The 57,671-nt window shown below is 69.5% G+C and carries 42 protein-coding genes and 5 pseudogenes (1 of these 47 running past the window's edge); 23 read left to right on the plus strand and 24 right to left on the minus strand.

The window, feature by feature from the left end:
* Nucleotides 1–313: 313 nt before the first annotated feature.
* On the minus strand, nt 314–1,555 hold the full coding sequence (locus tag ACZ5ID_RS31575; protein ID WP_468904729.1) for a beta-ketoacyl-[acyl-carrier-protein] synthase family protein: 1,242 nt from the start codon (nt 1,553–1,555) through the stop codon (nt 314–316).
* 221 nt (nt 1,556–1,776) lie between these two features.
* Between ACZ5ID_RS31575 and ACZ5ID_RS31580 the strand changes: the two genes are divergently transcribed.
* The 4 genes from ACZ5ID_RS31580 (at nt 1,777) to ACZ5ID_RS31595 (ending at nt 6,290) form a co-directional block, all read left to right on the plus strand.
* Nucleotides 1,777–3,093: a cytochrome P450 gene (locus tag ACZ5ID_RS31580; RefSeq protein ID WP_468904731.1), complete on the plus strand. Its 1,317-nt coding sequence runs from the start codon at nt 1,777–1,779 to the stop codon at nt 3,091–3,093.
* Nucleotides 3,090–4,283, plus strand: a complete 1,194-nt coding sequence (locus ACZ5ID_RS31585; RefSeq protein ID WP_468904732.1) for a cytochrome P450 — start codon at nt 3,090–3,092, stop codon at nt 4,281–4,283. Before ACZ5ID_RS31580 ends, ACZ5ID_RS31585 begins: the two co-directional genes overlap by 4 nt.
* Before the next feature lie 99 nt (nt 4,284–4,382).
* Entirely contained in the window at nt 4,383–4,970 is a 588-nt protein-coding gene (locus ACZ5ID_RS31590; protein ID WP_468904733.1) for a hypothetical protein, read from the plus strand.
* 6 nt (nt 4,971–4,976) lie between these two features.
* Nucleotides 4,977–6,290 (plus strand): condensation domain-containing protein, encoded by a 1,314-nt coding sequence (locus ACZ5ID_RS31595; protein ID WP_468904734.1) that lies wholly within the window; start codon nt 4,977–4,979, stop codon nt 6,288–6,290.
* Between the two features lie 22 nt (nt 6,291–6,312).
* Here the strand turns inward: ACZ5ID_RS31595 and ACZ5ID_RS31600 are convergent, their stop codons facing one another.
* Nucleotides 6,313–7,755, minus strand: a complete 1,443-nt coding sequence (locus tag ACZ5ID_RS31600; RefSeq protein ID WP_468904737.1) for an MFS transporter — start codon at nt 7,753–7,755, stop codon at nt 6,313–6,315.
* A gap of 101 nt (nt 7,756–7,856) precedes the next feature.
* Here ACZ5ID_RS31600 and car point away from each other — a divergent pair, with 101 nt between their 5' ends.
* A complete protein-coding gene (gene car / locus ACZ5ID_RS31605) occupies nt 7,857–11,294 on the plus strand; it encodes a carboxylic acid reductase (RefSeq protein ID WP_468904740.1) in 3,438 nt (1,145 codons plus the stop codon).
* 327 nt (nt 11,295–11,621) lie between these two features.
* On the opposite strand, the gene ACZ5ID_RS31610 is transcribed toward car, so the two are convergent.
* Nucleotides 11,622–13,091 (minus strand): non-reducing end alpha-L-arabinofuranosidase family hydrolase, encoded by a 1,470-nt coding sequence (locus ACZ5ID_RS31610; RefSeq protein ID WP_468904742.1) that lies wholly within the window; start codon nt 13,089–13,091, stop codon nt 11,622–11,624.
* Between the two features lie 837 nt (nt 13,092–13,928).
* Between ACZ5ID_RS31610 and ACZ5ID_RS31615 the strand changes: the two genes are divergently transcribed.
* From ACZ5ID_RS31615 to ACZ5ID_RS31625, 3 genes are all read left to right on the plus strand, one after another.
* Nucleotides 13,929–15,359 carry an endo-1,4-beta-xylanase gene (locus ACZ5ID_RS31615; protein WP_468904745.1) on the plus strand — a complete coding sequence of 477 codons (1,431 nt, stop codon included), beginning with the start codon at nt 13,929–13,931 and terminating at the stop codon, nt 15,357–15,359.
* Nucleotides 15,360–15,459: 100 nt separating this feature from the next.
* Nucleotides 15,460–16,764 carry an RICIN domain-containing protein gene (locus ACZ5ID_RS31620; RefSeq protein WP_468904901.1) on the plus strand — a complete coding sequence of 435 codons (1,305 nt, stop codon included), beginning with the start codon at nt 15,460–15,462 and terminating at the stop codon, nt 16,762–16,764.
* A gap of 359 nt (nt 16,765–17,123) precedes the next feature.
* Nucleotides 17,124–17,783, plus strand: coding sequence for an MSMEG_1061 family FMN-dependent PPOX-type flavoprotein (locus ACZ5ID_RS31625; RefSeq protein WP_468904748.1), 660 nt, complete (start codon nt 17,124–17,126; stop codon nt 17,781–17,783).
* A gap of 266 nt (nt 17,784–18,049) precedes the next feature.
* On the opposite strand, the gene ACZ5ID_RS31630 is transcribed toward ACZ5ID_RS31625, so the two are convergent.
* On the minus strand, nt 18,050–18,262 hold the full coding sequence (locus ACZ5ID_RS31630; RefSeq protein WP_468904750.1) for a hypothetical protein: 213 nt from the start codon (nt 18,260–18,262) through the stop codon (nt 18,050–18,052).
* Nucleotides 18,263–18,622: 360 nt separating this feature from the next.
* Here ACZ5ID_RS31630 and ACZ5ID_RS31635 point away from each other — a divergent pair, with 360 nt between their 5' ends.
* From ACZ5ID_RS31635 to ACZ5ID_RS31660, 6 genes are all read left to right on the plus strand, one after another.
* Complete coding sequence (locus ACZ5ID_RS31635; protein ID WP_468904752.1) at nt 18,623–19,081, plus strand: MarR family winged helix-turn-helix transcriptional regulator; 459 nt, start codon at nt 18,623–18,625, stop codon at nt 19,079–19,081.
* Between the two features lie 26 nt (nt 19,082–19,107).
* The gene (locus tag ACZ5ID_RS31640) at nt 19,108–20,562 is read left to right on the plus strand and encodes an MFS transporter (protein WP_468904754.1); all 1,455 of its coding nucleotides are present in this window, start codon (nt 19,108–19,110) and stop codon (nt 20,560–20,562) included.
* Between the two features lie 41 nt (nt 20,563–20,603).
* A complete protein-coding gene (locus tag ACZ5ID_RS31645; protein ID WP_468904756.1) occupies nt 20,604–20,960 on the plus strand; it encodes a hypothetical protein in 357 nt (118 codons plus the stop codon).
* 533 nt (nt 20,961–21,493) lie between these two features.
* Nucleotides 21,494–21,640, plus strand: coding sequence for a hypothetical protein (locus tag ACZ5ID_RS31650; protein WP_468904759.1), 147 nt, complete (start codon nt 21,494–21,496; stop codon nt 21,638–21,640).
* 633 nt (nt 21,641–22,273) lie between these two features.
* Complete coding sequence (locus tag ACZ5ID_RS31655; protein WP_468904761.1) at nt 22,274–22,741, plus strand: SPW repeat protein; 468 nt, start codon at nt 22,274–22,276, stop codon at nt 22,739–22,741.
* Between the two features lie 528 nt (nt 22,742–23,269).
* Complete coding sequence (locus ACZ5ID_RS31660; protein WP_468904763.1) at nt 23,270–23,476, plus strand: hypothetical protein; 207 nt, start codon at nt 23,270–23,272, stop codon at nt 23,474–23,476.
* 20 nt (nt 23,477–23,496) lie between these two features.
* On the opposite strand, the pseudogene ACZ5ID_RS31665 reads toward ACZ5ID_RS31660, so the two are convergent.
* The 4 genes and pseudogenes from ACZ5ID_RS31665 to ACZ5ID_RS31680 all read right to left on the minus strand — a co-directional run.
* Nucleotides 23,497–23,929: pseudogene (locus ACZ5ID_RS31665) on the minus strand (transposase); the annotation flags it as partial.
* Between the two features lie 73 nt (nt 23,930–24,002).
* Nucleotides 24,003–25,349, minus strand: a complete 1,347-nt coding sequence (locus ACZ5ID_RS31670) for a serine hydrolase domain-containing protein (protein WP_468904765.1) — start codon at nt 25,347–25,349, stop codon at nt 24,003–24,005.
* Between the two features lie 184 nt (nt 25,350–25,533).
* A pseudogene (locus ACZ5ID_RS31675) lies at nt 25,534–26,058 on the minus strand (transposase); the annotation flags it as partial.
* A 391-nt stretch (nt 26,059–26,449) separates the two neighbouring features.
* The gene (locus ACZ5ID_RS31680) at nt 26,450–27,229 is read right to left on the minus strand and encodes an alpha/beta fold hydrolase (protein ID WP_468904767.1); all 780 of its coding nucleotides are present in this window, start codon (nt 27,227–27,229) and stop codon (nt 26,450–26,452) included.
* Between the two features lie 112 nt (nt 27,230–27,341).
* Between ACZ5ID_RS31680 and ACZ5ID_RS31685 the strand changes: the two genes are divergently transcribed.
* Together ACZ5ID_RS31685 and ACZ5ID_RS31690 are read left to right on the plus strand one after the other, a co-directional pair.
* Nucleotides 27,342–28,166 (plus strand): AraC family transcriptional regulator, encoded by an 825-nt coding sequence (locus ACZ5ID_RS31685; RefSeq protein WP_468904769.1) that lies wholly within the window; start codon nt 27,342–27,344, stop codon nt 28,164–28,166.
* An 889-nt stretch (nt 28,167–29,055) separates the two neighbouring features.
* The gene (locus tag ACZ5ID_RS31690; protein WP_468904771.1) at nt 29,056–29,781 is read left to right on the plus strand and encodes a hypothetical protein; all 726 of its coding nucleotides are present in this window, start codon (nt 29,056–29,058) and stop codon (nt 29,779–29,781) included.
* A gap of 102 nt (nt 29,782–29,883) precedes the next feature.
* Here the strand turns inward: ACZ5ID_RS31690 and ACZ5ID_RS31695 are convergent, their stop codons facing one another.
* The 7 genes from ACZ5ID_RS31695 to ACZ5ID_RS31725 form a co-directional block, all read right to left on the minus strand.
* Nucleotides 29,884–30,633 carry a glucose 1-dehydrogenase gene (locus ACZ5ID_RS31695; RefSeq protein ID WP_468904774.1) on the minus strand — a complete coding sequence of 250 codons (750 nt, stop codon included), beginning with the start codon at nt 30,631–30,633 and terminating at the stop codon, nt 29,884–29,886.
* 54 nt (nt 30,634–30,687) lie between these two features.
* A complete protein-coding gene (locus ACZ5ID_RS31700) occupies nt 30,688–31,107 on the minus strand; it encodes a CBS domain-containing protein (protein WP_468904777.1) in 420 nt (139 codons plus the stop codon).
* 131 nt (nt 31,108–31,238) lie between these two features.
* Nucleotides 31,239–33,899: a cation-translocating P-type ATPase gene (locus tag ACZ5ID_RS31705; RefSeq protein WP_468904780.1), complete on the minus strand. Its 2,661-nt coding sequence runs from the start codon at nt 33,897–33,899 to the stop codon at nt 31,239–31,241.
* A 120-nt stretch (nt 33,900–34,019) separates the two neighbouring features.
* A complete protein-coding gene (locus tag ACZ5ID_RS31710; protein WP_468904783.1) occupies nt 34,020–34,898 on the minus strand; it encodes a potassium channel family protein in 879 nt (292 codons plus the stop codon).
* A gap of 96 nt (nt 34,899–34,994) precedes the next feature.
* Nucleotides 34,995–37,406 (minus strand): glycoside hydrolase family 65 protein, encoded by a 2,412-nt coding sequence (locus ACZ5ID_RS31715; protein ID WP_468904785.1) that lies wholly within the window; start codon nt 37,404–37,406, stop codon nt 34,995–34,997.
* 53 nt (nt 37,407–37,459) lie between these two features.
* Nucleotides 37,460–38,359, minus strand: a complete 900-nt coding sequence (locus ACZ5ID_RS31720; RefSeq protein ID WP_468904787.1) for a universal stress protein — start codon at nt 38,357–38,359, stop codon at nt 37,460–37,462.
* A 428-nt stretch (nt 38,360–38,787) separates the two neighbouring features.
* Nucleotides 38,788–39,288, minus strand: coding sequence for a hypothetical protein (locus tag ACZ5ID_RS31725; RefSeq protein ID WP_468904790.1), 501 nt, complete (start codon nt 39,286–39,288; stop codon nt 38,788–38,790).
* 412 nt (nt 39,289–39,700) lie between these two features.
* Here ACZ5ID_RS31725 and ACZ5ID_RS31730 point away from each other — a divergent pair, with 412 nt between their 5' ends.
* Nucleotides 39,701–39,889 carry a hypothetical protein gene (locus ACZ5ID_RS31730; protein ID WP_468904793.1) on the plus strand — a complete coding sequence of 63 codons (189 nt, stop codon included), beginning with the start codon at nt 39,701–39,703 and terminating at the stop codon, nt 39,887–39,889.
* 220 nt (nt 39,890–40,109) lie between these two features.
* Here ACZ5ID_RS31730 and ACZ5ID_RS31735 read toward each other — a convergent pair whose 3' ends face one another.
* From ACZ5ID_RS31735 to ACZ5ID_RS31750, 4 genes and pseudogenes are all read right to left on the minus strand, one after another.
* Nucleotides 40,110–40,268, minus strand: a complete 159-nt coding sequence (locus ACZ5ID_RS31735) for a hypothetical protein (protein WP_468904911.1) — start codon at nt 40,266–40,268, stop codon at nt 40,110–40,112.
* A gap of 28 nt (nt 40,269–40,296) precedes the next feature.
* Nucleotides 40,297–40,557 (minus strand): annotated as a pseudogene (locus ACZ5ID_RS31740) (Hsp20/alpha crystallin family protein); the annotation flags it as partial.
* A gap of 127 nt (nt 40,558–40,684) precedes the next feature.
* Nucleotides 40,685–40,765 (minus strand): annotated as a pseudogene (locus tag ACZ5ID_RS31745) (hypothetical protein); the annotation flags it as partial.
* Nucleotides 40,766–40,900: 135 nt separating this feature from the next.
* Nucleotides 40,901–42,292 (minus strand): nicotinate phosphoribosyltransferase, encoded by a 1,392-nt coding sequence (locus ACZ5ID_RS31750; RefSeq protein ID WP_468904796.1) that lies wholly within the window; start codon nt 42,290–42,292, stop codon nt 40,901–40,903.
* 482 nt (nt 42,293–42,774) lie between these two features.
* Between ACZ5ID_RS31750 and ACZ5ID_RS31755 the strand changes: the two genes are divergently transcribed.
* The 4 genes and pseudogenes from ACZ5ID_RS31755 to ACZ5ID_RS31770 form a co-directional block, all read left to right on the plus strand.
* Complete coding sequence (locus tag ACZ5ID_RS31755; RefSeq protein ID WP_468904798.1) at nt 42,775–43,644, plus strand: universal stress protein; 870 nt, start codon at nt 42,775–42,777, stop codon at nt 43,642–43,644.
* A complete protein-coding gene (locus tag ACZ5ID_RS31760) occupies nt 43,637–45,157 on the plus strand; it encodes a bifunctional aminoglycoside phosphotransferase/ATP-binding protein (protein WP_468904801.1) in 1,521 nt (506 codons plus the stop codon). The genes ACZ5ID_RS31755 and ACZ5ID_RS31760 overlap by 8 nt, the downstream gene beginning before the upstream one ends.
* Nucleotides 45,158–45,246: 89 nt before the next feature.
* The gene (locus ACZ5ID_RS31765; protein ID WP_468904803.1) at nt 45,247–46,272 is read left to right on the plus strand and encodes an alcohol dehydrogenase catalytic domain-containing protein; all 1,026 of its coding nucleotides are present in this window, start codon (nt 45,247–45,249) and stop codon (nt 46,270–46,272) included.
* Nucleotides 46,273–46,676: 404 nt separating this feature from the next.
* A pseudogene (locus ACZ5ID_RS31770) lies at nt 46,677–46,962 on the plus strand (phosphoketolase family protein); the annotation flags it as partial.
* A gap of 365 nt (nt 46,963–47,327) precedes the next feature.
* On the opposite strand, the gene ppdK reads toward ACZ5ID_RS31770, so the two are convergent.
* The 3 genes from ppdK to ACZ5ID_RS31785 form a co-directional block, all read right to left on the minus strand.
* The gene (gene ppdK / locus ACZ5ID_RS31775; RefSeq protein WP_468904805.1) at nt 47,328–50,018 is read right to left on the minus strand and encodes a pyruvate, phosphate dikinase; all 2,691 of its coding nucleotides are present in this window, start codon (nt 50,016–50,018) and stop codon (nt 47,328–47,330) included.
* A 136-nt stretch (nt 50,019–50,154) separates the two neighbouring features.
* Nucleotides 50,155–50,826 (minus strand): CBS domain-containing protein, encoded by a 672-nt coding sequence (locus ACZ5ID_RS31780; protein WP_468904808.1) that lies wholly within the window; start codon nt 50,824–50,826, stop codon nt 50,155–50,157.
* Nucleotides 50,827–51,335: 509 nt separating this feature from the next.
* Nucleotides 51,336–52,211, minus strand: coding sequence for a universal stress protein (locus ACZ5ID_RS31785; protein WP_468904810.1), 876 nt, complete (start codon nt 52,209–52,211; stop codon nt 51,336–51,338).
* 257 nt (nt 52,212–52,468) lie between these two features.
* On the opposite strand from ACZ5ID_RS31785, the gene ACZ5ID_RS31790 reads away from it, so the two are divergent.
* Nucleotides 52,469–53,287 (plus strand): universal stress protein, encoded by an 819-nt coding sequence (locus ACZ5ID_RS31790; RefSeq protein ID WP_468904812.1) that lies wholly within the window; start codon nt 52,469–52,471, stop codon nt 53,285–53,287.
* A gap of 50 nt (nt 53,288–53,337) precedes the next feature.
* Here ACZ5ID_RS31790 and ACZ5ID_RS31795 read toward each other — a convergent pair whose 3' ends face one another.
* Entirely contained in the window at nt 53,338–54,015 is a 678-nt protein-coding gene (locus tag ACZ5ID_RS31795) for a CBS domain-containing protein (RefSeq protein ID WP_468904815.1), read from the minus strand.
* A 24-nt stretch (nt 54,016–54,039) separates the two neighbouring features.
* Nucleotides 54,040–54,468, minus strand: coding sequence for a Crp/Fnr family transcriptional regulator (locus ACZ5ID_RS31800; protein ID WP_468904903.1), 429 nt, complete (start codon nt 54,466–54,468; stop codon nt 54,040–54,042).
* Nucleotides 54,469–55,048: 580 nt separating this feature from the next.
* On the opposite strand from ACZ5ID_RS31800, the gene ACZ5ID_RS31805 reads away from it, so the two are divergent.
* Nucleotides 55,049–57,671, plus strand: the 5' portion of a protein-coding gene (locus ACZ5ID_RS31805) for a bifunctional acetate--CoA ligase family protein/GNAT family N-acetyltransferase (RefSeq protein ID WP_468904818.1). It continues 71 nt past the right edge of the window; only the first 2,623 of its 2,694 coding nucleotides appear in the window; the start codon lies at nt 55,049–55,051; its stop codon lies off the right edge, out of view.

The raw sequence follows: 57,671 nt of genomic DNA on the forward strand, positions 1-57,671 counted from the left end.
ACACCGCGCTGTTCGGTTGGACCGTCGCCCCATCGGACCCCAACGGCTACAGGCTCTGCACGCTGCGCGGACAACTCGTCGCCGCCCTGGGGCCGCGCAGACAGGGGCGCGTGGTGGTGGGCGCGGGTCGCTGACCCGAAGTGGAGCAGGAGGACGGAGATCCGAGCCGAGTGCCTAGTACCGCTCTTGCCACTTGCGATCAGGGCTACTTGCTCCCGGACCAACCGTCCCAATGACGGGTCGTCCATGGTCCAGGGGAGACGCAAGCTGTCGGCCCGCCACGGAAAACGTAGTGGCCGATCCCTTGGTCGGCTCAGGTGGGCCGACGGAAGGCGAGGACGACGTTCTGGCCGCCGAAGCCGAAGGCTTGGACGAGGGCGGCCGGCACCGGTTGGTGGCGCGGGACGTGGGCGACCAGGTCGAGGTTGATCTGGGGGTCGCGGTGGTCGAGGTTGAGAGTGGGCGGGATCAGGCCCTGCTGCATGGAGAGCAGGGTCATGATCGCAGCGAGGGCGCCGGCCGCGCCGAGGGTGTGCCCGGTGGCCGATTTGAGGGCGGTGACCGCAGGGTGACGGCCGAGGGCTTCGGTGATCGCTTCGGCCTCGGTGCGGTCGCCGACCGGGGTGCCGGTGGCGTGGGCGCTGACCAGGGCCACGTCGGCGGGGGAGAGGTCGGCCGCTGTGAGGGCGTGGCGGATGGCGCGAGTCTGTTCGGAGCGGAGCGGGGTGGTGAGGTGGTGGCCGTCGCTGGTGACGCCGTGTCCGGCCAGCACGCCCAGGATTTCGGCGCCCCGGGCCTGGGCGTGGTCGGCGCGTTCCAGCACCAGGACGGCAGCGCCTTCGGCGAGCACGAATCCGCAACGGTCGGCGGCGAACGGGCGGCTGGCTCCTGCCGGGTCCTCGTTGCGCCGGGCCAGCGCGCCGATCCGGTCGAAGCCGCTGATCGACAGCGGTCTGATGCAGGCATCGGCGCCCCCGGCCACGACCACGTCCGCGCGCCCCCAGGTGATCAGATCGGCGGCCGTGGCCAGTGCCTCCGAGCCGGCCGCGCATGCGCTGACCGGCGCGTGCACGCCGCCACGTGCGCGCAGGTTCAGCGAGACTGCCGTCGCCGGACCGTTGGGCAGCATCATCGGGATGGTGAACGGTGAGACGGCTCGGGTGCCGTTCTCGCGGCGTACTGCGTCCTGGTTGACCAGGGTGCGCGCGCCGCCGACGCCGGTGCCGATGACGACGGCCAGCCGCTCACGCTCGACCTCGGGTGCACCCGCGTGCTGCCAGGCCTCCCGGGCCGCGATCAGGGCGACCTGCTGGCAGCGGTCCGTCCGGCGGCGGGTGACCCGGTCCAGCTCCTGATCCGTGTCGACGGCCAGGGGAGCGGCGATCTGGACGTCCACGCAGTCGGCCCAAGGCTCCTCGATCCGCCGCACGCCGCTTCGGCCGGAGATCAGATTTCGCCAGGTGTCGCCCGCCGTGCCGCCGAGCGGGGTGGTGGCCCCCCACCCGGTGACCACGACCGTGGCCGCTGATCGGGGGGCCGTACGAGTGACAGACATGCGGGCAGGCAACCACAGACTCGGGACGGCTGTGGCTGCAACGCCCTTGGGAATGACCCGTCTGGTGGACAGGCCAGGGTCTAGTGGGATCGTCCGATTCTCGGATGTGTCCTTCTGTCGGACTTGTATCCCCTTGGCTGGAGTGCTGTGGCCTCGGCCGGAACGCAGGCATGGGCTGGCTAGGGTCTGGTCCGTCCTGATCACGAGACGAGGGAGGGCCCGTGCCAGCGGCTACGGTGAGCCCGGTGCGGCGGATCGGCCTGCCGGTGCACTGCAGGGATCCCCAGCCCGACTACCGGACCTGGCGCGAGGCCGGGCCGGTGCAGCGGGTGGAGTTCCCGGACGGGATGCGGGTCTGGGTGGTGACGCGCTACGACGAGGTGCTGGCGCTGCTGCGGGCGGACGGCTTCACCCGGGACTGGGGCACTGCACCCTGCCCGGCCTACGGTTATGGCGAGCGCCGACACGGAGAGGACTACTTCGCGGCCCGGCCAGGCAACCTGTTCAACTCCGACGGCGCTGACCACAGACGGCTGTTTCGACTGGTCGCACCGTATTTCGGCCGGAGACGAATCGAGGGACTCCAGCCGCTCGTCGACTCGGTCGTCCACGACGTGGTCGGGCGGCTCGCCGGGCGCCAAACCATGGATCTGGTCGCCGACTTCGCTGTTCCGATCCCACTGCGCGTGGTCGGCGGGCTGATCGGCATCCGGGACGAACTGCTGCCGGCCCTCGCCGAGCACGTGCACGTGGTCAGCGGCTGGACCGACCCGGAGAGCGAGCCTTGGCGCCGCTCGATGCTGGCACTGCACCGGCTCACCCTGCGGATCATGCGCGAGCGGCGGCCGGGCGGGGACGGCAGCCTGATCGCCGCCCTACTCAAGGCCCAGGCCGAAGGAGGCGCGATCAGCAGGGCCGAGATCTCCTCGATGATCAAGATCCTGCTGGCCACCGGGTACGAGACGACCGCCGCGCTGCTGGCCAACGGCGCGCTGGCGATGACCGGTGACCCGGCGGTCTGCCGGCAACTCGCTGGTGGCGAGGGCACCGAGGCCTGCGTGGCCGAACTGCTGCGCTGGCAGCCCCCGTCACCCTGGGGTCAGATCCGCATCGCCCTGCGGGACCTGACCTTCGCGGGGGTACGGATCACGGCCGGCGACCTGGTCTATCCGCTCCTCGCGGCGGCCAACCGCGACCCGGCCCACTACACGGCGCCAGACCGCTTCGATCCCGCCCGGGATGAGGCCGCGCATCTGTCGTTCGGACGCGGCCTCCGCCGCTGCCTGGGCACGCCGCTGGCCCTGGCCGTCGCCACTACCGCCTTGCCCGCGCTGGCCGAGCGGCTGCCTGCGGTACGCCTGACCGTCCCGGCGAACCGGCTCAGCTGGCACGGGCTGATGCACGTGCGCAAGCTGCAGCGCCTGCCGGTCCGGGCGGACGGCCCCGAGCCGGGCCAGGAGCGGTACGACGCGGCGAGCCAGGAGCGGTACGACGACATGGCACGCCAGGGGCAGAACGACGTGGCAGATCGGCCATGACCGGGCTCGACAGCCGCAACGCCCTGCTGGCGGCCCTCAACCGTCCCTCGGCCCTGGCCGATCCGTACCCGCTGCTGCGCCGTCTGCGGGAGGCCTCCCCGGCATTGGTCGGTCCTGACGGCACGATGCTGCTGGTCGCACGCCACCGCGACTGCGGCCTGCTGCTGCGGGACCAGGCAATGTCCAGCGACTACCGGCGTGCGCCCACCCTGGCCTCGGTGCGGCACACCCGCATGTTCGTCACCCTCGATCCGCCCGACCACACCCGGTTGCGCCGGTTGGTGAGCAAGGCGTTCACCCCGCGCGCAGCCGCGGCGCTCGAACCGCGTATCCGCGCGACCGTCGCCGAGCTGCTCTCCGCCGTCGATCCGGCCGCCTTCGACGTGGTGAGCGGGTTGGCGTACCCGCTTCCGCTGCGCATCATCTGCGAGCTGCTGGGCGTCCCGCGTGGTGAGCACGGTCTGTTCGCAGACTGGTCGAAGCGGCTGACCCAGAGCCTGGACGCGCTGATGTTCCGCGGCGACCTGGCGGACCGGGACCAGGCGCAGCGCGAATTTTCGTCCTATTTGGCCGAGCTGATTGCCTACCGGAGAGGCCGGGACGGCTCGGATCTGCTCTCGCGGCTGATCCGGGTGGAGGAGGGCGGTGACCGGCTCACCGAGGACGAACTCGTCAGCACCTTGATCCTGCTGCTGACCGCCGGACACGAGACCATCGCCAACCTGATCGGCAACACCCTGCTGGCGCTGCTGCGTCACCCGGACCAGTATGCCGCCCTGTGCGCCGACCCGGCGCTCGCGGCGGGCGCGGTGGAGGAGACCCTGCGCTACGACCCGCCGGTGCAGCTGGTCGCCCGAACGGTGCGCGGCGGCTACCGGATCGGGGAGCTCGACCTGCCGGATCGCACGCTCGTCCTGGTGCTGCTCGGCGCGACCGGACGTGATCCGGACGTTTTTCCGGAGCCGGACCGGTACGACCTCAAACGGGGGGCCGCCGGGCATCTGGCCTTCTCGGCCGGGCCGCACTTTTGTCTCGGCGCCGGGCTGGCCCGGTTGCAGACCACGGTGGTGTTCGAGGCCCTTGCCACCTGGATGGCCGACCCGGAACTGGTCGAGGTGGTGCACCGCCCGAATGTCGTGATGCGCGGTCCGAGTCGGCTGGTGATCCGGGCAGGTGGGACCGCGTGCTGACCCTGACAGGCCTTCGGGGTGAAGCTGTGACGCTGCGGCCACGGCCTCGTTGAACAGCGGTAAGAGCACACAGGGATGCGTGACGAGAGGAAAAGGATCATGATTCTGCACCGGTTGAGGCGGGCCGCCGTCCTGGTGCCGGCAAGCACGCTTGCCGCCATGGCCCTTGCGGGCGCCGCGCCCGTCCAGGCAGCCGCGGGCGAGCGGGCCGCCACTGCCGACATCGAGAACCTGGTCTGTGTCGGCCACATGACCGTGCACCTCGCCACTCCCGTGACCAACACGCCGACGCAGGACACCTTCAAGGTCACCGGCGAGATGGACGACTGCATGTCCCCCAGCGGCAAAAACCCGCTCATCCACCACGGCACCGTCACCATGACCGGCTCGGGCGTGCTCAGCTGCACCGAGCTGGAGACCTACAAGCTGCACCAGGACTTCGTCTGGTTCACCGCCGAGGGCAAGAAGCTGGGCGAGACGCACGTGGCGGCCACCGGTAGGGGCAAGGGCGACCCGGTCCACCATGAGATGCTGAACGTCAACCGGGGGATCGCCTCTTCCGACAGCACCCGTTTCGCCGGTCAGGAGGTCGTGGCCGACTTCGCCCCCAAGTCCGCCGTCGGCTCCTGCACCGAGGGCAAGAACGACCTGGTTGGCAGCCTCCAGGTGTCCATCCAGCCCGCGTAGCCCGCCATGCACCCACCTTACGGACTCCAGCGCGAACTGCTCGGCCGGGCTGGGCCGGACGAGCAGGGCCGCCCAAGGTTCCACGACTTCCCCAAGGCGTGGGCGGCCTATGAGCTGACCGGCGCGGTCGACCACTCGACGCTGCGGCACGCGCTGGACGCCGTGTTCGCCGGGGTGGACGTCTTCCGGCAGGCCCTCCCCGGCACGGGGAGGGCCTGCCGCGCGGTCGAGGCCCCACGACACCTCTGCTACGCGGACGACAGCGTCCAGGAGGCCGAACTCCGGTTCCGCGGCGCCATCCTGCCCCTCGTGTTCGACCCCGGGGACCTGGCGGCAGGAGCACGGCCCTTCAGCCTCACCGTGCACGCGCCAGGCCGGACGCTGCTCGCTCTTGGCGCGGATCACGCCTTCCTCGACGGCTACTCGCTGTCCGTCCTGCTGCGCGCGGTGACCCGTGACTACCAGGCCCGGTTGAGTGGTGCAGAGCCCACACCGCTGCCGGCTGCCGTGCAGCTGTTGACGTCCTGGTACCGCGATCCCGCCGAACGTGCCGACCTGGACCGGCACTTCGCGGCCTGCCCGGAGCCGGCCACCAGGCTCGGCCTCCCCGGCGCCCCCGACCTGCCCCCTGAGCGGTGGGCTGCGCACGACACCTACCAGTTCCTCGTTCCGGCCAAGGACGCGGAGCCGCTGCGAGCCTGGTGCGCGCAGCGGGCGGTGACACTCTCGGCTGCCTGGCGGGTGCTGGTGCAGTTCACCGCCTCCGCCCGGCGCCAGGAGGAGGAGCCGGTGCCGGTGCTGTACGCGCGGCTGGGGCGGGCGGGACGGGACGCGTTGCGGGCGGTCGGGCCGTTCTTCGAATCGACCGTGACCCTGCCGGGGCCGAGACTTGCGGGCGCCTTCGACACCTGGGTCGAGCGGGCAGCCGATCCCACCACCGAGGCCCCGCCGCTGCTCGGGTCGTGGCTCAGCGACTTCGCCGGACAACGACGGCTGGATCTGTACCGGTTGGTGTCGTTCAACTACCTGCCGCTGCCCAGGCCCGTTCGGCTGGAGAGCACGACCGCCGCACCGGTGGGTGGGGCGCTGCTGGCCGGTCTGGTGCCCCGGCCCCCGCAGCGGCTCGAAAAGCGCAATGGCCTCCACGTGGTGGTGTACCGGCTCACGGCCGGACGGTTCGCCGTACAGGTGCGGTCGGACCCGAGGGTGGCAGGGTCGGCGCGAGGCTTTGGGCTGGCGTTGGGCCGGACGGTCGAGCTGCTGGGGACCGGGGCACCGGTGGCCGAAGTGCGGCGCGCGGTGGCGGACACCTGGCGCTGAGACCGGCGTCCACCATGCTGGGTCACTGCCGGGCAGCGGAGTGTTCCCGAGGCAGTAGCACCCAGGCCGCCACGAGCGCCACCGCGAAGACGGTCGCCGCGACCAGGAACCCGGCCCGCATCGCCGTCGCAGCGTCCTGCGCGCTCAGCGCGGGCAGCATCGCGTGCTCGTGGGCCAGGATGACCGCGCCGACCACGGCCACGCCCAGCGCGCCCCCCAGCTGCCGCACGGTGTGGACGATCCCGGACGCCTGTGGCCGCTCCTGGGCGGGCACCTGGCTGAGCGCGTCGGTGTTCACCGGGGCGAGGACCAGACCGAGGCCCAGACCGACCAGTACCAGGCCCGGCAGCTTCGACACGTACACGATGTGCGGCATGTCCAGCGCCCACTGGAATGCCCCCGCCGTGGCGAGGGTGAGCCCGGCCAGCACTGGCGCGCGCACACCCGAGCGGTCGTACCAGCGGCCGGCGAGCTGAGCGCCCGCCATCAGGGGGATGATCAGGGCCAGCGAGGCGAGCGCGGCCTGCACCGGGCTGAAGCCGAGCAGGTTCTGGGTGTAGAGCGCGGCGTACACCGCCAGCGCGAGCAGGCTGAACTGGGTGGCCAGCAGCACCACGAGGTCACCTGCGAAGGCGCGGTGCCGGAGGAGCTGGAGCCGGACCAGTGGATCGGCCGAGCGCAGCTGCACGAACGTGAACGCTGCCGTGGCGGCCAGACCGGCGGCCAGGGTGAGCAAGGTGCGGGGTGAATGCCAGCCCGACGAAGCCGACTGCTGGAGCGCGTACACCGTCGCACCGACACCCCCGACGAGCAGTGCGCCGTGCCCGGGCGAGACGGAGAGCGCGGGATGCGCCGGGTCGGCGGGGCGGGCACGGCGCACCAGAAGGAGTACGGCGACGCCCACCGGCAGGTTGACCCAGAACACCGCGCGCCAGCCGGCCCACTCGGTCAGCGCTCCGCCGAGCAGCGGACCGAGCGCCAGGAAGAGCTGGCTGACACCCACGTAGACACCCATTGCCCGCCCGCGCACCGCGAGCGGGAAGGCGGCCATGACGAGACTGGCGCTCACCGGCATCATCAGCGCTGCCCCAAGGCCCTGAACCACCCGGGCGGCGATCAGCCATCCCTGGCCCGCCCAGCCGGTGGGGGCGAGGCCACAGCAGGCGGAGCCGAGGCAGAAGACCCACACGCCGAGCCGGAAGGTCGTGACCGGCCCATACCTGGCGCCGAGCCGGCCGGCCAGTGCGACCGTGGTGGCCAGAGCCAGCACGTACGCGCTGACGACCCACTGCTGCCCGTTCGAGGTCAGCGGCAGCTCGCGCGTCATTGTCGCCAGCGCGACCGACACGACCGTCTCGTCCAGCATGATCATCGACAGGCTGCCCGTCATGGCCGCCAGGACGAGCCACGCGGCCCGGGTCGGCCGCGCCGTTGCGGCCGGCGCCCGCGTCATTGCTTCGGTCATGCCCTCGCTCCTCCGCTGATACCGTTGCGGACACGATAGGCGACCGATCAGGCACGTACGGTCACCAAGTGAGTTGCGGGGCACGGGAAGTTGGTGGGCCGGTGGACGACGAGCAGTTGCGTGGCGCGCTGCCGCTGGAGTCGGCCATGGAGGCCCTGCGCGTTGCCAAGGACGGGCTGGCGCGGGCGGTGGATGCGGTCATGCGGGCGTATGCGGAGCGCCCGGCACTGGCTGAACGGGCGCAGGAACCGGTGGTCGACGAGGTCTCGGGCCGGGTGTCATTGCGACTGCTGCCGCGCTTCGCGACGGTCAGCTACGGCGAGTTGTGGGATCGCGCCGGGGCGGTCGCCGCCGCATGGCGGCAACAGGGACTGGAGGCCGGGGACTTCGTTGCGCTGTACGGCTGCACCGGCGTGGACTACGCGGTGCTCGACCTGGCCTGCCTGCGGCTGGAGGCCGTCTGCGTGCCGCTGCAGTCCGGTGCGCCGGTACCCCAATTGGCGTCGATCCTTGCGGAAACCAAGCCGCGAGTGCTGGCAGCGAGCCTCAAAGTCCTCGATCGTGCGGTTGAGTTAGTGCTGTCGGGCGAGTCCAGGCCGCGTCTGGTGGTGTTCGACTGCCACCCGGAGGCGGACGAAGGGAGGCTGGAGGCCGCACGACGGCGGCTCGCCGTGGTCGACTCCCTTGCCGACGTGGTCAAACGCGGCCGTGGTGTGGCGCAGGCCCCGCTCGGCCGCCCGGAACCGGGCGAGGATCCCATGCGGCTGCTCATCTACACCTCCGGTAGCACCGGGACACCGAAGGGCGCCATCTACACCGAACGGATGCTGCACCGGCTGTGGGCGGGCTGGGGCCCCACGCAGGGCGAGCTGCCCGTCCTCGATCTCGGCTACCTGCCCCTGAGCCACGCGGCCGGGCGGACCTCGCTCTACCGCACGCTCGGGCGCGGCGGCACCTCGTACTTCACCTCGACGAGCGACCTCTCGACACTGTTCGAAGACCTTGCGCTCGCCCGGCCGACGCAACTACTGCTGGTGCCACGCATCTGTGATCTGCTCTACCAGGAGTATCAGCGGGAATCCACCCGCCGCGCACCGGAGTTCTCCGACTCCGGCGCACTGGAGACTGCTGTCAAGGCCGACCTGCGCGAGCAAGTCCTCGGCGGCCGGGTACTGCAGGCGACCTTCAGCGGCGCGCCGCTCGCGCCGGAACTGAAGCGGTTCATGGAGTCCTGCCTCGGGCTGCCGGTGCATGACGCCTTCGGCTCGACCGAGACGGGCTGCCTCCTGATCGACTCCCACGTTCAGCGACCGCCGGTGACCGAGTACAAGCTCGTCGACGTCCCAGAACTGGGCTACTACACGACGGACGTGCCTCACCCACGGGGTGAACTGCTGGTCAGGACGGAGTCCGCGACCCCAGGGTATTTCCGTCAGCCCGGGGCCACCGCTGCGGTCTTCGACTCGGACGGCTTCTTCCGGACCGGCGACATCATGGCCGAAACCGGCCCGGACCAGCTCGTCTACGTCGACCGCGGCACCAGTGTGCTGAAGCTGGCACAGGGCGAGTTCGTCACGATCTCCCGGCTGGAGAGCGTCTTCGTCACCAGCCCGCTCGTCCGGCAGATCTACGTATACGGCAACAGCGAGCGCGACTGTCTGCTGGCCGTGATCGTGCCTACCGAGGAGGCGCTGAGGCAGGCAACGAGCGGCGAGTCGCTCCGGCGTGCACTGGGCGAGTCACTGCAGCTGGTCGCCAGACAAGCCGGGTTGAAGTCCTACGAAATCCCCCGTGACTTCCTGGTCGAGCCGGAGCCGTTCACCGTGGAGAACGGACTGCTGTCGGAGATCCGGAAGAATCTGCGGCCACAACTCCAGGCCCGCTACGCAGAGCGTTTGGAGCGGCGCTACGAACAGCTTGCGGGCAAGCAGCAAGACGCGCTGTGCGCCCTGCGCGAAGCCGGGCCCGGCCAGCCGGTGTTCGAGGCGGTCCGCCGCGCTGCCGCCGCGCTGTTGGGCCGTACGGCCGCGGAGCTGAGCGCCACCGTGCGGTTGACCGACCTGGGGGCGGATTCGCTGGCCGCTCTGTCGCTCTCCCGACTGCTGCAAGACATCTTCGAGGTCGAGACTCCGGCCGAGGTGCTGCTCGGCCCGGCGAACGACCTCCGGTCCATCGTGAAACACATCGAGGCGGCACGCGCCTGCGGCGTCAAACGCCCATCGTTCGCCCTGGTGCACGGCCACAGCACCTCCGAGCTCTGTGCCGCCGACCTCACGCTGGAGAAATTCATCGACGCCGGGACCCTTGAGACCGCGCGTCGCCTGCCGCGCGTGGTGGGGGAGCGGTCGATGGAAGGGACGGTCTTGCTGACCGGAGCCAACGGTTACCTGGGCCGCTTCTTGTGCCTGGACTGGTTGGAACGGCTGGCCGGCTCCGGCGGCCGGCTGATCTGCCTGGTCCGGGGTCGGGATACCGCCGAGGCCCGCCGCCGACTGGATGCCGCCTTCGACACCGGCGATCCAGGCCTGCGTCGGCGCTACGAGGAGTTGGCCCCGCACGGTCTCGACGTGTTGGCCGGTGACCTCGGCCGGGAGCGGCTGGGTCTGGCCACGGACACCTGGACCCGGCTGGCCCGGGAGGTCGACCTGATCCTGCACCCAGGGGCGCTGGTCAATCACGTCCTGCCTTACGACCAGCTGTTCGGCCCCAACGTCCTCGGCACCGCTGAGCTGATCCGGCTCGCCCTCACCGCGAGGATCAAGCCGTTCACCTACCTGTCGACGGTCGGTGTGGCGGACCGGCCCGACCCACGACTCGACGAGAGCGCCGACATTCGACTGGTGAGCCCCGTCCGTACCCTCGGCAACGAGTACGCCACCGGCTACGCGGCGGCCAAGTGGGCGGGCGAGGTGCTGCTACGGGAGGCCCACGACACATACGGCCTGCCGGTGACCGTCCTCCGCTCGAGCCTGATCCTCGCCCACCGCCACCACACCGGCCAGGTGAACGTCCCCGACCTGTTCACCCGCCTGCTCTTCAGCCTCGCTGTCACCGGCATCGCCCCGGTCTCCTTCTACCGCACCGACGCCCAGGGGCGCCGGCAGCGCGCCCACTTCGACGGCCTGCCCGTCGACTTCGTCGCCCAAGCCGTCAATACCCTCGCCGCGCGCGGCATCGACGGCTACCAGACGTACCACGTGGTCAACCCGCACGACGACGGCATCTCGCTGGACACCTGCGTCGACTGGCTGAGCGAGGCCGGCCGCACCCTCCACCGCATCGCCGACTACGACGACTGGTTCAGCCGATTCGAGCCCGCCCTGCGTGCCCTGCCGGAATTGCAGCGGCGCCGCTCCCTGCTGCCCCTGTTGCACGCATTCCGGCACCCCTCCGCACCAGCCTGTGGTTCGCTTGTCCCGTCCCATCGCTTCGAAAGGGCCGTCCGCGAGGCCAAAGTCGGTGGCGAGGCCATCCCGCACCTCTCCGCCGAGCTGATCACCAAATACCTGTCCGACCTGCGCGGGCTCGGCCTGCTGTGAGGCTCGGCGCGCAGGTTGGTGGCCCCGGTGCCCGGCGCCTCGTTCAGGCCGTGGAACCCGGCGATGGGGGAGCCGCGCATGCCCGGTGCTGCCGGTGCTGGCGGGGGCACTGAAAGCCGGGCGCGGCTCGTTCGGCGGGCGCCAGGTCGGTACGCAGAGTTATGGCCAACACCGTCTTCGGCACACCCGCCCACTTCGACCGTCTTGTCTGCCCGGAGTTACACAGGATTCAGCAGTGCTGACGTCGTCGCGTGACCCGGGCGGGCTCGGCCTTTCGCCGAGTCCGCCACGCCGGCTCCAAACCCGAGCCGGACTCGTGTCACGCCGTCAGCGCTGCAGTGTCAGCAGACCCGGTCGGTAGGGCAGGAGGCCGTAGTCGACGCCGTCGGAGTTGGGGCTGCGTCCCTGGTAGAGGAACTGCAGGTTGCAGGGATCGACGGTCATGGTCTGATCGGGGCTGGTGCGGATCAGTTCGCCATGGCTGATGTCGTTGGTCCAGGTGGCGCCACTGTTGGCCTTGCCGGCGAAGGGATTGTTCTCGGTCGCGGCCTGGGGAGTCCATGAGCCGTTCAGACTGGTCGCCGTGAACGAGCGGAAGTAGCGGCCCTGCGAGCCGATCGCCTCGACGATCATGAGGTAGCGGTTCTGGCCCTGCAGCTTGTAGACCTGCGGGGCTTCGAACAGGTTGTTCCGCGTATCGCTCATGATCACTGTCGAGGTCGTGCCGAAGCTGCCCGGGAAGTTCCCGATCGGCATACTGGCCCGGTAGATCTTGCCGTTGTCACCGGCGAAGAACAGGTACATGTTGGTTCCGTCACCGATGAGCGTCTGGTCGATGGGCCCTGTTCCGGAGTCGGAGATGCTTCCGGAGAAGAGCACCTGCTCCGATGACCAGCCGCTCGGGTTGGTGGGGTCGCTCGACGTCCGGTAGGAGAAGGCGGTCCTACCCCACTGGTAGGCGAGCACCCAGATGTTCTTCGGCGCGAAGTAGAAGAGCGTGGGCGCGACGGTGGAGGCTGACATCGTGTTCTGGCCGGCCGAGGCCAACTCCGACCAGTTGGTGAACAGGCCGAAGTTCATCGAACCCCATCTCGTCCCCGTGTCGTGCGTCGTCGCATAGACGAGTTGCCTGCCGTTGTAGGGGACGACGGTGAAGTCCTTGAGCGAGACCCACTCCGGCTTGGGCTGTGCCAGGGCTCCCGTTGATGTCCAGCGGTACGTCGACGGAGGAGCGCACGGGCCGGGGTTGCCGGCACCGACCTTGACGAGCTGCCACTGCTGGTTGGTGCCGCCCCAGTCGTCGTACTGGACGATGTTCGCGTTGTCGGCGGTGGAGGCGCCTTGTACCTCGAGGGCCTTGTTGCTGTGGCGCGAGATGAACCGTACGTAGCCATCCGAGCTGTCGGCCAGCCGCCACTGCTGGTTGGTGGCGTTCTGGTCGGCCCATTGGACGATCGGGCCCCCGTTCGCGGTGGACCAGTTGTGGACGTCCAGCACCTTGCCGGAGTGGCGGGACTTGATGCGGTAGTAGCCGCCTCCGGAGTCGACGAACTGCCACTGCTGCTGGTTCTGATCGTTCCTGGTCCACTGGGTGATGCGGGCGCCGTCGTTGGTCGCCAGGTTGTAGACGTCCAGGGCCTTGCCGCTGTTGCGGTTGACCAGCACATACGAGGCGTTGGGGTCTACGGTCGCCGCTCCGGCCGGCTGGGCGCCGAGGAAGGTAGCCACGAGCAGCAAGGGCGCGAGGACGGCGAGTAAGCGTCTTGGGCGGGCCGGGGACGGTTGGCGGAACCACATCAGAGGGCCTCCTTTGGGGGCGGGGGTGAGGTGACCCGATGAACCGCGGAGCGGACGTGCCGAGGGGCAGGGGCATTCTCGAATGTTTCGGAAAATTCTCCGGATGCTTCGACGCCACAAGCTAGGAACGCGGGGCTCTCTGGTCAAGGCCTGTCGCCGATCTGTCCACAAAACAGCGCATGCCCTCTGGGCCTGACAAGCTGTTGCGCCGACCGCTACCACTCGGGGAATGTGCGGATGCGGCTCGTCAGTGCAGGGCGGCATCCGCTGACGGCGACAAGCCGAGGGTTCGCCTTCCGTCTCGCCGGGAGTTCGAAATATTTCGGGTGAGTAGCCGAAACTTCTTCTGTGAGGAGTATTGACGATCCATCGTCAATACCTCAATCATCCCTGTCTGAGAAACGGACCATCGTTCGAGTTTTCGAACCACGTCAGCCCTGAAATCTGTGCTGCGCGGCAGAGACACGCACAGCTGCACGACAGATCCGCGCACCGAAGCACCCGCGCCACCCGTTTCGTTCCGGTGAGGTTCGCACCCGCGCATCCTGGCTCTTCACGCAGTTGGAGAGGTACGCGAAGCCGCGTGGCGGTCCCCCGGCTGAGCCGCGATGGAGTACCCGCATGCCTGTGAAACACCGCCGCCGTCCGCCGTACGTCACCCGATTGCCGACCGGGTGCCGTCCCCGTTTGAGATCGTCCCGGGCACGTGACCGCGGTGTCCGGTGACTCCGTGCCGTCCGGGTTCCGCCCCGCCGCACCCGTCCGCCGAGTGGGAGCGGACGACGCGTTTCCCCTGCGCTTCAGTCCTGGCGCGATGTCTACCCTGGAGGTACAGCCATGGGCTCATATGTCCTTCCCGGACCGGTTATCCGCCGGAAGATCCGCGGTCTGCTGCTGGCGCTGGTCGTCGGCGTCCTGGGTGTGGCCGCCGCACTGGTCGCGCCGCCGACCGCACAGGCCGCCGAGAGTACGCTCGGCGCCGCGGCGGCGCAGAGTGGCCGCTACTTCGGCACCGCCATCGCCTCGGGCCGGCTGGGCGACTCGGCGTACACGACGATCGCGGGCCGTGAGTTCAACTCGGTGACGGCCGAGAACGAGATGAAGATCGACGCCACCGAACCGCAGCGGGGCCAGTTCAACTTCGGAGCCGGTGACCGCGTCTACAACTGGGCGGTGCAGAACGGCAAGCAGGTGCGCGGCCATACCCTGGCCTGGCACTCCCAGCAGCCCGGCTGGATGCAGAGCCTCAGCGGCAGCACGCTGCGCCAGGCGATGATCGAGCACATCAACGGCGTGATGGCCCACTACAAGGGCAAGATCGCGCAGTGGGACGTCGTGAACGAGGCCTTCGCCGACGGCAGCTCGGGAGCCCGGCGCGACTCCAACCTGCAGCGCACCGGCAACGACTGGATCGAGGTCGCCTTCCGCACCGCGCGCGCCGCCGACCCGGCCGCCAAGCTCTGCTACAACGACTACAACATCGAGAACTGGACCTGGGCCAAAACCCAGGGCGTGTACGCCATGGTCCGGGACTTCAAGCAGCGTGGCGTGCCGATCGACTGTGTCGGTTTCCAGTCGCACTTCAACAACGACAGCCCGTACAACAGCAACTTCCGCACCACCCTGCAGAGCTTCGCGGCCCTCGGCGTCGACGTGGCCATCACCGAACTCGACATCCAGGGCGCCTCGGCCACGACCTACGCCAACGTGACCAACGACTGCCTGGCCGTCCCGCGCTGCCTCGGCATCACCGTCTGGGGTGTGCGCGACACCGACTCCTGGCGAGCGGAGCAGACGCCGCTGCTGTTCAACGGCAACGGCAGCAAGAAGCCCGCCTACACCGCCGTCCTCAACGCACTCAACGGCGGCACCTCCACGCCCCCTTCGGGTTCCGGACAGATCAAGGGCGTCGGGTCCGGCCGCTGCCTGGACGTGCCCGGCGCCAGCACCACCGACGGCACCCAGCTCCAGCTGTGGGACTGCCACAACGGCACCAACCAGCAGTGGACGTACACCGCCGCCGGCGAGCTCAGGGTCTACGGCAACAAGTGCCTGGACGCGGCCGGCACCGGCAACGGCACCAAAGTCCAGATCTACAGCTGCTGGGGCGGCGACAACCAGAAGTGGCGCCTCAACTCCGACGGATCCATCGTCGGCGTCCAGTCCGGTCTCTGCCTCGACGCCGTCGCGGGCGGTACCGCCAGCGGCACCCTGATCCAGCTCTACTCCTGCTCGAACGGCAGCAACCAACGCTGGACCCGCACCTGAGGGGACCTGCCACAAACGAAAGGGTGAATCGATGAAGACCTACGGTGGGGTTTCTTTCGCCCCTCCACGATTACATCGCTGGTGGTCCCGGGTCGCCGCGCTGGTGGCGCTGAGCCTCGCGATCGGCATGCTCGCCGCGGTGAATCCGGCGTCCGCCGAGGCGGCGGGCGTGGACACCAACGCCTGGTACGTCCTGGTCAATCGCAACAGTGACAAGGCGCTGGACGTCTCCGGCGCCTCCACCGCCGACGGTGCGCGGGTCAGCCAGTGGACACGCAACGATGGAGCCAACCAGCAGTGGCAGTTCGTTGACTCCGGCGACGGCTTCTACCGCCTCAAGGCCCGGCATTCGGGCAAGGTCCTCGACGTGGCCGGCTCCTCGACCGCAGACGGTGCCGCGGTCCAGCAGTGGGCCGACCACAACGGGGCCAACCAGCAGTTCCGCCTGGCCGACTCCGACGCGGGCCACGTCCGGTTGATCAACCGGACCAGCAGCAAGGCGGTGGAGGTGCAGGGGGCCTCCACCGCCGATGGCGGCAACGTCGTCCAGTACACCGACTGGGGCGGCGCCAACCAGCAATGGCAGATGATCAAGCTGTCGTCCGGTGGAGGCGGCGGCGGATGCGGCAGCGCCCCGACTCTGGCGAGCGGGACGCACACGATCCAGAGCGGCGGCAAGAGCCGCAGCTTCATCCTCAGGGTTCCCGCCAACTACGACAACAGCCACCGCTACCGGCTGATCTTCGCGTTCCACTGGCGGGGCGGAACCGCCGGCGACGTCGCCTCGGGCGGCACGAGCGGGACCGCCTGGTCCTACTACGGCCAACAGGAACAGTCGAACAACAGCGCGATCCTCGTCGCCCCCCAGGGCCTCGGCAACGGCTGGGCCAATTCGGGTGGTGAGGACGTCACCTTCGTCGACGACATGATCCGGCGCATCGAGGGCGGCCTCTGTGTCAACCCAGCACAGCGTTTCGCCACGGGATTCAGCTGGGGCGGCGGTATGAGCTACGCACTCGCATGCAGCCGGGCGGACGTCTTCAGGGCCGTCGCGGTCATGTCCGGTGCTGAGATCAGCGGGTGCGGTGGCGGCACCCAGCCCATCGCCTACTTCGGAATCCACGGCGTCAGCGACTCCGTCCTCAACATCGCGCAAGGACGGTCCCTGCGCGACAGATTCGTCCGCAACAACGGCTGCGCCTCCCAGAGCCCGCGCGAGCCCGCGCCGGGCAGCCGAACGCACATCACCACCACCTACTCGGGCTGCCGTGCCGGATACCCGGTCCAATGGGCCGCGTTCGACGGAGGCCACATACCCGGTCCGGTCGACGGCTCCAGTGGCGAAAGCGGCGTCACCACCTGGACCAAAGCAGAGATCTGGAGGTTCTTCGCACAGTTCCAGTGACGCGCCCGCCAGGCGAGTTCTCCTGTCATCGCCAAGAGCAGCCGCCACCGTCGCCCTCGTTCAGTAAATGGGCGGCGGTGGCGGCCTGCGAGGCCGTGAACTCGGACACAGTGCCCTCACGCCCGCCCCTGAACAGACGTGCGCTTCATCGCCGAGCCTCGACACTCTGGCATCCGGAGTGGGCGGAGGGCGTCAAAGATCCTGTTCGTGGAGGCCTGGGAGGTCGTATGCCCCTGGCCAAGGTGCGCACGTGGACCGGCCACGTGTCGGGTGGAGCCAGGGGGCCTTGACGGCGCGCACCATGCCCCCTTGCTCCACCAGCTGCGATCGATCGCAGGTCAGCCCACTAGGGTCGGGCCATGACGACATCCCCTGCCAGCAGTGCATTCGATTCACTCCGCCTCGACGCCGTGCGCGACCAGGAGGCGTTGCGCCGGGCCTACGAGTTGCCCAAGGACGCGGCTTTGCGCAAGCAGATGCCCGAACTCACCGATCAGACCCGACGGCTGATCGGCTGCTCATCGCTGGTGCTGGTCGCCAGCGCGGACGCCGAGGGCAACTGTGACGTGTCCCCGCGCGGTGGCCCCGCCGGGTTCGTCTCTGTCCTGGACGCACGAACGGTGGCGATACCGGACGCGACCGGCAACAAACGCCTGGACACCCTGCAGAACGTCATTGCCACCGGACGGGCCGGACTACTGTTCGTCATCCCGGGCCGCACCACGACGCTCAGGGTGAACGGCCGCGCCTGCGTCTCCACCCGTCCGGAGCTGCTGTCGCAGCTGACCGCCGTGGGCAAGCCGCCGGCCAGTGCGCTGGTGGTGGGGATCGAGGAGGTCTACCCGCACTGCCCCAAGTCACTTATGCGCAGCGGGGCCTGGAAGCCGGAGCAGTGGCTCCCGACTGATGCGCAGCCGACCTCGGCTGAGGTGACACTGGCTCAGCTGCGGATGCCGGAGTTGACGATCGCTGACATTGAGCAGGCAGAGGCGGACTCGCTGAAGTACAGGTACGCGTAAGAGTCCTTCTTGCGGTTGCTGAAACCGATGACCGGCCGCAACCGGCATGTGAACACACCCCAAGATCGACTGTGGGTCAGCTGCTTGCCTTGTGCCTGGGCGGGGGTCGTGGACACGGCGGTAGTTAGCCCATCGCCGGCTGCGGCCGGGTCGGCCGCCCGGACCGACTGCTGGACAACGGCGCCGCGACCTCGCCGGCTCGGCACCGTGAGTATCAGCGTCAGGGTGAGACCGATCATGGCCAGGACCGTCAGCCCGAGACCAACTCAAAGCATGGCCCAGACCAGCCCGGACTCCGTGAGCACGTCGATCACCAAAGTCGGCAGCAGGAGGGAGGAGGCGATCCACAGCGGGATCAAGACGCCCCCGCCGAGCGCGAAACTGAGCTCCCGGACTCGGCTTGGTACGAACGCCAGCCGCCCAGCCTCTGTCCTCGCCGACACAACTCCCGCCACTGGGTCCGTGTTGCGTATGGCCATGGCCCAAATGTAGATACGAGCAGGGATGTTCGTAAGAGGCTGGCGCGGCACGGCAGTTCCACGCCAGCGAGGGACCCTTTCCGACCTCCCGCGACAGGCTGTTGAACGGATCACCGAGCCAGACGGGCCGGAGACCGGGGCCAAGACGGCCTCACACCTCGGAGAGCGTCCGGTTGGGTCGAAGCTTGGCCATCACAGTGTCGAAGTCGATCTGGAGTCCTCCGGCCTCGCCGAGCCAGCCGTTGGCGCGAGCTGGTGGTGGTCAGGGTTTGGTGGCCGAGGATGCGTGCGGCGATGCGGACGGGTACAGGTCCCGGTGGGATACATAAAGGATTCATATAAAACTGCTATGCTTCACGTATGAGTCGCCGAGACGCCGCGCACGGCGCTTCCGATGCCATCGGGTCAGCTCTCTACGGTCTGGCCACCAGGGCCGTGAGACGCCTTCCCCGCGACATGAGCCTGACGTCCGCTGCCACCTTGGCCACCCTGGACAAGACCGGCCCGCGACGGATCACCGATCTGGCGGTGGCCGAGGGCGTCACCCAGCCCGCGATGACCGTTCTGGTCCGGGTGATGGAGGAATCCGGGTTCGTCGAGCGGAAGGGCGATCCCTCCGACAAGCGGGTCACGCTGGTGTGCCTGACCGAGGCCGGCGCGTCGTACGTCCGGGCGCGACGCCAGGCGGGCGTCGACGCGTACGCGCGGTTGATCGATGAACTCACCGTTGACGAGGTCGAGGCCTTGGCCGCAGCCCTTCCGGCGCTGCTGCATCTGGCAGAACTCGAAAGCCGCGCCCGAGAGGAGTCGGACCGGTGACCGCCGGCCAGGATCATGACCGGCCCATGAGCACTGCCCTGAAACGCTCCGAGGCGCGTCTGCTGGTCCCCGTCCTAGTGTTCATCGCCCTGGTCGTGGCGGCGGTCGCCAGCCTCGGGACGCCGCTCATCACCAGCGTGGCGACCACGTTCCACGTCTCCCTCGACAGCGCGCAGTGGACGCTGACCAGCGCCCTGCTCAGCGGCGCCGTCGCCACACCCGTCCTCGGCCGGCTCGGAGCCGGTCCGCACCGGCGGGCCGCGATTCTCGCCACGCTGGCGATCGTCGTCGTCGGCGGCGCGCTCACCGTGCTGCCGTTGCCGTTCGCCTGGCTGCTCGCGGGCAGAGCGGCCCAAGGCGCTGGACTCGGTCTCACGGCGCTGATGATGGGCGTGGCCCGCGACCATCTCCCCGAGGAGCGCAGCGCGGCCACGATCGCCCTGATCTCAGTGGTCTCCATCATCGGAGCCGGCGTCGGCTACCCGCTGGCCGCGCTGCTCGCCGAGTTCGGCGGACTGCGGGCCGCCTACGGCCTCGGCCTGCTCGTCACCGCCATCGCCTTCGCGACCGCCTGGCGCTCCATACCCGCAGCTCCCGAAGGCCGCTCCGCTCACGTGAACGTGGCCGGCGCACTCGTCCTGGCAGGTGGACTGTTCCTCGTCCTGTTCCTGGCCGGCCAGAGGGGCCTGTGGAGCCGACACCTCGCCGTGGCGGTGCCCCTCGCCGTCGCCGCCGTACTCCTGCTCTGCGCCTGGACCGCCTCCGAGCTGCGCAGCAAGGCGCCCCTGGTTGACGTCCGGGCGGTACGGCACCCGGCGGTCGCCGGAGCGAACATCGCCATGTTCGTCGGCGGGAGTGGCATGTACCTCCTGCTCACCCTCATCACGCGGTACGCGCAGACGCCACACAGCGCCGGCTACGGCTTCGGGCTGACCACCTTCGTCGCCGGGCTGGTCCTCGTCCCGTTCTCCGGGCTGGGGTTCGTCGCGGGCAAGCTCACGCCCTGGGTTCGGAGGCGGATCGACGGCCCCTTGCTCCTGGCCGGCAGCGCCGCCACCGTCGGCGGCGGGTTCGTCCTGTTCGCCACCGCCCGGTCCAACCTGGCCGAACTGCTCGCGGCTATGGGCGTGCTGGGCTTCGGCGTCGGCAGCTTCTCGGCCGCCATGCCCGGTGTCATCCTGGCCGTCACGCCCAAGAGCGAGACGTCGAGCGCGATGAGCTTCAACTACGTCGTCCGCAGCGTCGGGTACTCCCTGGGCAGCGCCATCGGCGGTCTGGTCCTGGCCGCAGGCACCGACACGGGCCGCCTCTTCCCGAACGACGACGCCTACACGACAGCAGCGCTGGTCGGCGTCGCCGCGATGGCGATCACAACGATGGCCAGCCTCGCTCTCGCGCGCCGACGCTCACCCGAGACCAATCCGATCACTGCCCCAGTCGCTGGGCCGGGCCTGGGCCGATCGAGTCGAACGGGAAGCTGAGGACCCAGTGGATCCGGGACACCATCCAGGCGTGGTCAGAAGTGCCCTGGGACGAGCTCGACCTTGACGCGGACGAGGACCCCCGCCAGCTCTTCGGACTCAAGGAGTTGAGCTTCGGCACCCGCAACGGTCTGTGGCCGATCGCGAGCACCGACCGAGGAGAGACGATCTTTCTTGACGCAGCCGCCGATGCCACCAGGCTCTTGGTCAACTATGACGAAACCTGGGCAGAGCACCGCATGAGCTTCACCGAATGGCTCTATCGCTACCTGATCGGCGAAGACATGACCGGCCCCAACAGCTCAGCCTTCTACCCAGGCCCTGTGAAACTGCAGCACCTCCCGATGTCTGCCGACGAACGTCCCGCGCCTTGGTACGGCCCAGACCGAGGCATGTGAGGCGCTGGCACCCACTGGCAGGGGGCGGCCCCAAACGAGATGACCTCTGATGAACACCTGGAGTGATGACCATGAAGGGGACGGCCGATACTCCCTGCGCCGGTGTGTGGACCGGCCGGCAGGTGGAGGCTGCGTCGCCCGGCGGCGGCGGACGAGGGGGCTGATTATTCGCCCGTCCACCGGTTGCGGTCATGCTCTAATCGCCGGAGGGCGAAGATCGAATCAGTTGATACGGCGTTGGCTGAACGGTTGGACCGTGACTCGTTTCCCTGCCCGGGGCTGAGCCGGTCGGGCCTGCCGGGGGACGGCCTACGGTCCAGGTGCGGCCAACCCGGCCGCGATGTCGAGGTGTTCGCGCTCCGCGCAGACGAGGAGCCCGAGTCCTTGGCAGGGCTTGCGGCGGCCGTCGCCGCCGCGGGGCAGACCACCTGGCTCACGGTACCTAGCGCGCGGCACCATCGCCGTGGCGATGCGATCGCCATCGCATCGAGACGGCTGCGGCGCACCGCCGTCGAGGCTTGGGCCGCGCCACGATGAGCGCTCTGGCGCAGGCCGCCGTGGCGCAGGGTGCCCGGACTGGTCTTCTCATCGCCAGTGAGGAAGGCCAGCGCCTCTACTCCTGCCTCGGCTGGCGCCATGAAGCCGACGTCCTGATCTCCCGGAGGCCAGTCGGGACCTGAGTGCGCCGTACCGGGGCCGGCGCTGTCGTACGGGGGCAACGCGGCGAACCAGGACAGGCCGGCCGGTTCCAGGATGGGTTCCCGGCTCCGCCAGGCTGGGAAACAGGTTCGTCCGGTGCCGGCTGCTGCGGGGGTGCGCCTGTCAGCGCGACAGGTTCTGCGAGGCTTGTGGGGCGCCTGGCCGCTCCCCGCGACGGAGGCGGCTGTGACAGTAGGCAGGACGGTGGCGCGGCTTCAGTTGCTGCAGCACCCCGGTGTGGGGGAATGGTCTGTGCGGGTGCGCGGGCCATGCCCGGGCGCGTGTTGTTCGTGGCATCGCGTGAAGCTGACCCCTCGGTGATGCTGCCCGCGCTGTCAGGAGACACCGGTGGAACACCAGCCGTGACCGCTTTCCGGAGCGCCCGTCGAGGTGCTAAGGCAGATGCTGCGGTGCGGCTGGGCCGGAGACCCCCGCTGCCGAGCCCGCGGCGCACTTCTCTGCAGTGACAGACGTACGGCTGGGAGCGTCACCGCCTGTGCGGAGACCTCCCCACCGTGGCCAGGTGAAGGCTTCCGGACCGATCGCCCTATTTATGAGTTTATGCCCACTTTACGGGTAGGTGGAAGTCAACCACTCCTTCTCTGGAGGCCATCATGACGTCAACCCACCGCACGCCCATCGAGGAGCACCCTGACCTGATGGAGCTGCGCGCCCGGCACGACCGCGCGGCCGCCACCCCGCGTGCTCAGATGGTCGAGGCCCTGGCCCTGCTCACCGGCCTCTTCCTCGCCGCTTCCCCGTGGATTGTCGGCTTCAACGGCTTCACCACCCTCGCCGTCACCAACCTCATCGCAGGTATCGCCTACATGCTTCTCCTGGGAGGGCTGGGCAACTCCTACGAGCGCACCCATTCCATGGCCTGGGCGGCGGCCGGCATAGGCATCTGGACCTGCGTGGCCCCATGGGTCGTCGCGGGCGACGTGGCCCATACCCGCTCGATCACCAGCAACCTCATCACCGGCGCCCTCGCAACCCTCCTCGCCCTCGCTGCCGCGTCCGCCGCCCGCGACAACACCAGCCGCCGCGGTTCCGCCACACACCGCCCCATGTCCGGGACCTGACAGGGGCCGGAAATCAGCACGCCCCCGTTGCCGAGCCCCGGCCTGGCCGGGGGCGGCAGTCCTACGGGCCCGTGCTGCCGTCGCGTGCGGGGTGGACGCGCGGCCCCCGCATCAGGGCCGCCACCCATGACTGTGGCTGCGTGCGTCGTGGACCCGGGGTGAAAGGGGGGGGCAGAGCGGCGCAGCCCCGTGGCTCCACACCCTGGACAACATCCCGATCCTCACCGGCAGTCCGAGCAACGGTTCGTGAACCGCTTCCGACCGTATGTCTGCACCGGCTCCGGGCGGCCTTGCTCGTACGAGCTCGTAACATGCTCATGATCGTGTCTTTTTGAAGCGTGCCCTGTAGAAGCGGCCAACGCTCCGATCATCAGCCCCACCGCGGGCGCGGCCGTATGCGTCAGCCACGGCCGATCCGTCTGCCCCTGAGCTGTTTGTCCGCGCTGCCGGGCGGCTGCATCGGGGCATGCGGTGACCCTTGAGGCACTCGCCACTCCATCCCGACAGAGTGAACCCGTCCTGCCATCCGTGCATGAAGCCGCCATCCGGATCCTGGACGCGTGGTCGGACACGATCGAGACCCGGGGCATCTCTGAGGTGATCGACAGCCACGACGTTCTGATCGTGCACGTCGACCAGCGGGGTCTCTTGGGTGGGGACCGGCGGGAGGCCAATGTCTTGGCCGGCAGCTTTGACGGAGAACAGAACCGGCTCGTTGTGCATGGGCTGACCTGACGAATCTTTCGGAGCCTCGCTCAGCGCCGGGGGCAGATGAGGATGGCAGCAAGGTGGAGTGCGGCCCGGTAGGCGATGGCGAGCTTGTCCGTCCGCGTGGCGAGGCCGCGCCACTGCTTGAGGCGGGCGATGCACCGCTCGAAGAGGTTGCGGTCCTTGTATGTCTCGGCGTCGAAGGCGGGCGGCCGGCCTCCGGCGCGGCCTCGCCGCAGACGGTGGCCGATCTGGTCGGCGGGCTGCGGGATGACCGCACGGATGCCGCGTCGACGCAGGTGCCCGCGGATCGCGCGGGAGGAGTAGGCGCGGTCCGCGAGGACGACCGCGGGGCGGGTCCTTGGCCTGCCGAGTCCCCTTCGAGGGATCCGTATTCCGGCCATGACAGCCTCGAAGGCCGGCGTGTCGCCAGCCTGACCCGGCGGTGACATGGATGGACACAGGCCGTGCTCGGCCGTCATTTCGCGGATCGCTGGTGAGAGGCCACCGTCCACCGGTGTGCCACTCCTGCTCCGCCCGGCGTACCAGGGTTCTACCCGACTTTGGGACTGCAGCGCATGCCGATGTAGACGCAGCCCGTGCCATCGGGCAGTGCGGAGAAGATCACTGGCAGGTAGTCCTCGCTGAACGCCGCGCCCACCCCGGTGCCGGCGGAGACCGTCTCCGTCACCGGCAGCAGATCGATCTGCAGGGGTTCGGAGAAGTCCGCCATGCCGTCGACGAATTCGTACAGCACGCGGCCCGCGCCGTCCCGCTCGGTCACGGTGATGACCACGCCCTCACGTCGGTAGGTGCCGACCAGCGGTGCGAAATCGACCGTGGGCGGCTGCGCCGGTGGAGCGAAGGGCTCCGGCGTGGTCACCCCGGCGAGTTCGGCGAGCAGTTCGCGGTAGAGCGCCGCGTACACCTCCCGTGCGCCACCGCCGTTGGTGAGCAGCGCGACCGCGACGCCGGCTGAGGGCACCACGCGCAGGTACCCGCACTGCCCGATGGACGTGCCGTCGTGCCCGTAGCCCGGAATGCCGTTCCAGTCGTACAGGGTCCAGCCCAGGCCCCAGCCGTCCGAGCTGACCGTCCACTTGTCCGGGCAGTCCACCACCCGGCGCTGCATCAGTGCGGCCGTCTCCCCAGAGAGCACGCGCGTGCCGTCCTCGGCCACACCGCGGGCCAGGTGCATCCGCGCGAGGCGGGCGAGGTCTCCCGCAGTGGCGATGACCCTGCCGTAGGGGCCCGCCGAGCGCGGCGTCATGTCCCATTGAGGTGCCGGCTCCGGGTCGTGGCCCGGTTCGCCCAGGTGTCCCATCGCCGCGCGGAACCGCAGCGCCTCCTCAGGCAGCGTCATGGTGTGCGCGAGTCCGAGCGGGGTCAGACGCAGGTCCTTCAGCGCCTGGTCCCACACCTTACCGGTCACCACCTCGATAATCCGGCCGAGCACGTTGTTGCCGACGCTGCTGTAGGAGATCGCGGCACCGGGCGGGCAATCGAGCGCCACGCCCTTCGCGGCCTCGACGTACTTGGCGAGGCAGTCGTCGCCGCGCCCGCTGTCGTAGGTGAAGTCGCAGGTCAGACCGCCGGTGTGGCTGAGTAGCCGACGTGTCGTGATGGCCCTGGTCGCGTCCGCGACCGCGTCGGCGACGGAGAACTCCGGCAGTACGTCGACGACCGGTGCATCCAGGTCGATTGCGCCCGATTCGGCGAGCTGCATGATCAGGGTGGCGGTGTAGACCTTGGCTATCGAGCCCATCTGGAAGACCGATCCGGTCGTCACCGCCACGCCCGTTCCACGATGCAACACGCCGCTGGCCAGTTCGTGGATGTTCCCGTCGACGCGGCATGGAGGACGTGGTCGCGGTCGAAGCTTCGTGGTCTCGCCATACACAAATGCCCAGCAGCGAGCCCAGCACCGCGATGCCCAGCGCCCCGCCCAGCTCCGCCGATGGACACGATTCTGATGTCCGGCTCGGCGGCCTCGGCCAGTCCGTACGCGGCGGCCTGCTGCGGGGGCGGAGGAGTACGAACGAGGCCCTGCCGTACATGGCTCGCTTGATGGTTTTAACCCTATTTACGTGGCCTTCGACGGCTCCGGAGCTCCAGGGCAGGGTGAGTCCGGCGGTGACCGCGTCGAGGTCCTGCCGGAGGAAGCCGGCGAAGCCCTTCATGGGCTTCGGTGCGTGCTGCTCGGCCTGTCGGATCCATTCCAGCAGAAGGTATGCACGCTGGCGGCGGACCAGGTCTGCGAAGGCGCGGGCGAGGTCGCAGGCCCGGGTGATGTCTGGGCAGGTGAGTCGGGCCTGACGTAGGCGTTCGTTCTGGCTGTCAGTGAGGGTATCGCGGGGGCGCATGATCCAGGAGGTGATCTTGCGAGAGCTGGGGATGTCGGCCCGGACAGGTTCGGCGGTGCCCGCGCGGAGGGCGGCGAGGTGTTTGCGGACGACCTGGCGGCTGCCGCGGTAGCCGCGGGTCTGAATCTCAAGGAATAGCCGGGTGCCGCTGACCTGGCCTTGAGCTTCGGTGAAGCGGACGTTGAGGTATGCCTTGAACGGCTCCAGGACGCCGTTGGGGTGGCGTTCGCGGGCGGATGCCAGCATCTGGTCGAGGTCTGTGTCGCGGAAGCGGCAGACGGTCTTCCGGTCGAGGTTCAGGCGTCGGGCGTTAGCGCTGATCGTCCAGCGTTTCTCCAGCAGTCGGTGGATGTCTTCGTAGCGGTGGCGGGTGCGTTCGATGATCTGGGTGCGGGGCAGTTCCGCGGGCGGTTACAGCATCGGGGTTACCTCAGGCACTTCGGCTACTTCGCTCGCCCTCTCCTCCTCGGCGCGTTTGCGCAGACAGTCGCGGTGCTGGTGGCATGTCTTCTCCACCGCGACGGACAGGTTCTGCAACAGGCGCCAGCGACCAGCGACCAGCGACTTCGAGGGCGTTGGGGGCGGCTTCCCGCTGCCTGACGGAAGCCGAGCTGGCTCGTCTGCCGTGGCGGGGCGGTCAGTTTGTCGGTGCGAACGTGGTGAGGACGGCGGCAAGGGCGGCTGGGGCTTCCAGCGGGATCAGGTGACCTGTGCGGGGGAGCACTGCGAAGTCGGCTTGGAAGAGGTAGGGCAGCAGGTGCTCGCGGAGTACGCCGACAGGCTCCACCTGGTCGTGTTCCCCGGCGACGACGAGAGCCGGCACGTCGACCATGCGCGTGTATTCGGTGATGTCCTGCGCGATGCCTCGTAGCGGCCATTCGGTCCTGGCGGCTGCGGCGACGGTACGTGAATCGGTCACAATCCGCGCTTTGACCCAAGCGGGCAGCTCGGTCGCGGTGAGGATGTGATCCCTCGCCCCGGCCACGGACTCCTCGGAGTCGTAGGCGTGCGACAGGGTCTCCTGGTACTCGGGAGTGACGTGTGCTGCGGGCTCTGCCGGACCGGACCCGACGAGAACGATGCCCTGCAAGCCGGAGGGTCGCGTGGCCGCGACCAGCTGTGCGACCTTGCCCCCCATCGAATGCCCCACAAGGACGTAGTCGGTGACCGCCGCGTCCGCGAGCACGGCGAGTGTGTCCTCGGCGAGCTGACCGAGCGTATAGGGGCCCGGCAGAGCACGCGACCGGCCCCATCCACGGAAGTCGACCGTGAGCACATCACGGCCCGCCAGACGGTCGACGACGAGGTCCCAGGTGCGGGCAGAGCCGCCCCAATAGTGCAGGAATACCAGAGTGGGCCCGGTCCCCAGCCGATGGTCGTAAGTGGGCAGAAGTAGTGTCTGCTGCGTCTTGTTCACGTTTGTTCTTCCGATCGAGATTCCAGGCGGTTCGCCCTGTCCGACCATTGGAACTTCCGCCCGGAAACGGGGCATCAGTGTGACTGGTCATCCACTGGTGGAAACTGGACACGTGCACCTGATCCGGCAGATGACCTACCAGCCCGCAGGACGTGCCGCCTCGGTCGAGACGATGACGTTCGCTCATCTGCGAGAGCTGAACGACGGCGGCAGCCAGCGCGCCGACTTCCATGTCCTTGCCGTCATCGACACCGGGCCCGGATCGGTCACGGTCGATTTCCGTCTCCACCGGCTCCGAGAACGCGCCGCAATATGGATTCCACCCGGCGCGGTACACCGCTGGGACGACATCACCGAAGTGACAGGGCACGTCGTGCTGTTCATACCGGCCGCGCCGGTCACCGACGCCACCCGCGAACTCGTGGCCTTTCCGGACCTGGCCGCGTACTGGCCCATCCCCGACGCCGACTGGCCCTACGTCGACACGGCGCGCCATCATCTACTCCTCGAAACATCCGCCCCACCCAGCGTCTCCTCGACGCAGCTGCCCGGCATCCTGCTCTCCGCACTCATCGCCCGGCTCCACCCACCGCACGCCGATATACCGCTCACCCACCCGGTGTTCCGGTCGTTTCGCTCCAGCGTCGAAGCGAACTTCCGGCAACACCACGACGCCGGCTACTACGCCCGCGCGCTGGGGTACGCGCCCCGCACCCTCTCCCGGGCGGTGCAGCAGGCCACCGGCCGCACTGCAAAGGCGTACCTCGTCGACCGGATCATCCTGGAGGCCAAACGCCTCCTCACACACGACCGCCTCACCGCCGCTCGCTGCGCCACCACGCTCGGCTTCCCCGACGCGTCGAACTTCTCTGTCTTCTTCCGCAAGGCGACAGGTGTGCCTCCGGGGGCATGGCAGGCGGCGCTGCCCCCTGAGTAGGAGATGCACTCGAGAACAGTGAGAGCCACCAGCACACGAAGTGGACCAGAGCCCCATTCCTATGGACGAAACCACCTGTGCCCCGGCATCTGCCGGAACAGCTGCGGGCGGAGGTCCGGAAGGGGGGAAGCGTCACGCCCAGAGCCAACAGCTGCTGAGGAAGACTCCGAAGAGCCCGTGCCTGCCTCAGCAGCTGGAACAGCTGGTGCTGGTGGCTGGTGTCCGGGGTGCTTTCAGCTGGTGGGGTTCGCCCTCTGTGGGAGCACATCGCGGTGAGCAGTACCGCAGCGGGCAGGGCGGAGCCTCCAGGGTGGGAAAGGTGGCGCGGTGCCGCAGGCCGGGCAGCCATCGGCTTGCTTCTGCCGACGGCGTGCCTCATCTCGCGCGACCTGTCTCAGCCGCACCCCTTCGCGGCCGATGGCATGGCGCGTGGCCAGAGCTTCGGCTTCGTCCCAGATGGTCTCCTCGATGTCGTCCTCGTCCTCGACGAGTGTGCGCAGCAGGGCGTCGACGACGGTCGTGCTGCTGCCTTGGGCGACTGCGGCTTTGACGGGTTGGTCATGCCTTCCCGCCCACGATGGGCCCGACGAATCGCTGTGTCACAGCACCCGCGTAAACCTCGCCTACACCGACCGGGACATCGCCGATCACCGCATGCGACTGCTCGTCCTGGAAACCGAGGCTCGTGACCCGATGACTCCACGTCCGCGCCGGGACCGAGCTGCCGCGAAGGCGGCGCAGATCTGCGCGGTGATCGAGCTGCACGAGGCGTCACGCCCGGGAGTCACGCACGGGAAGGAGGTCGGGTCGCATGATGCGAAGGAGCCGGGTTCGCCCTGATGGGCGCGCCTCGGCGCCGTGTGCGTGGGAGGTGGTGCACACTGCTGGCATGCCCGAGGACGAGGCGCAGCACACCCCTCCGGACTCACTGCTCCAGGTGATCGATAACCTCGCGCGGTTCCACCGAGAGCATGAGAAGTACTACTCACAGGCCCCACTGCGGCAGGCCGCAGAGCTCCAGGCGCGATCTCGGGCGCTGAAGTCGCTGGCCGATAGGTGGAGCGACGTCGAAGCCGGTGAACAGACGTCGGCGATCGCGTTCGCCGGCACGGAGGACCTGAATGCTCCAGGTCTTGTGGCGGAGTCGGGCATCCTCTTCATGGAAGGGGAGGACGAGCCCGCAGAACTGCGGAGGCTGAAGAGGGAAGTCGGCGTGCTTGCCGAAGACACCGAGCAGGGTGGTGCCTGGCTGGCCCAGGCGATGGAGCAGGCGTGGGAGATCGCGGGAAGCCTGGTCGCCTACCCGGCGCTTGCCGACCTGTTGGGGGAACGGCACCGGATCATCGCCAATGACTGGCAGTCGGCGGGTCTGCAGGCTCTGGTTGCGCGGTTGCTGCGCCGCGCTCTCGACCTGCTGGCCCGGATCGACTTCTCTCCGGCGGCGCTCCGGGCCGACCTGCGAGGCGAGCGGAAGGCTCCTTCCTACCTCTATTCGGCTTCTGAGCTGTTCGACCGGGCAGCCGACCTGATGGCGGAGTCAGCGACGCTTGTGCATGAGAACGAGAGGCGCTGGCGCACGTTCCGTACCCGGGTTCGCGAACTGCAATCCGAATAGGCCGGCGGCCACGGGAGTGTTCCCACCGTAAGAGATGATCATCATGAAACCGCCGCCGGCTCGCAGCGCCATACAGGTCGGCGATCTGGTACTGCAGCCCCATCAGTGGCTGGGAGTCAGGACGGTCGGTGGGCCGGCCGTGGCGCCGCCGTCCAGGATGAATTCCGTCCCGGTGGAATAGGTGGCGTCGGCGGCGATGAAGAGCACCATGCGGGCGACCTCTTCGGGCTCACCGAACCGAGGTAGGGGCTGCGCGGCCGTGAAGGAGTCGTCGAAGTCGGCTGTCATCGCGGTGCGCACCGCACCGGGATGGACCGAGCAGACCCGGATTCCGTCCGGGGCCAGTTCCAGTGCCGCGGCCTTGGTCAGGCCGCGCAGTCCCCACTTGCTGGCCACATAGGCGCCGATGCCTGCATAGCCGGTGGTGCCGGCGATCGAGGAGATGTTCACGATCACGCCTCCACCCGCCCGGCGAAGAGAAGGGGCAGCCGTACGCATGCCCAGCCAGGCGCCCTGGAGGTTGACGTCGATGACGCGGCGGAAGGATTGGAGGGGCTGTTCCTCGATGGTTCCCCATTCGAGGATGCCGGCGTTGTTGACCAGCACCGAGACCGGGCCTTGTTCCCGTTCCGTCTCCGCCACGACCGTCCGCCAGTCGTCCTCGCTGCCAACGTCCAGGTGTGTATACCGAGCGCGGCCACCAAGCTCGGCCGCCAGTTCTTCTCCTTCGGTGTCAAGGACGTCGGCGACCGTCACAGCCGCGCCTTCCGTGGCCAACAGACGTGCCACGGCGGCGCCGATCCCTCTTGCTCCACCGGTGACGATCGCCACTTGCTCGTCGAGACGTCCCATCAGGGCCTCCTGAACCGATGTTCGACGAAGATTCGCTGGGGAATGACGGGTCGGTCAGGAGGTCGCGCAGACGACCTCGACGAAGTGGCCCACCTGGTCCTCGGGCAGGTGGCGTGCGAGGTCCGCCTCGCTGATCATCCCGACGAGGCGATGATCGTCGGTCACCGGCAGCCGACGGATCCTGTGCTCCTCCATGGTGTGCAGGACCTGGTCGGCATCGGCCTTGGCATCGATCGTGATGGGTTTGCCGTGTTCCAGTTGGCCGGCGGTCATGGTCCTGGGGTCCTTGCCCTTGGCGAGACACTTCACCACGATGTCGCGGTCGGTGAGGATCCCGTGGAGTCGGTCGTCCTCCCCGCAGATCGGCAGGGCCCCCACGTCCAGTTCCTTCATCCTGCGCGCCGCGTCCTGAAGTGTTTCGCTCTCCTGCACGCAGGTGGCACCGGCGTGCATGATCTCCTGGGCAGTCGTCATGGTCGTGTCCTTCCGGCGTCGTCGTCAGCGCGGGGAACTCGTGGAGTGGGGCCCGCCCCGGCCGGTCTCGTCCTCAAGACCAGTGTCGGACGCTCACCTCCCCTGCGCATGCCGGGGAAAAGGTGCTCACGTCAGCGCGTGGCGGTGCGCTCGATGACGTTCCGGGCTGCCGGTGGGCCCCCGCGCGGCGGGCGTTCCGGTCTCAGCCGTGTCTGGAGCCGCATGACGACATGGCCGAGGCCGGACAGGGCGCAGGCGATCACCAGATCGGTGGGAGACAGAGGCTCCGTACCCAGCAGGTCCTGGAGGGGCGGCAAGTACACGCCGGCCGCCTGGAGGCTCAAGGCTGTTCCCACCGCGATCAGCAGGAACGGGTTGGCCAGGCTGCCCGGGCGTGCCCGGGATCCGAGTGCCACGCCTAGCTGGGTCGCCCCGAGCACCAAGAAGATCATGGACTGCCAGGGGCGTCCGGTCTCCCGCGCCCAGATGCCGGCCGCGAGCGTCACCGTGGCGATGAAGGCGCCCATGAACAGGATGCGCGGCCACAGCCCTGCCCCCAGCACACTCTCCGCGGGCGGCCGAGGCGGGCGGCGCATCGTGTCCGGGGCGACGGGTTCCGCACCGAGAGCGACGCCGGGCAGACCGTGTGTGAGCAGGTTGACCCACAGAATCTGTGCGGGCAGGAGTGGTAGCGGCATCCCCAGGAAGGGGCCCAGCAGCATGACCAGGATCTCCGCCGTGCCCCCGGCGAGTGCGTAGAGCAGGAACCGGCGTACGTTCGCGTACACCCGGCGTCCCTCCTCGACGGCGGACACGATCGTGGCCGGGTTGTCGTCGGCCAGCACCAGATCGGCAGCCTGGCGTGCCACCTCGGTGCCGCGCCGCCCCATGGCGACACCGATGTCGGCCTGATGCAACGCCGGACCGTCGTTGACGCCGTCACCCGTCATCGCCACCACGTGCCCGGCCTCGCGCCACGCCTGGACGATGTCCAGCTTCTGCTCGGGAGTAGTGCGGGCGTAGACCCGTACACCCGTCAGGTCGCCCGCCGTGCCCTCCCGGATCCGGTCCCCTGTGGTGACCTGCTCGTCCCGGGTGGCGATGCCGAGGCGATCGGCCACCGCCCGTGCGGTCATCGGGTGGTCACCGGTGATCAGTACGGGGATGATGCCGGCCCGCTTGCAGGCGGTGATGGTCGGTTCCGATGCGTTGCGGGGCGGGTCCAGGATGCCGACGAGGCCGAGGAGCGACAGGCCGGACTCCCAGGTCGGGGGTTGTGGTGCCGTGTCCTCGTGGCTGGCCGCGGCGACGGCGAGCACGCGGTACCCGTGACGGGCCAGTGTCTCCGCCCGTGCTGCCGCTCGGGCGACCGCCTCGGGACTGTCGGACAGGATTGACGGCCGGAGTACGGATTCCGGCGCTCCCTTGCACACGACCCGCACTCCGCCCTCGGGCCGACGGTGCACCGTGGTCATGCGTTTACGGTCGCTGTCGAACGGGATCTCCTCCACACGCGGATGTTCGCGGTCCAGTGCGGTCCTGTCCAGCCCGAGTCGAGCCCCGGCCACCAGCAGGGCAGCCTCGGTGGGATCACCCAGCGCGCTCCATTCCCGGGAGTGGTCCGAAGGGGGCTGCAGCGCCGCGTCATTGCACAGCATCGCGGCCCGCAGCAACGCCGCCAGGTCGGGTGCCTCGCGCGGAGTCACGGTCTCGCCGCCGCGTACGGCCCGGCCCTCGGGCGCGTAGCCGGTCCCCATGACCGTCGCCTCGCCGAGGGAGGTCGTCCACAGCTGCTCGGCCGCCATCCGGCCCTCGGTCAGGGTGCCGGTCTTGTCGGTGGCGATCACGGTCACCGAGCCCAGCGTCTCCACCGCCGGCAGTCTGCGGACGATGGCGTGCCGGTCCGCCATGCGCCGGGCTCCCAGGGCGAGAGCGAGTGTCACCACGGCGGGGAGAGACTCCGGAACGGCGGCGACGGCGAGGCTGATCGCCGCCACGATCATCAGTTCCACAGGCTGTCCGCGCACCAGCCCGAGGGTGAGCACGACCGCGCACAGTGCGACGGTGACCATCGCGAGAGCACGGCCGAAGTTCGCCAGCCGGTGCTGCAACGGGGTGAGACCGGGCGCGGCGCCCATGAGAGCGGCGATCTGGCCGAGGGCGCTGTCGGTACCGGTGGCGATCACGACGATCCGCCCGTGGCCCCGGACGATGACCGTGCCCGCCGACACCACCCCACCCGCCCCTTCACCGGCGGGGGCCTTCTCCACCGGAGCGGACTCACCTGTCAGCGACGACTCGTCCGCCAGCAGCAACGTCGCAGTGAGCACCTCTCCGTCAGCAGGGACGATGTCTCCCTCGGCCACCAGGACGAGGTCGCCCCGAACCACCTCGGCTGCCGGGACAGAGAGTTCCTCACCGTCTCGCACCACCCTGGCGGCGGGGGCGCTCATGGCGGACAGGGCCAGTACGGCCTCTTCCGCCCGCACCTCCTGGACGACGCCGACCACGGTGTTCACGGTGATCACGAGCAGGATCACGGAGGCGTCGGAGAGATCGCCGGTGGCGACAGTCAGGGCGGCCGCCACGAGCAGGACGAGGATCAGTGGGTCACGCAGTTGCTGCAGCACCCGCCGCCACACCGGGGTCCGCGGTTCCAAGGGGATTTCGTTGGGCCCATGGCGCCTCAGACGCCCTGCGGCCTCCTCCGACGACAGACCTGTCGAGGGAGCCGAGTCCGAGCGTCGGCTTGCCTCGGCAGCGGGCCTCTGGCTGCCACTGCGGTGGTTCACGGCCGCCGCTGAGGCATGCCCGGACAGCTCTGCGTGCTGGGTGCCATAACCGCTCCCGTCCTGTGACCGGCCGCCCCTTGAGGACGGAACCCCGTTTCTCAGAGTGCCACCCTTGCTCGCTCACGGCTGAGCAAGGTCGCGGCCGTGGTCGGCGGCGTATGCGGCGAACACTTCCGTCGGCGGGCCGCCCGTATGGAGGAAACGTTGGTCGAGGATGTTGGCGAGGTCTTTCATCGCGCCTGCGAGCAGGGCGCCCGCCAGTCGCACCTCAGGCCGTTCCGCCGCCTGCCCGCGCTGGGCGAGCACGGCGGCGTAGCCGACCATGGCCGCCAGCGACGAGTGGTCCTCCCCGTCATGGAAGTAGTACGCCTCGGCGTACTGGGTGAAGTCGATGCGGACGCGTGCGACATCGGTGGCCAGGCTGTCCAGCAGCAGTGCCCCCGATGTGTTGTCGAGCTGCCGCGTCGTCGGATCCGCGTCGCGCAGCAGAGCCAGCCGGACGGCCAGGACCCTCCTGCGGGTCAGCGCAGGATAGATCTCCAGCACCCAGGAGACAGTGGCCGTCAGGAGAGCGAAACCGATGAGGGCTTCGAGCGGTGAGACCAGACGGAGCCAGCCCTCGTCGGGTGCGATGTCACCCAGCCCCAGGGTGGCCACCGTGACGAGCGACAGATACACGGAGTCGAGCAGTGCCGGCTGCTGTGCTGCCTGGGAACCGGGGGAGAAGGCGAACGCCCCGGGCATGTGGGGCCAGTAGACGATCGCCCAGCCGAGGACGACGGTGACGGACCACATGCTCACGACCGTGACCATGGCGAGCGGCCCGACGAGCCCGACCACGCGGCCGGGCGCGCGGAAACGCAGGGCGAGGCGCCACAGTGCTGTCATCACGAGGCGGCTCAGGCCACCGTGGCGTGTGGGGTGCCAGAGGGTGTGGAACAGGTCCCGCAGGGTGACCATGACGAGCCCGGCACCGGCCAGTGAGACCAACCACTTCATCCGCGTCTCCCACGGCCTATTGGCATGAAACGGAAACCCGCCTTGGAGCCTAGGCCGTGGGCGGCGCGGGACAGCGCGGATGCGGGTACGCCACGCTCATTCGCTCGGATCATCCGCCTTCAGAACGAGCGTGCAGGTCTCCCCAGGCGCCACGGTCACGGCCCGGTCCGCCAGCACCACGCGGATCGCCGACTCCTCCGAGTCGGGCACGCCGATCTGCAACTGTCCGCTCAGGCGGCGTATGCGCACCCCCCAGTGGCCGCGGTAACGCAGCGAGAATCCGTACTCGGAGAGCGCCGGAAGAGGCACGGGGTCCAGCCACAGGGCGTCCTCACGTGTCTCCAGGCCCGTCAGCCCACGCTGGACCAGGTCGAGGGTTCCGGCCATCGCCCCGAGGTGGATGCCTTCGCCGGTCGTGCCGCCCTGGATGTCGGCGATGTCAGCCTCAAGGGCCTCCTGGACGTACTGCCATGCCTCGGCCCGTCTGGCCCTGGTGAGGACCAGGCCGTGGACGAGGCCGCTGAGCGTGGAGCCGTGGCTGGTGCGCCGGAGGTAGTAGTCGACGGTCCCGCGCCAGATATCGTCGTCCAGGTCGTAGCCGAGCCGCTCGAACAGCTGCCGAAGCTCCGCGGGTGAGAACAGGTAGCCGAGCATGAGGACGTCGGCCTGCTTGGACGCCTTGTAGCGGTTGACCGTGTCGCCCTCCGCCTCCAGGATCCGGTCCAGCCGCCGGACGTTGTCGTAGCGTGTGCGATAGGCGTCCCAGTCCAGCTCGGCCAGATCGCCGTAGCCCTCGAACTGGCTGATGACGCCACGGTGGAACGGCACCCACAACCGTCGGGAGATCTCCTCCCATTTCGGGGGTTCGTCGTCGTCCAGTCGGATGCGGTCGCGCAGCTCCTCCCGGCGCCAGGCGGGAAGGCGCCGCAGGAGGTCCAGGGCGCGGCCGAGCACCCAGGCGGCGGTGACATTGGTGTACGCGTTGTCCTGCAGCCCCGGCAGCTCGGCGCCCGGATAGGAGTCGTGGTATTCGTCGGGGCCGACGACTCCGCGGATGTGGTAGCGCTCCGTCGCGGGGTCGAAGACGGCTAGGTCCGCCCAGAAGCGGGCGATCTGCAGCAGCATCTCCGCACCCTTGGTATGCAGGTACTCGGTGTCACCGGTGGCCTCACAGTACTGCCACACGTTGTAGGCGATCGCCGAGCCCACGTGGTGCTGGAGCCGCGAGTGGTCCGGCAGCCATCGCCCCGAGCGGGGGTTGAGGTGCCACTCCTGGGTCTCCTCGCGGCCGTCGCTGCCGCTCTGCCACGGGTACATCGCCCCGCTCCGGCCGATCGCGGCGGCGGCTTCGCAGGCCCGTGGGAGGCGTCGGTACCGGTAGTTCAGCAGAGCCCGGGAGACCTCCGGGAAGTGCAGGTTGAGGTACGGCAGGACGAACAGCTCGTCCCAGAAGACGTGGCCCCGGTACGCCTCGCCGTGCAGCCCGCGGGCGGGGACGCCCACGTCCAGGTCCGCGGTGTGCGGTGACAGCGTCTGCAGGAGGTGGAAGAGGTGGAAGCGCAGGATGCGCCCGGACTGGCCGGGCACCTGGATCTCCGCGCGCCGCCACAACCGTTCCCAGACCGCGACGTGGGAGTTCAGCAAGCCCGCGAAGTCAGCCGCCGCCGACACTCGGTCGACTGCCGCCCCGAGCGGATCACTGATCGCCGTGTCGCGTGAGGTGTGCAGCGCCACGGTCTTCTCCACGGCGGCGGGACGGCCGGGAGCGAGCGGGAGCACCAGGCGGTGCACGGCACGGTGGCGGGCTGGGCGGAGGTCCGACGACGTCGGAGATCGGTCGGTGACGACGGTCCGGGCGGCCATGGCGACACTGATGTCGGAGGTGCTGGTCCGGCACGTCAGCCAGAGGGTGTGGGGTTCCCGGGCCCCGGTCCGCACCTGGGCCAGCTGGTGGTGGTTGAGGGCGCGGTAACGGTGCACATTGCCGTTGAGCACTTCGCCGTCGAGGCAGGACTCGATCTCGACCTCTCCCGACCAGTCCTCGGCCGTGAACACCGTCCGCAGCGCGGCCAGATGAGGATCACCCATGTGCACCAGGCGGGTCTGTTCGACAGCGACCACGCCCGCTCTCTCGTCCCGGTGGCGGAAGAACCGGGTGAGCGTGGCGCGGCGCAGATCCAGGGAGTGCCGGTGGTCGAGGAGGGTGTGCGGATGAGGGGAGAACCAAGGGCCCCACGCTCCCTCGGCGCGGCGCACGCGGAAGCGTAGGAGCAGCCAGTTCGGGAGGTTGACGAGGTCCTCGTTCACCACCTCGCGTCCCGCCACGGTCGACTCCGGGCGGTTGTAGCATCCGGCCGCGTAGGTTCCCGGGTAGTGCACCAGTCCCGCCCGGCACTCGGGCACCGCACCTCTTGTGGCGAAGTAGCCGTTGCCGAGCGTGCAGAGCGATTCCCGCAGTTGTTCGGCAGCGGGGTTGTATCCCTTCCACTCCCACGTCCACTCCGACATCCGTCGCCCTCCTCAGTTCGGAAGCCGTGGAAGCGGTGCCTGCACGGTGAACCTCACAACCGATGAGGGACGACGGCGACCGGGCACGCGGAGTGGTGCAGCAAGGCGTGGGCGACACTGCCGAGTTGCAGACCGAAGTGCCCGTGCCGGCGCAGAGCACCGACGACGATCAGGTCGGCATGGGCCGAAGCCTCCAGCAGGACACGATGGGCGGGGCCCTCGACCGCGCTGCGCGTGGCATTGACCTCGGGATGCTCCCGCACGACCTCGCGCAGCGCGTCGTCGAGGGTGGCCGAGACCTGATCTTCGGGCGCCCCGGCGGCTTCCGCCGCGAGCCCCGGGTCCCCCGGGACGGACTCTGCGGGAGGAGAGCCCGGCTCGTGAACCGGACTGCGCCAGGCCCGTACGGCGGTCAGGGCACAGCCCCGGGAGTCGGCCTCTTGGGCGGCGAACCGTACGGCATCCGTGCCGCCGGTCGCATCGCCGACTCCCACCACGACCCGGCCAGGGGACCCTCGAAGGTTGCGCTCGTCGCCTCGGACGACGATGACCGGGCACGTGGCGCGAGCAGCCACCGTGAGGCTGACCGACCCCAGCAGCAGCCCGGCGACCTCGCCGCGCCCACGAACGCCCGTGACCAGGGCGAATGCCTCGGACCCCGCTCGAAGCAGCGTGGACACCGCATCGGCGGCCACGACGTCGGCGGACACCTTCACCTCGGGGTCGCGGAGCTGGGCTCGGTGGGCGCAGGAGGCGACGATGTTCTGCGCCATGACCTCTCCGGCTGGGCGATCGGCGCTGAGGGAGGGCCGGGCTCTCTCATAACGCTCCCAGAGGGACGCATGGACAAGCCGCAGCGGCAGGCCGTGACGGGCCGCTTCGTCCACCGCCCAGTCGACCGCCAGCAGACTAGATTCCGATCCGTCGACGCCCACGACCAGCGGGAGTTCCATCGGGGCCACCGCCTTCCGTCCCGTTGCTGACAAACCCCCTGTGAATACCGTCGCACCGCCCGCGGGCCGCCGCGACATGCGGGCGGGCGCTCGGATCGGGTGGCCGTCGGCGGGTTGCGGTGCACGGGGTCGCGACGACGCCGGAGATGTATGGCCCGACCAAGCGCCCGGCGCGCTCCAACAACCTGGGACATGCCTGAGACCCCGCACATCGTGAGGGATGCGATGACCCTCCCAGCGGTAGCCGTCCGGCACGCGACGCCCGGATCATCTGTCCGAGCTCACCGAGGAGGGGGCAATGACCGCCGAGGAGCATATGACCGCGCCCAGGTGGCCTTGTCCACGAGAACGGAGGACAGCAGATGGTCGCGACTTCGAGCGGCACCGGCGGAGGCCACTGTTCGAATGTTCCGTGAGGATGCCCCCTGTCAGTGTTCGCTGGTGGCGATGTAAGTGCCGTGCCAGGTGTGGTCCCACACGGCGCCGGTGGAGGCGTTGACCGACAGCATGCCGTTGATCTTCCCGGAGCGCAGGGTGTGCAGGGTGTAATAGCCCGGGAAGGCCTCCGCCTCGTCGGCGGTCAGTTTGCTGCCCTGGTCGCTCAGCCACTGCTGGGCGCGGTCCTGAGCCTGGTCGGGGGAGATGCGAGTCTGGGTCTGGCTGCGGGGGTGCATGCCGTAGTCGGTGTTCCACATCATTGCCGGGCCGTATTCGATCCCGGTGTCACCGTCGGCCGGGTCGACGAGGATCTCGGTGGCCAGCGTCCCGGAGGGGGTTTTCAGCTCGGCGTAGAAGTTCTTCGAGAACTGCATGACCTCGCCGACGCGCAGGTCGAGCCGGTTCGCGAAGGCGTCGGCCCGCTGTCGGGCCTGGTCCTGGGTCTTCACCGGGGTGCCGTCGCCGCGCTGCCAGTAGTGTCCGTCCGTCATGCCGGGGCCCCACGAGCAGTCATCGCGGCCCATCATGCCCGGCCCCATACCGGGCCCCCATGAGCCCCAGTCATCCCAGTCGTCGCCCGATGTGTTCGACCTCCAGCAGTCGCTGGCCGAGGGGCTGGGCTGGGCGGCCGGGCGGATGGAAGCACCACTTGAGGGGCTGCTGTTGCCTGCCGCGCATCCAGCGGCCACCGTGCCGGCCAGTGCGAGGGCCGCCAGTGCGGCGGCAGCCCGCCTACTCGCTCTGCGCATGATGATCACCCTCCGGGTCGTTCGCTTCGCGTCCGCCCGACCCGGCAGACGCGGGCGTGTTACCCACAGCCTCTCTCCGCGCGCAGGGAACCGCCCAGGGCCATCCGGACCTGCCGGTTCCCCGATCGGCCCACGCATGAAACGCTCCCCACAGATGTGCACCTCCGGCCTGCTGACCTTCCTCTCTTCGGCTGGACCTGGCTCGGACCCACTCGCCGGATTCTTCATCGCCGCCTTCGTCATCATGGAAGGCAAGGAACCCTGCGAGGGCGAACCCGTCTGCGACGACGACAAATCCGCCGTGAATGGCACGACGACCTCGTGCTCCGACGGCTGCAACTGACCAGTCCCCTACAGACACGGCGAGGGCCCCGCCGCTGCATCGCAAGACGCCGGAGCCCCGCAGTTCTCACCGAGGCCGATGTTCGATTTCCGATCCGGATTCAGCGCCTCCCAAGCTGGCGCACAAACGCTGCTCAAACTCAAACTCGTGAACAAAGCGACTCGGGGTTGCGGTCCCACCTCGACGTCCTGACGCGGACCCGGCCGTGGACAGCCCAGGCTCAGGCTTCGATGTCGAGTACCTCCGACACAGGGCGGCGCGGCGTGCCGGGACCGTTGGGGCCGTAGCCCAGGCGCAGCAGGACCTGCGGGTAGCCCGTCCCGGTCATCGGGTCGCGCACCGGCCAGCGCAGGTCCGTCCATTCGAGAGGCTGGGTCACGAAGGAACACCTGCCCTTCACGGTTCTTGGGGACCTTCACCGCGAGGATTCCCTTGTTCAGATCCGCGCTGATGTGCTCGGTGTCGGAGTTCGGCGGCAGAATCGTGCGGTAGTCGAACTGGCCGATGCGAGGGGTCTGCCGACGCACCGTCCCGGTGCGTTCCTTCTCCCGGATCTCACCGTGGATGTCGAGTTCGCCTTCGGCGACCTCCACGGTGATCTGGAGGTCCTCAAGCTCCCGCAGGGCTGACGGAAGCCCACCTCTGCTGTGTCGCGCGGGATGTGTCATGGCTGATCCCTCCTTGACTTCTGCCTCGGGGGCGCTGTGCCGCCGTCGGTCACGTGGGTCACCCGGCGACCTCACCGGCCGTGTGGCCGCGATGCGCCCGTGCCCTCGGTGTCGCGCTCGGCGGTCTTCAGCAGTTGCACGCCCGGGTCGTTCCTGGCCCGCCCGCTGCCGGTTCGTCACCGGTCTCCGGTACGTTCGAGTCCGCCGGATGGCAGTGCGCGGTCTCGTGACCGGTGAGTTCCGGTGCCGGTGTCCAGGATCAGGTGTGCGTTCGTTGTTCCCGCGCAGTCCTCGAACAGATGAAGACGAACCGTCCACCACGGATGTGGCAACGCATTCCTCCTCACCTCGGAGCCGACCGATACGACCCTGGCGGGTCTCCTCCCGGGGCTTGCTGCGCGGAGGGGGCCGACAGGATCTGGTCTTCGATGCGTTGCCGGAGGCGGGCCGTGAGTACGCTCAGTCGCTCGGAGGTCGTCGCCCGGGGCGCGACGGGTGCTCGGATCCGGCGTGCGGCCGGGGGCAGCTCCCCCAAGTCAGCGGCGAGTCTCTTCCGGCATTCGTGGAGCGTGGGCCTCCTGCCGGTGCGCTGCCCGTTCAGCATCACCGTCTCCAGCAGCGGAACGCCGTCGGCGGGTGGCGGCTCGTCGGCGAGAGCGATCACGTCGACGCAGTCGGGGCGGCGGAACACCTGCTTGCGGCCGGGTGCTGTCACTTTCGCTGACGAGAGCTTCATCACCGGGTGGCCGTCGAACTCGACCAGCTTGTAAGCGGAGTCCAGGTACGGCGCGTCGGCCGACACACCGACACGGGTGCCCACGGCGTAGGTGTCGATCGGTGCTCCGGAGCGCACCAGGTCGTCCACCGCGTATTCGTCGAGACCACCGCTGGCGATGATCTGCACGTCCTGCAGGCCTGCGTCGTCGAGGATCGACCGGGTCCGTACGGCCAGGTCCCCGAGGTCACCGCTGTCCAGCCGCACGGCGGAGCCGGGCCCGCGGTCCAGGTCCCGCAGGACGCGAGCCGCGACGCGGACGCCTTCCTCCGTGTCGTAGGTGTCCACCAGCAGGGTCACCGGGCCGGGGTGGCAGCGGGCGAAGGCGCGGAACGCGTCCTCCTCCGAGGCGAACGTTTCCACGAAGGAGTGGGCCATCGTGCCGACGGCGGGAATGCCCTCAGCGGTGGCTGCCGCCACGTTGCTGGTCCCGGCGAAGCCGGCCATCGCACCCAGACGGGCGGCTTCGAACCCCGCCTGCGGGCCGTGGGTGCGCCGCAGGGAGAAGTCGACGACCGGGTGACCGGCCGCCGCGAGCACGCAGCGCGCGGCCTTCGAAGCGATCATCGTCTGATGGCTGAGCCGGTTGAGCACGTACGACTCGACCAGTTGCGCTTGCGGAAGGGGGGCGGTCGCCTCCAGCAGCGGCTCACCCGCGAACACGATCCGACCCTCCGGCACTGCCCGCACCTGGCCGGTGAACGTCAGGCCGAGCAGCGGCGCCAGGTCCCCTGGCGGCCGGTGCAGCGCGGAAGCGAAGGCGTCGGCGTCCTCGGGCCCGACACGAAAGTCGGCCAGGTAGTCGAGTGCCGACTCGAGCCCCGCCGCCACCAGGAAGCCGCGTTCAGGGGGCAGGTTGCGGACGAAGAGGCTGAACGTCGCCGGGCCGGTCATCCCCTCCCGCAGGTAGGACATGGCCATCGTGACTTCGTACAGATCGGTGGTCGTCGCGTCCGACATCGGTGTCACCTCCTGGGCTTCCGTCCGGCTTGCCGGTCGTCACCGGCGGAAGCGCGCGGACCACTGCGGTTCCACCAGGTCCCACTCGGCGTCCCACTGTGCAACCTTCTCCGGTCCAGGACCAGGCGCATGCCCGCCCAGGGCGCGTAGGACCCGGCGGCCACGCCGAAGGCCGCCATACCGCCTACCATCCAGCCACTGGTCGTCGCGTTGAGAGTGCTCGTCGGCGGACTGGTGAAGGTTCCCTCCCGTGTCACCCACACACGCACGGTGGCGCACCTGTCTCCTCTCGTGGCGGGTGCCACGGGACCGGCCTCCCCCTCCACGGCTCCACATGCGCCGGGGCGGGGATTGGGGTACTCCTCGAAGGAGAGAAACACCGCGCTCGGCATGTCGGCGACGTCCGGAGCATGCACGCCATCGGACTCGTTCACCGTCACCCACTGTCGTATCCAGTTTCGTACGAGACGGAGGCCGCCGCCATGCAGCCAGTCGTCACCGTGGGCCTCGACGGCTCACCCGAGAGTCTCGCCGCGGCCCGCTGGGCCGCCGACGAGGCCGAGAAGCGCCGGCTCACGCTGCGCCTGCTGCACGCGTGGCCCTCGCTCGTGCCGGAACCCGCCCATGCCCACCCCGAGGTCGATCAGAACTACTGGGCGAAGCGTCTCGTGCACACCGCGAAAGCCGAACTGCAGGCCCGCCACCCGGGCCTGACCATTGTCGGGAGCCTGGTGGCCGACGACGCTCAGGAGGCCCTGCTCCAGGCGGCGTCGGAATCCGAGATGATCGTGCTCGGCTCACGGGGGCTGGAACCCGTCGAGAGCTACTTCCTGGGCGACGTCAGCATGCCGGTGGTGGCCCGGGCGGAGCGGCCGGTGGTACTGGTCCGCGCCGAAACCCGGGTGGAGGGAGCACCTCCGGCATCTGCGGGTCGCGTGGTCGTGGCTCTGAAACTGAATGGATCCTCCGACGACCTGCTCGACTTCGCGTTCCATACCGCCGCGGCCAGAGGGGTTCCGCTCCTGGCCGTTCACGGCCGAAGCGTGCCGCTTCACGCGCGCGTGCCCTGGGGTGTGGACCACGCCGCCACCGAGGAGATGACGCGGGACGCGCAGAGGGAGCTGAGCAAGGCTCTTCGCCCCTGGCGCGAGAAGTATCCGCAGGTGGACGTGGCCGACAGCATTCGTCTCGCAAGCCCCGCCAAGGCCGTCGTGCGGTCCACCGAAGGCACCACGCTGCTGGTCGTCGGCCGACGGTCACACCGGCACGGGGTGGCACCCCATCTGGGTCCGGTTGCCCACGCCGCCATCCATCACGGGCGCTGCCCCGTTGCCGTCGTCCCCCATGACTGAGCCCGGCCACCACGGGCCGCCGCCTCCGCGCGCGGAGGTGTGCGAGACCCACACCGCGATCGTGTTCTTCGCCGGGGACCGCGCCTACAAGGTCAAGAAACCGGTGGACCTGGGGTTCCTGGACTACACCACGGGGGCGGCGCGCAGGACAGCGTGCGAACGCGAAGTCACTCTCAACCGCCGCTTCGCCCCCGACGTCTATCTGGGCTTGGGCGGGTTCAGCAGCCCGGACGCCGAAGGTTCCGAGCCCCTCGTGGTGATGCGACGCATGCCCGCGGACCGTCGTCTCTCCCGCCTGGTACGGGACGGGGCCGTCCCGGACGACGTCCTTCGGACCCTTGCCCGGCACCTCGCAGCTTGGCACGCGGACGCGCCCCGCGGCCCTGAGGTGGACGAGCAGGGCACGCGGGACGCCCTGTCGTTGCGGTGGGAGGCCAGCTTCGCGCAGGTCCACGCGCTGGCCGACGACGGGCACATGCCCGAGGGGATGACGGAGACGGAAAAACTGGTGCGCCGCTTTCTCGCGGGTCGCGAGCGCTTGTTCGCGTCCCGTATCGAGCAAGGGCGGGTGGTCGACGGCCACGGTGACCTGCTCGCCGAGGACGTCTTCTGCCTCGACGACGGCCCCCGTGTCCTGGACTGCCTGGAGTTCGACGACCGGCTGCGTTACGTCGACGGCCTGGACGACGCCGCCTTCCTCGCCATGGACCTGGAACAGCTCGGTGCCCCGGAGGCCGCAGCCTCCTTCCTCGCGCAGTACAGCGAGTACTCCGGTGATCCGGCTCCCGCGTCGTTGTGGCACCACTATGTCGCCTACCGCGCGTTCGTCCGCGCCAAGGTCTCCCTGATCCAGGCCCGCCAGGGCGCGCCGGACGCGGAGGCGGCGTCACGAAGGCTGGTCTCGACGACGCTGCGTCACCTGCGTACCTCCGCCGTCGGCCTGACCGTCGTCGGTGGGATGCCGGGCAGCGGGAAGTCCACCCTCTCCGGTGCGCTGGCCGACCGGCTGGGGGTCACCCTGCTCAGCAGCGACCGCGTCCGCAAGGAACTGGCGGGCATTCCCGCGCAGCAGTCCGCTGCGGCCGGCTACGGCGAAGGGCTGTACACACCAGAGTGGACCGCCAGAACCTACGCCACCCTCCTCGACCGCGCGGCCGCCCTGCTGTCCGCCGGCGAGTCGGTCGTCCTGGACGCCACCTGGTCCGACACGGCACAGCGTGAAGCAGCACGGCGCGTGGCCGAACGCACCAGCGCCGACCTGGTGGCTCTGCACTGCCACGTCCCGGACGACGTGTCGGCTGCCCGCCTGAGTACCCGTGCCTCCGGCCCGTCCGACGCCGACGTCGACATCGCCACCGCCATGGCGGCCAGGGAACCCGCGTGGCCCGAGGCCGTCGCCGTCGACACCGGCGGCCCGTTGGAGTCCGCCGTCGCCGGGGCGCTGGCAGCCGTACGTCCCTGGGGCACCGGCCAGGCCCCGGTCTTTCGCCGCCCCTACATGGAGCCGGACTGACGGGAGAGACACGACGAGGCGGCGGTCGGTGTTGCCGGGGTGTTCCACCGGGGGGACCGTGGAGGTGGGGGAGCGAGGGAGTGAATAGCGTGCGAGCGCTCGTCTATCACGGCCCGGGGCACGGCTCCTGGGACACCGTCCCGGATCCCGCGATCGAGGAGGCGACCGACGCGATCGTGCGCGTCGGCGCCACCACCGTCTGCGGCACTGATCTGCACATCCTGCGAGGCGACCTCCCCGACGTGAAGCCGGGGACGGTTCTTGGTCATGAGGCTGTGGGTGAGGTCGTGGAGGTCGGCCGTGACGTCCACGGGCTGCGCCTCGGCCACGAGGTGATCGTGTCGTCGGTCTCGGCCTGCGGCCGCTGCCAGGCGTGCCGGGACACCCTGCGCGGCCAGTGCCGCGAAGGCGGTGGCTGGATCCTCGGAAACCAGATCAACGGAACCCAGGCCGAGTTCGTGCGGGTCCCCTTCGCCGACCACTCCACCCACCGACGGCCTCCCGCGATCCCGCTGGATGACGCGCTCCTGCTCGCCGAGGTCCTCCCCACCGCCTACGAGGTCGGGGTACGGAACGGACACGTCGGTCCTGGAGACATCGTTGTCGTCGTGGGCGCCGGTCCCGTCGGTCTCGCCACGGTCGCCGTCGCACGGCTCTACTCACCCCGACGGATCATCGCGGTGGATCTGTCCGATGCCCGGCTGGAAGCCGCCGCACGCGTGGCCGATGCCGCCGAAGTGCCGGGGAAGATGATCACCGAGCTGTCCGAGGGGCCGGGCGCCGACGTCGCCATCGAGGCATCGGGCGAACCGGATGGCTTCGTTCTCTGTACCCGGGCCGTCAGGGCGGGAGGGAACATCGCCAACATCGGGACGCACGGCAGACCGGTCACGTTGCACCTCGAGTCCCTGTGGCGGAAGAACGTGACGATCAGCACCGGCCAGGTGGACACGTCCTCCACGCCGTGGCTGCTGGAGCTGCTGAGGTTCGGACGCCTGCCCGTCTCCCAGCTGGTCACCCACACCTTCGGCCTCGACCGGATGGAGCACGCCTACGAGGTGTTCTCACGGGGCGCCATCACAGGTGCCCTCAAGGTCGTGCTGCACCGGGAGTGAGGGGTCTGGAAGCACGAGCCTGAACGGTCGGCCGGTCCGTTGGCTTCAGTGCCGGGGGGAGTAGCGATGCACTGGGAAACCATCCGCAAGGACACCAGATCGGTCGTCCCACCGCGTCTCGCCGACTACGGCCGAGCGTGCTCGGAGTTCACCTGGGCAAGGGCGCGCACCGAGCTGCGCCGGGCTGCCCGGCGGCGGCCTCAACATGGCCCACAAGGCCGTCGATCGGCACGCGGCATCCGACCACGCGGACAAGATGCCCTGCGCTGCGTGGCCCGGGACGACTCCGTCTCCACCGTCACCTACGCGGAACTGGCCCGACGTACGGCGCGCTTCGCGAACGTTCTGCAATCACTCGGCGTCGGCCGCGGCGACCGGTGTTCACCCTGCTCGGTCGCTGTCTCCCCTGGCTGATCCATCGCCTTGCCTACCGCCGCACCGGCCACAAGAACCTGCACGTGCGCGGCTACAAGGAGCCAGGCACCACGACCAACCCTTCGATATGGTCCTCCGCAACGACCTCGACCGCTACCGGCTGGTCATGGACGTCATCGACCGCGTCCCCGGCCTCGCCGTCCGCGCCGCCGCCGTACGCCAGCGGATGGCCGACGCCCGCACCCGCCACCACGCCTGGATCCGCGAACACGGTACCGCCTGCCCGAGGTCGCCGACTGGACGTGGAACGCCTGACCGCCCCTCACCCCCGAAAGAAACTCACCGCCACGACCGAACGCCGGGGCATCAACGGCATCGGCCGCAGCCACTTGCGCGCCGCCCTCCACCGTGCCGAGGAAGGCACTCAGGAGATCGATTGCGCCTCGTGTGGTTCTTCAGCAGCGGACCGCTCGACACCTCGGCCGCCGAGCGGGACATCCCGCCCCGTGCAGCGGGTCATGTCAGACTCGACGTCCAAGAGCACGTCACGTTCGGAGGGCGCTTGGCGGCAGGCGCCGAAGGACGGTGGCCGGGATGATCTCGGACGCTCACGTACTGGCCCGTGCGGGCCCGCGGAGCTTAGCTGTCCGTTCGGGCGGTGCCGACCCCCTCCTTGCTTGTCACCTGCTGTCGCTCGTTCCCGCCTCGGGAAGCGCGGCCCGTCCGGCCTCCAGCCGTGCGACGGGGACGCGGAACGGCGAGCAGGAGACGTAGTCCAGTCCCGCGGCGTGGAAGAAGTGGACGGATTCGGGATCGCCGCCGTGCTCGCCGCAGACGCCGATCTTCAGGTCGGGTCGCACGGCGCGGCCCTCGTCGACCGCGATCCGCACCAGTCGGCCCACGCCGTCGCGGTCCAGGGTCTCGAAGGGAGAGGTGGCGAAGATCCCCTTGTCCAGGTAGGCGGAGAAGAAGGCCGCCTCGACGTCGTCGCGGGAGAAGCCCCAGGTGGTCTGGGTGAGGTCGTTGGTGCCGAAGGAGAAGAACTCCGCCTCCTCGGCGATCCGGCCGGCCGTCAGCGCGGCCCGGGGAAGCTCGATCATGGTGCCGACCGGGTAGTGCACGGGGACGCCGGACTTGATGGAGACCTCGGCGAGCACTCGTTCCACTTCCTCGCGCTCGATGCGCAGTTCCTCGACGGCGCCGACCAGCGGCACCATGATCTCCGCCTCGGGGGAGCCCCCGGCCCTCGTGCGTTCCACGACCGCCTCTGCGATGGCCCGCACCTGCATGGCGACCAGTCCCGGCACGACCAAGCCCAGGCGGACACCGCGCAGGCCGAGCATCGGGTTCTCCTCGTGCATGCGGTTGACGGCTTCGAGCAGCTCGATGTCGTGCGGGTCAGGCACAGAGCCGTGTGCCTCGGTGGTGGCGACGCGCACGGCGAGGTCGGTGCGGTCGGGCAGGAACTCGTGCAGGGGAGGGTCGATGAGCCGGATGGTCACCGGCAGACTGTCCATCGCTTCGAGAATGCGGATGAAGTCCTGCCGCTGCAGCGGCAGCAGCGCGCTCAGTGCCTTCTCACGCTCGGTCTCGTCGCGGGCCAGGATCATCGTCTCGACCAGCTTGCGGCGCGTACCGAGGAACATGTGCTCGGTACGACACAGCCCCACGCCCTGCGCGCCGAACCGCCGGGCGCGGGCGGCGTCCTCGGGGGTGTCGGCGTTGGCCCGCACCTCCAGCCGCCGGGCGTCGTCGGCCCGTTCCATGGCGCTGGCCACGGCATCCACCAGTCCGGCGGACCGCTCGCCCGTCTCGAAGTAGCGCATCACCGCGGAGTCGACGAGCGGAGCGGCGCCCAGGTACACAACGCCCTCGGAGCCGTCGACGGAGACGACCGTGCCCTCCTCCACGATGGTGTCGCCCACGGTGAAGCGCCGCGCCGCGGTGTCCACAGTGATCTCCTCGGCACCGCACACGCACACCGTGCCCATGCCGCGGGCGACCACGGCCGCGTGGCTGGTCTTGCCGCCGCGGCTGGTCAGCACCGCCTGTGCGGCGATCATGCCGGGCAGATCGTCGGGGGTGGTCTCCTGACGCACGAGGACGACCTTCTCGCTGGCGGCGGCCCGGCGGACGGCCTCGGCGGAGTCGAACACCGCAGCACCCACGGCCGCGCCGGGCGAGGCAGCCAGGCCGTGCGCGAGCGCCTCGCCGACGGCCGCGGTGTCGAAGCGGGGGAACATCAGGCGGGCGAGGCCGTCCCCGCTGACGCGGGCCAGGCCCTCGTCGGCGGTGATCAGGTTCTCGTCGGCCAGCTCGGCGGCGATGACGAACGCGGCCTCGGCGGTGCGCTTGCCCACCCGGGTCTGCAGCATCCACAGCCGCCCGCGCTCGATGGTGAACTCGATGTCACACAGGTCCCGGTAGTGGGTCTCCAGCGTCCGCATGTGGTCGCGCAGTTGGGTGAAGGCTTCCGGGTTCAGGCGACCCAGTTCGTGCAGCGGCACGGTGTTGCGGATGCCGGCGACGACGTCCTCGCCCTGCGCGTTGGGCAGGTAGTCGCCATACATGCCTGGTGCGCCGGTGGCCGGGTCGCGGGTGAAGGCGACGCCGCTGCCGGAGCCGGAGCCGGAGCCGAGATTGCCGAATACCATGGTCTGCACATTGACGGCGGTGCCCAGGTCGTCGGCGATGTGCTCACGGTGGCGGTAGAGCCGGGCGCGCTCGCCGTTCCAGGACTCGAAGACGGCGAGGACAGCCCGGCGCAGCTGCTCGTCCGGGGACTGCGGGAAATCCTCGCCGGTCTCCCGGAGGATCAGCTCCTTGAACATCCCGACCAGCCCGGCGAGGTCCGCCGCGTTCAGGCCCAAATCGTTCGCCACGCCCCGAACCCGCTTGAGGTCGGCCAGAGCGTTCTCGAACAGAGAGCCGTCGACGCCCATCACCGTGGTGCCGAACATCTGTACGAGGCGGCGGTAGGAGTCCCAGGCGAAGCGGTCGTCGCAGGAGACCTTCGCCAGGCCGAGCACAGAGGCGTCGTCCAGGCCGATATCGAGGATCGTCTCCATCATGCCGGGCATGGAGAACCGCGCCCCGGAGCGGACGGACAGCAGCAGGGGGGCGTCGGGCTGCCCCAGCCGCCGTCCCGCGCCCCGCTCCAGCGCGGTGAGGTGTGCGGAGATCTCGCGGGCCAGGGTGTCCGGCTCGCTACCGGTGGCCAGGAAGGCCCGGCAGGCGTCGGTGGTCACGGTGAAGCCTGGCGGGACAGGCAGGCCCATCCGGGTCATCTCGGCCAGGTTCGCGCCCTTGCCGCCGAGCAGGTCGGCCTGGTCGCGGCAGCCTTCTGCGAAGTCGTACACGTAACGGACCATGACGCCGGGCTCCTCCGTCGGGCTTCGGGCTGACCGGGCACCTGGTGGACGGACCCGGTGCCTCCCGAACCACAGGGCCGGTGCCCGGGTTCCTCTGGAAGGTGGCGGGCACATCTCGTCCACCGGTGGATGAGGTTCACCGCCCTGGTGCACCGGCTGTGGTCTCGCTCGCGGCGCGGAGGTAATGCGTGACGTCGACGACACCGTCAACGCTTTCGGACAGGCGTACCGCGATGGGGATGAGGCTTTCCTGCGGCAGGGTGCCGTCGAGTGTCACCCGTCCGTCGGCGACCCGGACGGGGACCTCGCCGGGTCGCAGGCCGAGGCTCCGGGTCAGGACATCCGTGGTGATCTCCTCCTGGATGGCGATGTCTCGCCGCAGGAAGACGCGCAGCAGGTCGTCGCGGCTGACGATGCCCACCAGCACGCCGAGGTCGTCCACGACGGGCAGCCGTTTGACGTGGTGGCGGGCCATGGCACGGGCCGCCTCCACGACCGACCACTGAGGCCGCGCTGTGACGGCGGGGCTCGTCATCAGCTCCCCGGCGGTCAGCGCGTGCGCCTTGGTGCTATCCGCCGGCGACAGGTGTGCGGCGCTCAGGTGTCCGCCTGGATCCGCGTGGCTTTCCTGCCTGCGAAGCAGGTCGGCTTCCGACACCACGCCGATCGGGCGGCCCTGATCATCGACGACGGGTACCGCGGTGATGTCGTGCTCCGTGAGGTCCTGGACGATGTCCTTGAAGCCCATGTCCCGCCGCACACTCACCACAGCCGTGGTCATGAGGTCTCCGACCAGTCGATGCATCATGTCGCCGCTCCCTCCTCAGGTCTTGGCGGCACAGGTTCACTCTCTACTGTCCGCCCCTTGGAGAGCGCCTGCATTTCACGCGTTCCGGGAGTTGTCTCTCCGCCGAGCGGCACTGGCTCGCGCTCGCGGCCCGGCGCTTCAGGGGGCTGACTCGATCACCGGCGTCGTCATCGCCGGTGACGGCGCAACGGGCGGCTACGGCCACCCGCAGAGAGCCCCGACATCTCGACTGCCCGTCGTCACGGTCCCGGCCACACCTGCCACGCGGGCTCACCGGGAGAGCACACCACCGACCAGGGCTCGGGTCACCGCTGCCAGCGGCCACGGGGATGCCGGGTGCTCGCGGTGGCTTCGGCCCGGTGCGCCGGCAGGCGAGAGGCGGACCTGTGCAGGGCATGTCGCCGCCGAGTGCCGCAGGCCGCGTAGCGATTGCCCAGACTGCGGACGGCAGCAGCGGGTCCGTGGCGTCGAGTGGGTCAGACACCACCGGCTTTCCGTAGTGACTCGGCTCAGTCGTGGGGGATGACGGCTACTGGGCAGCGTGCGTGGTGGACGGCGGCCTGAGCCACGGGACCCAGGCGTGGTGCCAAGGCAGGGTGGTTGCGTCGGCCGATGACCAGGAGTCCAGCGTCCTCGGCGGACGCTACGACGCCCCTGGCGGGGCTTTCGAGGCGGATCATGTCCGTGACGGCCACGCCCGGAAACTTCTCGCGCCAGGTGCGGAGGGCCTGGCTGAGATGCTTCTGCGCGTCCTGGATGATCTCCCGGGTCACGGTGTGGTCCACGCCCCAAGGGGCGTACGCGTGGATCGGGATGGCGCGGCCGTGGACGGCGCGGAGGGGCACGTCCCGAGCTGCTGCGGTGGTGAAGGCGAATTCGAGCAGGTCGTCGCACGGGCCGTGCAGTTTCAGCCCCACCACCACTGCGCCTGCCGCACCCGACTCGGGTGTCGAGGGCTCTTCTGCACGTTTGTCGGCGCGTACGAGGACCACGGGCCGCGCGGCGCGTGCCACGACGAGCATGCTGATGTCGCCGAGGAAGTAGCTCTCCATGGGAGTCAGGCCCCGCGAGCCGAGCACGAGCATCTCGGATTCCGCCGCCGCTTGGATCAGCGCGTCCTGGGCGTCGTCGGCGACCAGGTTACCGACGACGGCGAGGCCCGGGTGGTGTGCCTGGAGTTCCGCCTGGGCGTTGTGCACGAGGCGCTTCGCCCAGTAGTTCTGGTCGATTTCCGAGGGGACGGCGGTCGGTTCCGGCGCCAGCGGGGGCCACGCGTGCAGGAGGCGCAGGGTGAATCTGCGCCGCTCAGCTTCATCGGCGGCCCAATGGGCCGCGGCGAGGCTTTCGGGTGAGCCGTCGAGGCCCACGGTGAGGACTCGTTCCATGGCGACTGCCTCCGTCTCGTACGAAGCTGGAAGGACGGTGAGTGTGACCGCTGTCCGGACTGCTGCGGTCTCCGTGAGGCTGTGGCCGTGCAGGCCGGCTGTGGGTGTGGTCGCCGCAGCGTATGAGCACTGTGTCGGCGCGCTGAGCACGGCGCCTCTACTTGAGGAGTACCCCAGATCTCTTTGCGGCGCATGTGGTCCCGGAACGTCGGTGAACGGACGGACGTGAAGTCCGGCATGAGGAGGAGGCGGATGCAATGGCGGTTCCCCTGGTTGTCGGCATCGACGGGTCGGAGGCGAGCCTCGAGGCGGTGGATTGGGCTGCGGACGAGGCGCTCCGACACGACGTGCCGCTCCATCTCGTGCACGCGGCCGCAGCGGACCACGATGCGTCGGACCTGGTCGCCGCTGCCTCGGAGCGAGCCAGGAAACGTGCTCCTGCGGTACGGCTGTCGAGTGAAGTGCTGTCCGAGGACGCGGCGTCCGCGCTGGTCAGCGATGGGCGCAACGCCCTCGCTCTGGTACTTGGGTCCAGAGGGCTAGGGGGTCTCGTCGGCCTGCTCCTCGGTTCGGTCAGCCTGGCTGTGGCGGCCCGCGCCGACTGTCCGGTCGTCGTGGTGCGAGGTGGGGCGCAGCCCCGGCACAGCGAGTTCGGGTGCGTCGTCGTCGGGGTCGAGGACGGGGAAGGCAGCGGTACGGCCGTGGAGTTCGCGTTCCGCGAGGCCCACGTGCGACGCTGTCGGCTCCTGGCGGTACACACCTGGAGTGTCCCGGTCGGGAACCCCGGGCCCCCTGGCCTGTCCGGCTACGCCCTCCAAGCCCTCGACCGCCCGCCTGCCCAGGTGCTCGCCGACGCCCTGTGCGGCCCCGAGCAGCGGTATCCGGACGTGACGGTGACGAGCGAGGTGGTCGAGGGCTCGGCACGACAGGCGCTCCTGGAGGCCGCGTCCGGCGCGGACCTGCTCGTTGTCGGAGCCCGGAGACGCCATGGGCACCTCGGTATGCAGCTGGGCTTGGTCAACCATGCGGTGCTACATCACGCCCCGTGCCCGATCGCGGTCGTTCCGCAGATATGACCAGTTGGGCCCGGATGAGCCCCGCGGTCTGTCGGCGAGGCCCTATGGCCTCACAGTGATCCCCCCGGTTCAGCCGGAGCGGTGGACCCGCCGGTGAGATGGGGCTCGACGTCCACAACGCCCTCGACGGCGCGCACGAGGCGCACGGCGACCGAGATGAGCGAAGTGTCGCGGATGTGTCCGCGGAGGGTGACGACTCCTTCGTGGACGCTCACGTGGATGGCGTGGCTGAAGGCCGGGAAGAGGTAGGACACCACGGTGCGGCGAACCTCTTCCTCGATGTCCTCGTCCGACCGCAGGAAGACCTTCAGTAGATCGGCACGGCTGACGATGCCCTGGAGCATGCCGATGTCGTCGACCACGGGCAGACGCTTGACGTGGCGGACGGCCATGATCCTTGCCGCTTGGGCCAGGGTGACGCCGGGGTGGACCGTGATGGCGGGGATGCTCATGAGCTCCTCCGCCGTTGCTGCCCCGGCCTTGGCGACGTCGGACAGACGCCGACGTTGCTCGAAGAGGCTCGGGTCGCTGTCACGAAACTCCTCCTTGGGCAGCAGGTCTGCTTCGGAGACGACACCGATGACGCGGCCTTCGCCCTCAAGGACGGGCATGGCGCTGACTTTCCACTGCTCCATGGTCCGGACGATCTCTTTGAAGGGCGCGTCGCGGCCGACAGCCACGACGGTCTGAGTCATCACATCGCTGACGATGTGCGGGGTCTGCGGCACTTCGAAGCACCTCGTCTCGCCTTGTCAGGGGACCTCGCCCGCGCCGTGGGGCGCGTACAGGTCGAGCAGTCGCACCCGGGCGGATCTCAGCCGGCGCGCGAGCACGCCGGAGACATAAGTACAGAGCTCGTGATCCAGCCCCGGGTCCTTCGCACACAGCTCACGAACCGCCGCCGCGTCGAACTCGTAGGCACGCACCGGGCTGGTGGCCTCGGCACCCAGATGCCAGTGATGCGGCGGAACCAGCCAGGACCAGCCCAGCATTCTTCCGGCGCCGAGGGTCTCGACCACCGCTGCCTGGCGGCCGGGCACGTGAAGGTCGAGAGCGACCGTGCCCGTGCGGATGATCCAGAAGCGGTCGGCCTTGGCGCCTTCGTTGAAGATGCGCTCGCCTGCCGCGAACGACACCTCACGAGCGTGTGACATGAGCTGCTCGTGGTGCTCCTGGGTCATGGCGCCGAAAACGCCGGTCCTCGCAACCACGATGGCCGTCCCTTCTCCGCGACCTCGAAGTGGAGCCGGGCTCCTGTCCGGTCACGGACGTCTCAGCACGCGGCCGGTGCGAAAGCCATGGCGGGGGTGGGACCCAGCGGCGACTTGCTCCCGGCCGCATGACTCCACCATCGCCGCAAACCGGCGTGGCGCAACCTGGGCGGAGGCACTCCGGGAATCGAACCGCGTGTCGCGGTGGGCCCAGGGCGGTGCGACCGTATTCACAGGGGCTCTCAGCGTGGCTGGGCAGAAAGGCGGTGGGACGATGGAGCGTCCGCTGGCCTTGAGGGTCGACGGATCGGATTCCAGCCTGGAGGCGGTGGACGAGGCGGCGCGCCACGGACTGTCCATGCGGCTTGTCCGCGGCTCGCTGCGGGAGCATTACGAGAGACGCCTCCCTCCTTCCGCACCGACCCGCCCGTCCGTCCGTCCGGAGCGATCATGGCGGTGAACATCGCCGCGACGTGCGCGGAACGCGCCTGGCTACGCAACCCGAATCCGAAGGTCTCCGGCGGGTGCTGAGATTTCGAGGAGGCACGTGATGACGGACGACGAGCGCAGTCGACCCATGGTTCACGCCCTGCTCGCGGACGGTACGACTGTGTCCATCCGGGCCGTGACGCCGCGAGATCACGAACAGCTGCACAGGTTGTACGAGGAGATGTCCACGGAGAATCTCCGGCTGCGGTTCTTCGCCGCGAGCCGGCGCTCCGCCACGATGGCGGCCGACCGGGCCTGCGCGCCGCAGCGCCCCGGATACCGAGCGCTGCTGGCAGAGGGACAAGGCCAGGTGATCGGCCTCGCCGAGTACGAGACCGGCGAGGACAAGACATCCGCAGAGATCTCCATCGCCGTGGCCGAGGGACTGCACCACCGGGGCGTCGGTACCCTCCTCGTCGAGCATCTGGTCTCGGCTGCTCGAGCGGAGGGCATCAGCACGTTCACCGCTGACGCGCTCAGCGAGAATCACGAAGTGCTCCGGCTCTTCGCCGATCTGGGACTGCGTACAGCCCGTCACTTCGAGGGCCCAGAGGTGCGCTGCACCATCGAGCTTGCTGAGGACGAGGCGTACCTGTCGACGGTGGAGACACGTGGCCGGGCCGCGGATGTGGCCAGCCTGGCGCCACTGCTGCGGCCGGAGACAGTAGCGGTGGTCGGTGCCGGGCGCCGGCCGGGGTCGGTGGGACGGACTCTCCTGCACCATCTGCACGCGGGTGGTTTCACAAGGCTGCTCTTCGCCGTGAACCCGAACGTCACGTCGGTGCTGGGTGTGCCGTGCCATCCCTCGGTGAGCGCGCTGCCCAAGGTCCCCGATCTGGCGGTCCTCGCGGTGCCCGCGGCGGCGCTCCCCGCGACTGCGGAGGAGTGCGGCAAGGCCGGAGTGCGGGCACTCGTCGTCGTCTCCGCCGGGCTCGACGGAGACCAGGCTCAGGCGTTGCTGGCGGCGTGCCGGACGTACGGCATGCGGTTGGTGGGCCCCAACTGCCTGGGCATCTCCAACACCGATCCGGAACTCTCCCTCGACGCCACTTTCGCGGCCGCTCATCCGAGCCCCGGCACGGCAGGCGTCGCCGTGCAGTCCGGTGGGGTGGGCATCGCCCTGCTCGAAGGGCTGACCCGCCTCGGCATCGGTGTCTCGTCCTTCGTCTCCCTCGGCGACAAGTACGACGTCAGCGGAAACGACATGCTCCAGTGGTGGGAGAGCGACGGCCGCACCGACCTCGCCCTGCTGCACCTGGAGTCCTTCGGCAACCCGCGCGCCTTCTCCCGCACCGCCCGGCGCGTGACCCGCCGGATGCCGGTGCTGACCGTCGACGCCGGTCGCACCGACGCGGGCCGGCGTGCCGCAGCCTCGCACACCGCGGCCGCCGCCTCCCGGACCATGACCCGCCAAGCGCTGTTCACCCAGGCTGGCATCACCGCCACCCGGTCGGTCGGCGAACTCCTGGACACCGCGGCCCTGATGCACTCCCAGCCACTCCCCGTGGGTACCCGCGTGGTGATCGTCACCAACGCGGGCGGTGCGGGTGTCCTGGCCGCAGACGCCTGCGCGGAGGCGGGGCTTTCCCTGCCAAAGCTCACTCCCGACACGGCGGACGCCTTGCTCGCCGTGTTGCCCGACGGAGCCGCCGTCGCCAATCCCGTAGATGCCACCGCCGCCGTTACGGAGGAGCAGCTCACGGCCTGCGTGGAGAGGATCATGCGGTGTCCGGACACCGACGCCGTACTGCTGGCCCTTGTTCCCACCGCGGTCGCCGAGGCGACCGGCGACGACCTGATCCGGGTCCTCACCGACGGTCCCGGACACCGGGCACGGCCGGTCGCCGCCGTACGGCTCGAACAGGACCTGCCCGTCAGGCTGCTGCCCGCCACGGACGGCGGCACCATCCCCTCGTACGCCGAACCCGGGGCGGCAGCAAAGGCGTTGGCGCATGCGGCCCGCCGTTCGGCGTGGCTGAGCCGCCCGGCCGGGACCATCCGGACACTGGTCCAGGTCGACACGGCCCGCGCGCACTCGGTCGCCGAGGCGTACCTGACAGCGCACGCGGACGGCGGCTGGCTCGCTCCGCGCACCTGCGCCGAACTGCTCGCCTGCTACGGCATCCCACAACTGCCCTGGGCCTGGGCCGAGACCGAGGACGACGCCGTCGTGGTCGCCGAGCGGCTGCGCGGTGCCGATGGCCGGGTGGTCCTGAAGGCACACTGGCCGGGCCTGCTCCACAAGAGTGAACAGCGCGCCATTCATCTCGATCTCCAGGGCGACGCCCAAGTGCGTGCCGCCTTCCGGGACTTCGAGACCCGGTTCGCCGGGCTCATGACCGGAGTGGTGGTCCAGCCGCTCGCCGCGCGCGGCACCGAACTGTTCGCGGGCGTGGTGCAGGACCAAGTCTTCGGCCCGCTCGTGCTCTTCGGGCTCGGCGGCACCGCGACCGAGGTCCTCGCGGACCATGCTGCACGGCTCGCGCCGCTGACCGACCACGACGTGCATGACCTGATCACCGCACCGCGCTGTGCTCCGCTGCTGTTCGGCGCGCACGGCGGCGGACCGGTCGACCTCGAAGGGCTCGAACAGCTGCTCCTGCGCCTGTCCCGGATGGCGAGCGACCTGCCGCAGCTGGCCGAAGCCGACTTCAACCCCGTCCTGGCGACACCCGGCGAGGTCA

Source organism: Streptomyces sp. NPDC031670, assembly GCF_055580545.1.

Coding starts and splice junctions, on each gene's coding strand:
- ACZ5ID_RS31575 (WP_468904729.1), bottom strand. CDS start 1,555: ATGTCTGTCACTCGTACGGCCCCCCGATCAGCGGCCACGGTCGTGGTC.
- ACZ5ID_RS31585 (WP_468904732.1), top strand. CDS start 3,090: ATGACCGGGCTCGACAGCCGCAACGCCCTGCTGGCGGCCCTCAACCGT.
- ACZ5ID_RS31590 (WP_468904733.1), top strand. CDS start 4,383: ATGATTCTGCACCGGTTGAGGCGGGCCGCCGTCCTGGTGCCGGCAAGC.
- ACZ5ID_RS31595 (WP_468904734.1), top strand. CDS start 4,977: ATGCACCCACCTTACGGACTCCAGCGCGAACTGCTCGGCCGGGCTGGG.
- ACZ5ID_RS31600 (WP_468904737.1), bottom strand. CDS start 7,755: ATGACCGAAGCAATGACGCGGGCGCCGGCCGCAACGGCGCGGCCGACC.
- ACZ5ID_RS31610 (WP_468904742.1), bottom strand. CDS start 13,091: ATGTGGTTCCGCCAACCGTCCCCGGCCCGCCCAAGACGCTTACTCGCC.
- ACZ5ID_RS31615 (WP_468904745.1), top strand. CDS start 13,929: ATGGGCTCATATGTCCTTCCCGGACCGGTTATCCGCCGGAAGATCCGC.
- ACZ5ID_RS31625 (WP_468904748.1), top strand. CDS start 17,124: ATGACGACATCCCCTGCCAGCAGTGCATTCGATTCACTCCGCCTCGAC.
- ACZ5ID_RS31630 (WP_468904750.1), bottom strand. CDS start 18,262: ATGGCCATACGCAACACGGACCCAGTGGCGGGAGTTGTGTCGGCGAGG.
- ACZ5ID_RS31635 (WP_468904752.1), top strand. CDS start 18,623: ATGAGTCGCCGAGACGCCGCGCACGGCGCTTCCGATGCCATCGGGTCA.
- ACZ5ID_RS31640 (WP_468904754.1), top strand. CDS start 19,108: ATGAGCACTGCCCTGAAACGCTCCGAGGCGCGTCTGCTGGTCCCCGTC.
- ACZ5ID_RS31650 (WP_468904759.1), top strand. CDS start 21,494: ATGAGCGCTCTGGCGCAGGCCGCCGTGGCGCAGGGTGCCCGGACTGGT.
- ACZ5ID_RS31655 (WP_468904761.1), top strand. CDS start 22,274: ATGACGTCAACCCACCGCACGCCCATCGAGGAGCACCCTGACCTGATG.
- ACZ5ID_RS31690 (WP_468904771.1), top strand. CDS start 29,056: ATGCCCGAGGACGAGGCGCAGCACACCCCTCCGGACTCACTGCTCCAG.
- ACZ5ID_RS31695 (WP_468904774.1), bottom strand. CDS start 30,633: ATGGGACGTCTCGACGAGCAAGTGGCGATCGTCACCGGTGGAGCAAGA.
- ACZ5ID_RS31700 (WP_468904777.1), bottom strand. CDS start 31,107: ATGACGACTGCCCAGGAGATCATGCACGCCGGTGCCACCTGCGTGCAG.
- ACZ5ID_RS31710 (WP_468904783.1), bottom strand. CDS start 34,898: ATGAAGTGGTTGGTCTCACTGGCCGGTGCCGGGCTCGTCATGGTCACC.
- ACZ5ID_RS31715 (WP_468904785.1), bottom strand. CDS start 37,406: ATGTCGGAGTGGACGTGGGAGTGGAAGGGATACAACCCCGCTGCCGAA.
- ACZ5ID_RS31720 (WP_468904787.1), bottom strand. CDS start 38,359: ATGGAACTCCCGCTGGTCGTGGGCGTCGACGGATCGGAATCTAGTCTG.
- ACZ5ID_RS31725 (WP_468904790.1), bottom strand. CDS start 39,288: ATGACGGACGGACACTACTGGCAGCGCGGCGACGGCACCCCGGTGAAG.
- ACZ5ID_RS31730 (WP_468904793.1), top strand. CDS start 39,701: ATGTGCACCTCCGGCCTGCTGACCTTCCTCTCTTCGGCTGGACCTGGC.
- ACZ5ID_RS31750 (WP_468904796.1), bottom strand. CDS start 42,292: ATGTCGGACGCGACGACCACCGATCTGTACGAAGTCACGATGGCCATG.
- ACZ5ID_RS31755 (WP_468904798.1), top strand. CDS start 42,775: ATGCAGCCAGTCGTCACCGTGGGCCTCGACGGCTCACCCGAGAGTCTC.
- ACZ5ID_RS31760 (WP_468904801.1), top strand. CDS start 43,637: ATGACTGAGCCCGGCCACCACGGGCCGCCGCCTCCGCGCGCGGAGGTG.
- ppdK (WP_468904805.1), bottom strand. CDS start 50,018: ATGGTCCGTTACGTGTACGACTTCGCAGAAGGCTGCCGCGACCAGGCC.
- ACZ5ID_RS31780 (WP_468904808.1), bottom strand. CDS start 50,826: ATGATGCATCGACTGGTCGGAGACCTCATGACCACGGCTGTGGTGAGT.
- ACZ5ID_RS31785 (WP_468904810.1), bottom strand. CDS start 52,211: ATGGAACGAGTCCTCACCGTGGGCCTCGACGGCTCACCCGAAAGCCTC.
- ACZ5ID_RS31790 (WP_468904812.1), top strand. CDS start 52,469: ATGGCGGTTCCCCTGGTTGTCGGCATCGACGGGTCGGAGGCGAGCCTC.
- ACZ5ID_RS31800 (WP_468904903.1), bottom strand. CDS start 54,468: ATGACCCAGGAGCACCACGAGCAGCTCATGTCACACGCTCGTGAGGTG.